This is a genomic window from Corynebacterium otitidis ATCC 51513, from assembly GCF_000296405.1.
GTDB lineage: Bacteria > Actinomycetota > Actinomycetes > Mycobacteriales > Mycobacteriaceae > Corynebacterium > Corynebacterium otitidis.
The window spans coordinates 50,677-105,769 of record NZ_JH815195.1 but is presented as its reverse complement, the minus strand read 5'-3'; the positions used below and the strand labels follow the sequence as shown (position 1 = coordinate 105,769).

Annotated in this window: 62 protein-coding genes, 4 tRNA genes and 1 pseudogene (1 of these 67 cut by a window edge); 58 read left to right on the top strand and 9 right to left on the bottom strand. The window is 69.1% G+C overall.

The genetic code is table 11. The features are described from left to right. The 26 genes and pseudogenes from menD to HMPREF9719_RS07830 all read left to right on the top strand — a co-directional run. On the top strand, positions 1–1,371 hold the 3' portion of the coding sequence (menD, locus tag HMPREF9719_RS07950; RefSeq protein ID WP_004601475.1) for a 2-succinyl-5-enolpyruvyl-6-hydroxy-3-cyclohexene-1-carboxylic-acid synthase. 270 nt of this gene lie to the left of the window's left edge; the window shows 1,371 of its 1,641 coding nt (coding positions 271–1,641); its start codon lies beyond the left edge, outside the window; the stop codon is at positions 1,369–1,371. Beyond that, positions 1,368–1,817 (top strand): DUF3592 domain-containing protein, encoded by a 450-nt coding sequence (locus HMPREF9719_RS07945; protein ID WP_004601474.1) that lies wholly within the window; start codon positions 1,368–1,370, stop codon positions 1,815–1,817. The genes menD and HMPREF9719_RS07945 overlap by 4 nt, the downstream gene beginning before the upstream one ends. Before the next feature lie 4 nt (positions 1,818–1,821). Next, positions 1,822–2,826: pseudogene (locus tag HMPREF9719_RS09850) on the top strand (glycosyltransferase family 4 protein); the annotation flags it as partial. A gap of 150 nt (positions 2,827–2,976) precedes the next feature. Next, positions 2,977–3,666, top strand: a complete 690-nt coding sequence (locus tag HMPREF9719_RS09845; protein WP_237737918.1) for a demethylmenaquinone methyltransferase — start codon at positions 2,977–2,979, stop codon at positions 3,664–3,666. A 145-nt stretch (positions 3,667–3,811) separates the two neighbouring features. Then, positions 3,812–4,861, top strand: coding sequence for a polyprenyl synthetase family protein (locus HMPREF9719_RS07935; RefSeq protein ID WP_004601472.1), 1,050 nt, complete (start codon positions 3,812–3,814; stop codon positions 4,859–4,861). Between the two features lie 103 nt (positions 4,862–4,964). After that, positions 4,965–5,047 (top strand) — tRNA-Tyr (locus HMPREF9719_RS07930). A 311-nt stretch (positions 5,048–5,358) separates the two neighbouring features. After that, positions 5,359–5,431, top strand: a tRNA-Thr gene (locus HMPREF9719_RS07925). A 98-nt stretch (positions 5,432–5,529) separates the two neighbouring features. After that, positions 5,530–5,601: transfer RNA gene (locus tag HMPREF9719_RS07920), tRNA-Met, on the top strand. Positions 5,602–5,674: 73 nt separating this feature from the next. Further along, positions 5,675–5,750, top strand: a tRNA-Trp gene (locus HMPREF9719_RS07915). A gap of 165 nt (positions 5,751–5,915) precedes the next feature. Then, complete coding sequence (gene secE, locus HMPREF9719_RS07910; RefSeq protein WP_004601471.1) at positions 5,916–6,239, top strand: preprotein translocase subunit SecE; 324 nt, start codon at positions 5,916–5,918, stop codon at positions 6,237–6,239. A gap of 152 nt (positions 6,240–6,391) precedes the next feature. Beyond that, positions 6,392–7,333 (top strand): transcription termination/antitermination protein NusG, encoded by a 942-nt coding sequence (gene nusG / locus HMPREF9719_RS07905; RefSeq protein ID WP_004601470.1) that lies wholly within the window; start codon positions 6,392–6,394, stop codon positions 7,331–7,333. 400 nt (positions 7,334–7,733) lie between these two features. Then, positions 7,734–8,162 (top strand): 50S ribosomal protein L11, encoded by a 429-nt coding sequence (gene rplK / locus HMPREF9719_RS07900; protein ID WP_004601469.1) that lies wholly within the window; start codon positions 7,734–7,736, stop codon positions 8,160–8,162. A gap of 116 nt (positions 8,163–8,278) precedes the next feature. Then, positions 8,279–8,983, top strand: coding sequence for a 50S ribosomal protein L1 (gene rplA, locus HMPREF9719_RS07895; protein WP_004601468.1), 705 nt, complete (start codon positions 8,279–8,281; stop codon positions 8,981–8,983). A gap of 348 nt (positions 8,984–9,331) precedes the next feature. Continuing rightward, positions 9,332–9,847, top strand: a complete 516-nt coding sequence (gene rplJ, locus HMPREF9719_RS07890; protein WP_004601467.1) for a 50S ribosomal protein L10 — start codon at positions 9,332–9,334, stop codon at positions 9,845–9,847. 81 nt (positions 9,848–9,928) lie between these two features. Then, positions 9,929–10,318, top strand: a complete 390-nt coding sequence (rplL, locus tag HMPREF9719_RS07885; protein ID WP_004601466.1) for a 50S ribosomal protein L7/L12 — start codon at positions 9,929–9,931, stop codon at positions 10,316–10,318. Positions 10,319–10,709: 391 nt separating this feature from the next. Then, positions 10,710–14,198 carry a DNA-directed RNA polymerase subunit beta gene (gene rpoB, locus HMPREF9719_RS07880; RefSeq protein ID WP_038076062.1) on the top strand — a complete coding sequence of 1,163 codons (3,489 nt, stop codon included), beginning with the start codon at positions 10,710–10,712 and terminating at the stop codon, positions 14,196–14,198. A 117-nt stretch (positions 14,199–14,315) separates the two neighbouring features. Further along, complete coding sequence (locus HMPREF9719_RS07875) at positions 14,316–18,326, top strand: DNA-directed RNA polymerase subunit beta' (protein ID WP_004601464.1); 4,011 nt, start codon at positions 14,316–14,318, stop codon at positions 18,324–18,326. 366 nt (positions 18,327–18,692) lie between these two features. Next, positions 18,693–19,865, top strand: coding sequence for a hypothetical protein (locus tag HMPREF9719_RS07870; RefSeq protein ID WP_004601463.1), 1,173 nt, complete (start codon positions 18,693–18,695; stop codon positions 19,863–19,865). Between the two features lie 290 nt (positions 19,866–20,155). Beyond that, positions 20,156–20,965, top strand: a complete 810-nt coding sequence (locus HMPREF9719_RS07865) for a hypothetical protein (protein ID WP_004601462.1) — start codon at positions 20,156–20,158, stop codon at positions 20,963–20,965. A gap of 90 nt (positions 20,966–21,055) precedes the next feature. Beyond that, positions 21,056–21,940 carry a hypothetical protein gene (locus HMPREF9719_RS09335; protein WP_004601461.1) on the top strand — a complete coding sequence of 295 codons (885 nt, stop codon included), beginning with the start codon at positions 21,056–21,058 and terminating at the stop codon, positions 21,938–21,940. A gap of 118 nt (positions 21,941–22,058) precedes the next feature. Next, entirely contained in the window at positions 22,059–22,829 is a 771-nt protein-coding gene (locus HMPREF9719_RS07855; protein WP_004601460.1) for a hypothetical protein, read from the top strand. Between the two features lie 586 nt (positions 22,830–23,415). Further along, positions 23,416–23,787, top strand: a complete 372-nt coding sequence (gene rpsL, locus HMPREF9719_RS07850; RefSeq protein WP_004601458.1) for a 30S ribosomal protein S12 — start codon at positions 23,416–23,418, stop codon at positions 23,785–23,787. A gap of 3 nt (positions 23,788–23,790) precedes the next feature. Continuing rightward, positions 23,791–24,258 (top strand): 30S ribosomal protein S7, encoded by a 468-nt coding sequence (rpsG, locus tag HMPREF9719_RS07845; protein WP_004601457.1) that lies wholly within the window; start codon positions 23,791–23,793, stop codon positions 24,256–24,258. A 221-nt stretch (positions 24,259–24,479) separates the two neighbouring features. Beyond that, positions 24,480–26,612, top strand: coding sequence for an elongation factor G (gene fusA, locus HMPREF9719_RS07840; RefSeq protein ID WP_004602013.1), 2,133 nt, complete (start codon positions 24,480–24,482; stop codon positions 26,610–26,612). A gap of 372 nt (positions 26,613–26,984) precedes the next feature. Further along, complete coding sequence (gene tuf / locus HMPREF9719_RS07835) at positions 26,985–28,178, top strand: elongation factor Tu (protein WP_004601455.1); 1,194 nt, start codon at positions 26,985–26,987, stop codon at positions 28,176–28,178. 190 nt (positions 28,179–28,368) lie between these two features. Beyond that, positions 28,369–29,130, top strand: a complete 762-nt coding sequence (locus HMPREF9719_RS07830; protein WP_004601454.1) for a hypothetical protein — start codon at positions 28,369–28,371, stop codon at positions 29,128–29,130. Between the two features lie 22 nt (positions 29,131–29,152). On the opposite strand, the gene HMPREF9719_RS07825 is transcribed toward HMPREF9719_RS07830, so the two are convergent. The 6 genes from HMPREF9719_RS07825 to HMPREF9719_RS07800 all read right to left on the bottom strand — a co-directional run bounded on the left by HMPREF9719_RS07825 (position 29,153) and on the right by HMPREF9719_RS07800 (position 33,605). Continuing rightward, positions 29,153–29,728 carry an alkaline shock response membrane anchor protein AmaP gene (locus HMPREF9719_RS07825; RefSeq protein ID WP_004601453.1) on the bottom strand — a complete coding sequence of 192 codons (576 nt, stop codon included), beginning with the start codon at positions 29,726–29,728 and terminating at the stop codon, positions 29,153–29,155. A 3-nt stretch (positions 29,729–29,731) separates the two neighbouring features. Further along, positions 29,732–30,445 (bottom strand): hypothetical protein, encoded by a 714-nt coding sequence (locus HMPREF9719_RS07820; protein ID WP_004601452.1) that lies wholly within the window; start codon positions 30,443–30,445, stop codon positions 29,732–29,734. Then, positions 30,442–31,242, bottom strand: coding sequence for an Asp23/Gls24 family envelope stress response protein (locus HMPREF9719_RS07815; protein WP_004601451.1), 801 nt, complete (start codon positions 31,240–31,242; stop codon positions 30,442–30,444). The genes HMPREF9719_RS07820 and HMPREF9719_RS07815 overlap by 4 nt, the downstream gene beginning before the upstream one ends. Beyond that, positions 31,239–31,439, bottom strand: a complete 201-nt coding sequence (locus HMPREF9719_RS07810) for a hypothetical protein (RefSeq protein WP_004601450.1) — start codon at positions 31,437–31,439, stop codon at positions 31,239–31,241. Before HMPREF9719_RS07810 ends, HMPREF9719_RS07815 begins: the two co-directional genes overlap by 4 nt. Positions 31,440–31,657: 218 nt before the next feature. Then, positions 31,658–32,878, bottom strand: a complete 1,221-nt coding sequence (locus HMPREF9719_RS07805; protein ID WP_004601449.1) for an IS110 family RNA-guided transposase — start codon at positions 32,876–32,878, stop codon at positions 31,658–31,660. Positions 32,879–33,140: 262 nt separating this feature from the next. Beyond that, positions 33,141–33,605, bottom strand: a complete 465-nt coding sequence (locus HMPREF9719_RS07800) for an Asp23/Gls24 family envelope stress response protein (protein WP_004601448.1) — start codon at positions 33,603–33,605, stop codon at positions 33,141–33,143. A gap of 757 nt (positions 33,606–34,362) precedes the next feature. On the opposite strand from HMPREF9719_RS07800, the gene rpsJ reads away from it, so the two are divergent. The 11 genes from rpsJ to rpsQ are packed head-to-tail and all read left to right on the top strand — an operon-like array spanning position 34,363 to position 39,512. After that, positions 34,363–34,668 carry a 30S ribosomal protein S10 gene (rpsJ, locus tag HMPREF9719_RS07795; protein WP_004601447.1) on the top strand — a complete coding sequence of 102 codons (306 nt, stop codon included), beginning with the start codon at positions 34,363–34,365 and terminating at the stop codon, positions 34,666–34,668. A gap of 32 nt (positions 34,669–34,700) precedes the next feature. Further along, on the top strand, positions 34,701–35,357 hold the full coding sequence (rplC, locus tag HMPREF9719_RS07790; RefSeq protein ID WP_004601446.1) for a 50S ribosomal protein L3: 657 nt from the start codon (positions 34,701–34,703) through the stop codon (positions 35,355–35,357). Beyond that, positions 35,354–36,007, top strand: a complete 654-nt coding sequence (gene rplD / locus HMPREF9719_RS07785; RefSeq protein WP_004601445.1) for a 50S ribosomal protein L4 — start codon at positions 35,354–35,356, stop codon at positions 36,005–36,007. The genes rplC and rplD overlap by 4 nt, the downstream gene beginning before the upstream one ends. After that, on the top strand, positions 36,008–36,316 hold the full coding sequence (rplW, locus tag HMPREF9719_RS07780; RefSeq protein ID WP_004601444.1) for a 50S ribosomal protein L23: 309 nt from the start codon (positions 36,008–36,010) through the stop codon (positions 36,314–36,316). It begins immediately after the preceding gene. Between the two features lie 29 nt (positions 36,317–36,345). Beyond that, positions 36,346–37,179: a 50S ribosomal protein L2 gene (rplB, locus tag HMPREF9719_RS07775; RefSeq protein WP_004601443.1), complete on the top strand. Its 834-nt coding sequence runs from the start codon at positions 36,346–36,348 to the stop codon at positions 37,177–37,179. Positions 37,180–37,198: 19 nt separating this feature from the next. After that, positions 37,199–37,477: a 30S ribosomal protein S19 gene (rpsS, locus tag HMPREF9719_RS07770; RefSeq protein WP_004601442.1), complete on the top strand. Its 279-nt coding sequence runs from the start codon at positions 37,199–37,201 to the stop codon at positions 37,475–37,477. A gap of 3 nt (positions 37,478–37,480) precedes the next feature. Further along, positions 37,481–37,843, top strand: coding sequence for a 50S ribosomal protein L22 (rplV, locus tag HMPREF9719_RS07765; RefSeq protein WP_004601441.1), 363 nt, complete (start codon positions 37,481–37,483; stop codon positions 37,841–37,843). Further along, positions 37,844–38,578, top strand: coding sequence for a 30S ribosomal protein S3 (rpsC, locus tag HMPREF9719_RS07760; protein ID WP_004601440.1), 735 nt, complete (start codon positions 37,844–37,846; stop codon positions 38,576–38,578). A gap of 3 nt (positions 38,579–38,581) precedes the next feature. Next, positions 38,582–38,998 carry a 50S ribosomal protein L16 gene (gene rplP, locus HMPREF9719_RS07755; RefSeq protein ID WP_004601439.1) on the top strand — a complete coding sequence of 139 codons (417 nt, stop codon included), beginning with the start codon at positions 38,582–38,584 and terminating at the stop codon, positions 38,996–38,998. Further along, positions 38,998–39,228, top strand: a complete 231-nt coding sequence (rpmC, locus tag HMPREF9719_RS07750; RefSeq protein WP_004601438.1) for a 50S ribosomal protein L29 — start codon at positions 38,998–39,000, stop codon at positions 39,226–39,228. The genes rplP and rpmC overlap by 1 nt, the downstream gene beginning before the upstream one ends. Positions 39,229–39,230: 2 nt before the next feature. After that, a complete protein-coding gene (rpsQ, locus tag HMPREF9719_RS07745) occupies positions 39,231–39,512 on the top strand; it encodes a 30S ribosomal protein S17 (protein ID WP_038076071.1) in 282 nt (93 codons plus the stop codon). 102 nt (positions 39,513–39,614) lie between these two features. On the opposite strand, the gene HMPREF9719_RS09670 is transcribed toward rpsQ, so the two are convergent. Beyond that, positions 39,615–39,782 (bottom strand): hypothetical protein, encoded by a 168-nt coding sequence (locus tag HMPREF9719_RS09670; RefSeq protein ID WP_004601436.1) that lies wholly within the window; start codon positions 39,780–39,782, stop codon positions 39,615–39,617. Positions 39,783–40,499: 717 nt separating this feature from the next. On the opposite strand from HMPREF9719_RS09670, the gene rplN reads away from it, so the two are divergent. From rplN to HMPREF9719_RS07725, 4 genes are all read left to right on the top strand, one after another. Further along, complete coding sequence (gene rplN, locus HMPREF9719_RS07740) at positions 40,500–40,868, top strand: 50S ribosomal protein L14 (RefSeq protein ID WP_004601435.1); 369 nt, start codon at positions 40,500–40,502, stop codon at positions 40,866–40,868. Then, entirely contained in the window at positions 40,869–41,183 is a 315-nt protein-coding gene (rplX, locus tag HMPREF9719_RS07735) for a 50S ribosomal protein L24 (RefSeq protein ID WP_004601434.1), read from the top strand. Continuing rightward, positions 41,184–41,768 (top strand): 50S ribosomal protein L5, encoded by a 585-nt coding sequence (rplE, locus tag HMPREF9719_RS07730; RefSeq protein ID WP_004601433.1) that lies wholly within the window; start codon positions 41,184–41,186, stop codon positions 41,766–41,768. 225 nt (positions 41,769–41,993) lie between these two features. Further along, positions 41,994–42,779 carry a formate/nitrite transporter family protein gene (locus HMPREF9719_RS07725; RefSeq protein ID WP_004601432.1) on the top strand — a complete coding sequence of 262 codons (786 nt, stop codon included), beginning with the start codon at positions 41,994–41,996 and terminating at the stop codon, positions 42,777–42,779. On the opposite strand, the gene fdhD is transcribed toward HMPREF9719_RS07725, so the two are convergent. Both fdhD and HMPREF9719_RS07715 read right to left on the bottom strand, forming a co-directional pair. Next, positions 42,748–43,617 carry a formate dehydrogenase accessory sulfurtransferase FdhD gene (fdhD, locus tag HMPREF9719_RS07720; protein ID WP_004601431.1) on the bottom strand — a complete coding sequence of 290 codons (870 nt, stop codon included), beginning with the start codon at positions 43,615–43,617 and terminating at the stop codon, positions 42,748–42,750. The genes HMPREF9719_RS07725 and fdhD overlap by 32 nt on opposite strands. A 59-nt stretch (positions 43,618–43,676) precedes the next feature. Beyond that, the gene (locus HMPREF9719_RS07715; RefSeq protein ID WP_004601430.1) at positions 43,677–44,021 is read right to left on the bottom strand and encodes a DUF6457 domain-containing protein; all 345 of its coding nucleotides are present in this window, start codon (positions 44,019–44,021) and stop codon (positions 43,677–43,679) included. Between the two features lie 353 nt (positions 44,022–44,374). On the opposite strand from HMPREF9719_RS07715, the gene rpsH reads away from it, so the two are divergent. The 17 genes from rpsH to eccB form a co-directional block, all read left to right on the top strand. Then, entirely contained in the window at positions 44,375–44,773 is a 399-nt protein-coding gene (gene rpsH / locus HMPREF9719_RS07710; RefSeq protein ID WP_004601429.1) for a 30S ribosomal protein S8, read from the top strand. Positions 44,774–44,790: 17 nt separating this feature from the next. Beyond that, positions 44,791–45,327 carry a 50S ribosomal protein L6 gene (gene rplF / locus HMPREF9719_RS07705; protein WP_004601428.1) on the top strand — a complete coding sequence of 179 codons (537 nt, stop codon included), beginning with the start codon at positions 44,791–44,793 and terminating at the stop codon, positions 45,325–45,327. A 2-nt stretch (positions 45,328–45,329) separates the two neighbouring features. Continuing rightward, positions 45,330–45,734 carry a 50S ribosomal protein L18 gene (rplR, locus tag HMPREF9719_RS07700; protein ID WP_004601427.1) on the top strand — a complete coding sequence of 135 codons (405 nt, stop codon included), beginning with the start codon at positions 45,330–45,332 and terminating at the stop codon, positions 45,732–45,734. Positions 45,735–45,774: 40 nt separating this feature from the next. Next, on the top strand, positions 45,775–46,380 hold the full coding sequence (gene rpsE, locus HMPREF9719_RS07695; RefSeq protein ID WP_004601426.1) for a 30S ribosomal protein S5: 606 nt from the start codon (positions 45,775–45,777) through the stop codon (positions 46,378–46,380). 3 nt (positions 46,381–46,383) lie between these two features. Further along, a complete protein-coding gene (rpmD, locus tag HMPREF9719_RS07690) occupies positions 46,384–46,569 on the top strand; it encodes a 50S ribosomal protein L30 (protein ID WP_004601425.1) in 186 nt (61 codons plus the stop codon). A 5-nt stretch (positions 46,570–46,574) separates the two neighbouring features. Beyond that, positions 46,575–47,027, top strand: a complete 453-nt coding sequence (rplO, locus tag HMPREF9719_RS07685) for a 50S ribosomal protein L15 (RefSeq protein WP_004601424.1) — start codon at positions 46,575–46,577, stop codon at positions 47,025–47,027. Between the two features lie 338 nt (positions 47,028–47,365). After that, complete coding sequence (gene secY, locus HMPREF9719_RS07680; RefSeq protein ID WP_004601423.1) at positions 47,366–48,694, top strand: preprotein translocase subunit SecY; 1,329 nt, start codon at positions 47,366–47,368, stop codon at positions 48,692–48,694. Next, on the top strand, positions 48,691–49,242 hold the full coding sequence (locus HMPREF9719_RS07675; protein WP_004601422.1) for an adenylate kinase: 552 nt from the start codon (positions 48,691–48,693) through the stop codon (positions 49,240–49,242). The genes secY and HMPREF9719_RS07675 overlap by 4 nt, the downstream gene beginning before the upstream one ends. A gap of 233 nt (positions 49,243–49,475) precedes the next feature. Next, on the top strand, positions 49,476–49,694 hold the full coding sequence (gene infA / locus HMPREF9719_RS07670) for a translation initiation factor IF-1 (protein WP_004601421.1): 219 nt from the start codon (positions 49,476–49,478) through the stop codon (positions 49,692–49,694). 218 nt (positions 49,695–49,912) lie between these two features. Beyond that, complete coding sequence (rpsM, locus tag HMPREF9719_RS07665; RefSeq protein ID WP_004601420.1) at positions 49,913–50,281, top strand: 30S ribosomal protein S13; 369 nt, start codon at positions 49,913–49,915, stop codon at positions 50,279–50,281. 3 nt (positions 50,282–50,284) lie between these two features. Beyond that, the gene (gene rpsK, locus HMPREF9719_RS07660; protein WP_004601419.1) at positions 50,285–50,689 is read left to right on the top strand and encodes a 30S ribosomal protein S11; all 405 of its coding nucleotides are present in this window, start codon (positions 50,285–50,287) and stop codon (positions 50,687–50,689) included. A gap of 21 nt (positions 50,690–50,710) precedes the next feature. Next, positions 50,711–51,316 (top strand): 30S ribosomal protein S4, encoded by a 606-nt coding sequence (rpsD, locus tag HMPREF9719_RS07655; RefSeq protein ID WP_004601418.1) that lies wholly within the window; start codon positions 50,711–50,713, stop codon positions 51,314–51,316. A 141-nt stretch (positions 51,317–51,457) separates the two neighbouring features. Next, a complete protein-coding gene (locus HMPREF9719_RS07650; protein ID WP_004601417.1) occupies positions 51,458–52,471 on the top strand; it encodes a DNA-directed RNA polymerase subunit alpha in 1,014 nt (337 codons plus the stop codon). 37 nt (positions 52,472–52,508) lie between these two features. Beyond that, the gene (gene rplQ, locus HMPREF9719_RS07645; RefSeq protein WP_004601416.1) at positions 52,509–53,048 is read left to right on the top strand and encodes a 50S ribosomal protein L17; all 540 of its coding nucleotides are present in this window, start codon (positions 52,509–52,511) and stop codon (positions 53,046–53,048) included. 237 nt (positions 53,049–53,285) lie between these two features. Beyond that, on the top strand, positions 53,286–53,651 hold the full coding sequence (locus HMPREF9719_RS07640; protein ID WP_004601415.1) for a PRC-barrel domain-containing protein: 366 nt from the start codon (positions 53,286–53,288) through the stop codon (positions 53,649–53,651). Beyond that, a complete protein-coding gene (locus HMPREF9719_RS07635; protein ID WP_004601414.1) occupies positions 53,635–54,519 on the top strand; it encodes a tRNA pseudouridine synthase A in 885 nt (294 codons plus the stop codon). Before HMPREF9719_RS07640 ends, HMPREF9719_RS07635 begins: the two co-directional genes overlap by 17 nt. Positions 54,520–54,619: 100 nt before the next feature. Beyond that, positions 54,620–55,093: type VII secretion protein EccB (eccB, locus tag HMPREF9719_RS07630; protein WP_004601413.1), on the top strand; the 474-nt coding region annotated here is incomplete at its 3' end.

The following is a 55,093-nucleotide window of genomic DNA, read 5'->3' as shown; positions in this document are numbered from 1 at the left end:
GCCGCCCACAGCCACAGCCCGCTCGTCGTCGTCACCGCCGACCGGCCCTCGCGCTACGTCGGCACGGGGGCTAGCCAGACCATCGAGCAGGACGGCATCTTCTCCTCCTTCGCCGCGACCCGCTCCGGCGAGGAGCTCGCCGCGGGCGAGATCGACCTCGAGGTCGCGGGCCCCGTGCACGTCAACGTGCCGCTCGACGTGCCGCTCGTCGCGCCCGAGGAGCCACCTGCCGCCGGCGAGGCCTCGCCCGCGCCGCGCCGGCCCGTCGCCCCCGCGGTCGACCGCGGCTCCGTGAAGCTGGATCTGTCGCGCGACACGCTCGTCGTCGCCGGCGACGAGGCCTGGGACGTCGAGGGCCTAGAGGACGTGCCCACCATCGCCGAGCCGAGCGCGCCCGCCCCCGCCGAGCCCGTCCACCCGCTCGCCGCGGGCATCTTCCGCCGCGGCTCCATCGGGGCAGGGGAGCGCTCTCTTACCACCCGCCCCGAGCAGCTCGTCGTCGTCGGGCACCCCACCCTCCACCGCGACGTGCTCGCTCTTATGGCCGACCCCGGCATCGACGTCACCGTGCTCAGCCGCACCGGCACCGTCACCGACCCCGAGGGCAACGCCGCGCGCGTCGCCACCCGCGTCGAGGCCATCGGCAGCCCGGAGAAGCGCTGGCTTGCGCTCGCCCGCGAGGCCTCCAGCCTCGCCGCGGACGCCGTGCGCGAGGTGCTCGCCGACCAGGACGGCGGGCTCACCGGGCTGCACGCCGCCGCGATCCTCGCCGACGGGCTCGCCGTGGGCGACGGGCTCTTCGTCGCGGCCTCCAACCCCGTGCGCGACGTCTCGCTCGCCGGCCTCCCCTTCGGCGGTGTCGACGTCTACACCCCGCGCGGCACCGCCGGCATCGACGGCTCCGTCTCCCAGGCCATCGGCGTCGCGCTCGCCCGGCAGACCGCGGATCCGACAGCGACCCGCGCGCCGCGCACGCTCGCGCTCATCGGGGACGTCGCGTTCCTCCACGACGCCGGCGGGCTGTTGTCTGTCGTCGGCTCCCCCGAGGTCGAGGACCTAACCATCGTCGTCGCGAACGACGACGGCGGCGGCATCTTCGAGACCCTCGAGGTCGGCGCCGAGCCGCTGCGCGGCCCCTTCGAGCGGGCGTTCGGCACCCCGCACGGCGCCGATATCGGGGCGCTGTGCCGGGCCTTCGGTGTCGACCACGAGCTCGTCGACGACGCCGCCGCGCTCGCCGCCGCGCTCGACGAGCGCGCCGAGCGGCCCCGCGGGCTTAACGTCGTCGAGGTCGCCACCGACCGCGCCTCGCGCCGGACGCAGGCCAGCCGCCTGCACGAGCTCGTCCTCGGCGAGGGGGAGGGCCGGTGAGGCCGGGCCGGCTGCGCCGCCGGCTCCACCAGGCGATCATGTTCTTAGCGGCGCTCGCCGTCGCCGGGGCGCTCGGGCTGCTCATCGGCGCGTGGCACAACGACCGCGTCATCGCCGAGCACCCCGCCCGCAGCCTCGGGGAGATCACCCGCGTTGGGGTGCTGCGCACCGACGTCGAGTACCGCGACAGTAACGGGCTCTACCACTCGCCCGGCGGCGGGCTGCTCTACCCGGGCGGGCTCGCCGAGGGACAGGTCGTGCGCATCGTCTACGCCCAGCACCGCCCCGACCTCGCGAAGGTCGAGGGCCGCAACTGGCCGCTGGCCATCGCCCCGGCCGCGTCGATCGCCGCCGCCGCGCTCGCCATCGCCGCGGGCGCGTGGCTCGCGGTCAACGCGCTCACCTCCCCGCCGCCCACGCCCCGCCCCGACCAGGAGGACAGCTAAGCCCATGCGCGTCGCCATCGTCGCCGAGTCGTACTTCCCCGCCGTCAACGGCGTGTCCAACACCGTGGCCCGCACCGTCGACTACCTCTCCGGGCGCGGCCACGACGTGCTGCTCATCGCGCCCGGCGACGAGCAGCCCGGCGACGCCGCGAACCCCCGCGTCACCGTGCGCCGCCTGCCCGCCACGCACGTGCCCCCGGTGCGCTCCCTGCCGGTGGGCATCCCGCTGCCCAGGCTCACCACGTGGCTCAAGGACTTCCGCCCCGACGTCGTGCACCTCGCCTCGCCGTTCGTGCTTGGCGCCGCCGGCGCCGCAGCCGCCCACCGGCTGAACCTCCCGCTTGTCGCCGTGTTCCAGACCGACGTGCCCGGCTTCGCGGCGCGCTACGGGCTCGCCGCCTTGGAGAAGCCCGCCTGGTGGCTCACCCGCACCATCCACCAGGGCTGCGCGGTCAACCTCGCGCCCTCGACCCGCTCGCTCGAGCAGCTCAAAGAGCAGGGCGTGCCCGGGCTCGCGCGCTGGGGCCGCGGCGTCGACGCCGAGACCTTCCGGCCCGAGCGCCGAAGCAATAAGCTGCGCCGCTCCTGGGGCGCGGGGGAGAGCGACGTCGTCGTCGGTTACGTCGGCAGGCTCGCGCCCGAGAAGGCCGTCCACCGGCTCTCCAGGCTCTGCCGCACCCCGGGCGTGCGCGTCGTCGTCGTGGGCAAGGGCCCCGAGCGCGAGACCCTCGAGGCGGCGCTGCCCGGAGCCGTGTTCACCGGGCAGCTCCGCGGCGAGAAGCTCGGCGAGGCGTTCGCCAGCTTCGACGTGTTCGTCCACCCCGGCGAGTTCGAGACCTTCTGCCAGACCGTGCAGGAGGCCCACGCCTCCGGCGTGCCCGCCATCGCCCCCAACCGGGGCGGGCCCGTCGACCTCATCGACGACGGCGTCGACGGCTTCCTCCTGCCCGTCGAGGGCTTCGCCGACGCGCTGCCCGCCAAGGTCGCCGAGCTCACCTCGCCCGAGCGGCGCGATTCCTACCGCAAGGCCTCCCTCGCCGCGGTCGAGGGCCGCGACTGGGGCTCGCTCATGGCCGCCCTCGAGGAGCACTACGCCACCGCGATTCAGCGCGGCCCCAGGCCCCGACCCGGGGCGCTAGGCGGGCTAGAATCGGGCCCCGTGGGAAGGGCAGGCCTCGACAAGGAGCCGCGCGAGGTGCGGCGCATGTTCGACGGGGTGGGCGGTCACTACGACCTCGCCAACACCGTGCTCTCGTTCGGACAGGACCGGCGCTGGCGGCGCCGCAACACCAAGCGCCTCGGCGCGGCCAAGGGTGAGCTCGTCCTCGACCTCGCCGCCGGCACCGGCGTCTCCACCGTCGAGCTCGCCAAGAACGGCGCCTACGCCGTGTCCTGCGACTTCTCCCTCGGGATGCTCAAGGCGGGCCGCGGGCGCGACGTGCCCATGGTCGCCGGCGACGGGCTCAACCTCCCGTTCCCCGACGAGACGTTCGACGCCGTGACGATCTCCTACGGGCTGCGCAACCTCAACGACCCGCGCGCCGGGCTTGAGGAGATGGCCAGGGTCACGAAGCCGGGCGGCCGGCTCACCGTCAACGAGTTCTCCACCCCGACGGTGCCGGTCGCGGGCGCGGTGTACAAGGAGTACCTCATGCGTCTGCTGCCCGTCGTGGCGCGGGCCGTGGCCACCAACCCGGAGGCCTACGTCTACCTCGCGGAGTCGATCCGCCAGTGGCCGGACCAGGAGGAGCTCGCCGCACTCATCAACCGCAGCGGTTGGGCCGACTGCGGCTGGCAGAACCTCACCTTCGGGGTGGTGGCCATCCACTCCGCGACCAAGCCCGAATGACCCGCCGGGCGGCGCTGCGCCGGGTGCGAGGCTCCTCAAATGGGGCGCGGGTTGGGCCGTGGGTTACGGTAACGTCTAACGACACGTCCATCCCCGCCGTGATCCGCGGGGATCGCCCAATTTTCCACGAGGAACGCACAAACTTATGACCAGTGGCCGCCACACGCCCCTGTCCACGCTCGGGCAGGGCAACGGGGTGTCGCCGCAGCCTGGCGCCTCCGGGCCGCGATTCGGCGACTCCCACCTCAACTCGCTAATCCTCTCCCACCTCGAGGACGTTGAGGATATGCTGGTCGACGAGCTGCGCCAGGGCGACGAGATCCTCACCGACAAGGCGCTCCACCTCGTCAAGGCGGGCGGGAAGCGCTTTCGGCCGATGTTCTGCCTGCTCGCCTCGAGCTACGGCGAGGACCCCATGAACCGCAACGTCGTGCGCGCCGCGGTCGTCATCGAGATGACGCACCTCGCGACGCTCTACCACGACGACGTCATGGACGAGGCCGAGCGGCGCCGCGGCGTGGACTCCGTCAACGAGCGGTGGAACAACTCGGTGGCGATCCTCGCGGGCGACCACCTCATCGCGCGGGCCTCGGGCATCATGGCGGACCTCGGGGTGCCCACCATCCGCCACTTCGGGGAGACGTTCGGCAGGCTTGTCACCGGCCAGATGCGGGAGACCATCGGGCCGCGCGACGACGACCTCATCGGCCACTACATGCGCGTCATCGAGGAGAAGACCGGCGTGCTCATCGCCTCGGCCGGGTACTTGGGGGCGCTGCACGGCGGCGCGAGCGAGGCGCACACCGCGGCGCTCCAGGACTTCGGCGCGGAGCTCGGCATCGTCTTCCAGATCGTCGACGACATCATCGACATCTTCTCCGCGCCGGACACCTCCGGGAAGCAGCGCGGCACGGATCTCAAGGAGGGGGTCATCACCCTGCCGGTCGTCTACGCCATGAGCGAGGGCACCGCCGACGCCGCGCGCCTCAAGGAGATCCTCGACGCGCCCGAGCGCGACGTGCTCATCGACGAGGCCCTCGACCTCGTCGCGAACTCCGGGGCGAAGGCCCGGGCTCTCCGCGACGTCGACGAGCACGTCGCCCGCGCGAAGGCCGCGCTCGCCGGGCTGCCCGACTGCCCCGCGACCCGCGCGCTCGAGCAGCTCGCCGACTACTCGCGCGCCCGCCTTTCCTAGGGGCCGGGTAAGCCCCATAACGGCTGGCCGCGGCGGCGATTTGGAGGCGCCGCGCCGGTTCGGGTTAAGATACACCCCGCACCGCGCGAGGCGCGGGGCGAAAGCCAGGTTGTCCGAGCGGCCAAAGGAAGCGGACTGTAAATCCGCCGGCGTATGCCTTCAGAAGTTCGAATCTTCTACCTGGCACCGCACGAGGCGAAGGCCCCGACGGGAGGAATCCCGCCGGGGCCTTCGCCGTCTCTTAGCTCGTCGAGGCAACCCGCGCCGCCGCTCGGGCGGGCGCGGCCTCTGAGGGCGCTCACGCGCGGTTGTCGCCGGCAAGCGGCCCCGCGGCGGTACTGCGCGCGGGCGCGGCGAGACAGCCGGCGCGGGTGGCCGAAAACCACGCCTGATGTGGGAATTTGCCCCGATCGGGCGGGCCGGGTTACTCTTCTTATCGCCCTCAAGGGAGCGGGCGCCGAGGTTTGGCTCGGGTGAATGCTTCCTGTTGTGGGCACGCCCCCTTAGCTCAGTCGGCAGAGCGTTTCCATGGTAAGGAAAAGGTCAACAGTTCGATTCTGTTAGGGGGCTCTGTTTTATCCCAAAGGCCCCGACGGGCTTTCGGTGGGAGTGCAGGTCGACGCGATCGGGCCCCCGGGAAGTTCGGGGCCGGGCGGATGAAACGGCCTGGCGATGTAGCTCAGTGGTAGAGCAAGCGACTCATAATCGCTGTGTCGCGGGTTCAATTCCCGCCATCGCTACGACCCCCGGAAGGCGCGGGCCCGCCCCGCGGCATGCCGGGGAGCGCGCCGCTAAGCGGCGCGGCAACCGAATAGGGGTGTGGCGCAATTGGTAGCGCAACGGTCTCCAAAACCGTAGGTTGCAGGTTCGAGTCCTGTCACCCCTGCCACCGGCGGAGCCCGGCTTCCAGGCGAGAACACCCTCGCCCTCGGGGCCGGGCTCCGCTCTTTCAGTATCGCGGCGCGGTGCTAGACTGTCCGCGTTGCGCCGGGGAGCGAGAAGCCCCCCGGCGAGGCCCGTCACCGAGAAAGAAGTGGAAGCGCGAGGTAAGCCCGTGGCCCAGGACGAGAACCCCCAGCCCAGCAAGCCGACCGGCAAGCGGCAGCGCGCCGGCGCTCAGCCGGTCACCTCGTCGAGCTACCAGGCCAAGGCCGAGCCCGCCCGTGCCGCGAACAAGTCCGACGAGAAGCCCGGCGGCGGGGTCACCTCCTTCCTTCCCGAGGTCGTCGAGGAGATCCGCAAGGTCATCTGGCCCACCGCCCGGCAGATGGTCATCTACACCGTCGTCGTCTTTGCGTTCCTCATCTTCATGACCGCCCTCGTCTGGGGCGTCGACTTCCTCACCGGCCTGGGGGTTGAGGCCGTGCTGGGCAACTAGTAGAATTCAGACCTAAACGTAGCCGCGCGAATCCCGCCGCCCCGCAGACCAGCCGGGGAGGGCGGGATCAATTTTTCGCCGCGGCCCCCAAGAACCGGGGCCGGGGCGACGCCCGCGGGGACGCCTGCCGAAGCGAATGGAGTGATCGTAGGGTGAACAGCAACAACATCTTCAGCGCCGCCGAGGACGGCGACGACACCGTCGCCAGCCAGCAGCCCGCCGAGGGCGAGGCCGAGGAGCAGAGCACCGACGAGTCCGCGCTCGCGCGCGCGGCCAGCGGCGCCGGCGACGACTCCGACCTCGAGGACGAGGAGGCCCAGGCGGGCGCCGAGGACGCCGCCGACGATGTCGAGTCCGCGGAGAAGGCCGCCCAGGAGCTCGAGGACGACGCCGTCAACGCCGCCGCCAACGCCGAGGAGACCGGCGGCGAGGACGACGAGGAGCGCGACGCGGACCGCGAGTACCGCCGCCGGCTGCGCGAGTTCACCCGCGAGCTGAAGAAGAAGCCCGGCCAGTGGTACATCATCCAGTGCTACTCGGGCTACGAGAACCGGGTGAAGACCAACCTCGAGATGCGCGCCCAGACGCTCGACCTCGAGGACGAGATCTTCGAGGCCGCCGTGCCCATCGAGGAGGCCGAGGAGATCCGCGACGGCAAGCGCAAGATCGTCAAGCGCAAGCTTCTTCCCGGCTACGTGCTCGTCCGAATGGAGATCACCGACCGCTCCTGGTCTGTCATCCGCGAGACCCAGGGCGTGACGAGCTTCGTCGGCAACGAGGGCACCGCCACCCCGGTGCGCGCCCGCGACGTCGCGAAGTTCCTCCTGCCCCGCGAGGCCGCCCCCGGCGACAAGAAGGCCGGCAAGGACGACGAACAGGTCGTCGCCCCCCCGGAGGAGAAGTCCAAGCCGAAGCCCAAGATCGACTTCGAGGTCGGCGAGGCCGTCACCATCCTCACCGGCGCGCTGGCGTCGGTGTCGGCGACGATCTCCTCCATCGACGAGGAGACCGGCAAGCTCGAGGCGCTCGTGTCCATCTTCGGCCGCGAGACCCCCGTCGAGCTCACCGCCGACCAGGTCGAGAAGGTCATGTAATAGGCCTTTCGGCGCCGTTTACCCGGGCCCGCCTGCCGCACCCGACGCTCATCCGTCGCCGCGGCCGGCGGGCCCGAATGCGTTTCGGCCTACGCGCGGCGTGAAGCGTCGGACGAATCGTCCGTAGCTGTCCCCGCTCAGAGCGAGAGTCCTTCCGGATCTTTTGACCGAAGAGACGAAGAGTTGGCCGTTGGCCTGCGGGCCAGTAGGCTGGTACGCCGGCACTTTTGTCTTTGGTGCCGATTCGTACATAACCACATCCCCGGTGGCCGGGATCCCACCCCTGGGCGCCCGCGGCGCGTGAGCGATCGCGGGCGGGGAGGGGAGGACCCGGCATCCGGACGGGGCCCGCCCGAGCATCGAACGGGCTCGCCCCGGTAGCAAGGAATGGAGAGATTCGATGGCGAAGAAGAAGCAGACCGGCTTCATCAAGCTGCAGATCGAGGCCGGCCAGGCCAACCCGGCCCCGCCGGTCGGCCCGGCGCTCGGTGCGCACGGCGTGAACATCATGGAGTTCTGCAAGGCGTACAACGCCGCGACCGAGAACCAGCGCGGCAACATCGTGCCGGTGGAGATCACGGTCTACGAGGATCGCAGCTTCGACTTCAAGCTCAAGACCCCGCCGGCCGCGAAGCTCCTGCTCAAGGCCGCCGGTGTCGATAAGGGCTCGGGCGTCCCGCACACCGACAAGGTCGGCTCCGTCACCCAGGACCAGCTCCGGGAGATCGCCGAGCAGAAGCAGGACGACCTCAACGCCCGCGACATCGAGGCCGCGAAGAAGATCATCGCCGGCACGGCCCGCTCCATGGGCCTCACCGTCGCGGACTAGCCCGCAGCGCTCCCCGGTAACCGGCCGGGAGGCACGCCCAGGTGGTAGGGCCCGCTCTGGCCCGGTAGACCACCACAGCCCAATCCCGTTTCCTGAGGAAAGAGGACTTTTCAACCATGAGCAAGCGCAGCAAGGCGTACAAGGAAAAGGCGGCGCTCGTCGACCGCACGCACCGCTACAGCCCCCGCGAGGCGGTGGAGCTCGCGAAGCAGACCTCCTCGAAGAACACCGACTCCACGATCGACGTGTCGTTCCGCCTCGGCGTCGATCCGCGCAAGGCCGACCAGCTCGTGCGCGGCACCGTCTCCCTGCCGAACGGCACCGGTAAGACCGTGCGCGTCGTCGTCTTCGCCGAGGGTACGAACGCCACCGCCGCCGAGGAGGCGGGCGCCGACGTCGTCGGCACCGACGAGCTCCTCGAGCGGATCCAGGGCGGCTGGACGGACTTCGACGCCGCGATCGCCACCCCGGACCAGATGGCCCGCGTCGGCCGGGTCGCCCGCATCCTCGGGCCCCGCGGCCTCATGCCGAACCCGAAGACCGGCACGGTGACCACCGACGTCGCGAAGGCCGTCGCCGACATCAAGGGCGGCAAGATCTCCTTCCGCGTCGACAAGGCCGCGAACCTTCACGCGGTCATCGGCAAGGCCTCCTTCAGCGCCGAGGCGCTCGCGGAGAACTACGGCGCGCTTCTCGACGAGGTCCGCCGCCTCAAGCCGTCGACCTCGAAGGGCGTGTACCTCAAGAAGGCGACCGTGTCCGCGACGACGGGCCCCGGCGTGCCGGTGGACGTCTCCGTGACGAAGGGCTACACGGCGTAACTTGCCGATCGCCGCGAAGGCGGCTATCATCACCCGCGAAGTTTGACCGGACCGGGGCCGATCCACGGCCCTGATGGTCCAGCTCAAGTTTCACCGAAGACCGTCGGTCACCCGGGGCGTTTCGTTCCGGGTCGAAGGTTCCCTGCACGAGAGTGTTGGGGCGGCCCACGCAGGAGACACTTGGCGCACGCGGCCCGTATGTGAGCGGGCCGCCTCCCGATGCCCTGTGCTTCTGCACGGGGCTTTCGTCGTGTCGGCCCCCCTGTTTTTCGCGGGGAGCGGGCGCGGGCGTGAAGCCCCGGGCGGAGATACACATGACGATGTGAACGAGGAAGGAGGCGAAGTACCATGGCCAACCCCAAGAACGAGGCCGAGCTGAAGGCTCTGAAGAACCGTTTCGACGAGTCCGACAGCATCGTGCTCACGGAGTACCGCGGGCTCTCGGTCGCGCAGACCACCGAGCTGCGCCGTTCCCTGGGCGCGGACGTGCAGTACTCCGTCGCCAAGAACACCCTGATCAAGCTGGCGGCTAACGACGCCGGCATCACGGAGCTCGACGACCTCCTCACCGGCCCGACCGCCGTCGCCTTCATCAAGGGCGAGGCCGTCGACCCGGCCAAGGTGCTGAAGAAGTTCGGCGAGGACAACGAGGCGTTCGTCATCAAGGGCGGCTACATGGACGGCGCTGCGCTCAGCGCCGACCAGGTCAACGCCGTCGCGAGCCTCGACAACCGTGAGACGACGCTGGCCAAGCTGGCCGGCGCCCTCAAGGGTTCCCTGGCGAAGGCTGCAAGCCTGTTCAACGAGCCCACCTCCAAGGTGGCCCGCCTGTCGGCGGCCCTGCAGGACAAGAAGGAAAACTAAGGAGCCCGCGCCGAGCGGCGCGGCCCACCACCGTCACGCCCGGGCGAAGCGCCCGGCCGATGCGAGAGAAAGGACGCCATCATGGCCAAGCTTTCCAAGGATGAGCTCATCGATGCCTTCAAGGAGATGACCCTCATCGAGCTCTCCGAGTTCGTCAAGGAGTTCGAGGACGTCTTCGACGTCACCGCCGCCGCCCCGGTCGCGGCCGCGGCCGCCCCGGCCGCCGGCGACGCCGGCGAGGGCGCTGGCGAGGAGCAGACCGAGTTCGACGTCGTCATCGAGGACGCCGGCGCCAAGAAGATCGGCGTCATTAAGGCCGTCCGCGAGATCGTCTCCGGCCTGGGCCTCAAGGAGGCCAAGGAGCTCGTCGAGTCCGCCCCGAAGGCCGTCCTCGAGGGCGCCTCCAAGGAGGACGCCGAGGCCGCCAAGTCCAAGCTCGAGGACGCGGGCGCCTCCGTCTCCCTCAAGTAGCAGCGACCCCCGCTAGATAGCGGGGAGACGCGCGACACACAGCGCCCGTCCGGCACCACGCCGGGCGGGCGCTTTGCTGTATGCAAAACGAGTGCCAATTTCTTGCTGTCGCAGGGGCCGCCGGGACAGCCCGCGCGGGGCGCGCTCAGCCCCGTGACCGGGGAAGGTTCTTGCCTTCGGGGTCAGTGTGGTATAGGCTTGACCGTTGCGCCGGAGTCCGCCCCTGGGACCACGACCGCAAACGACGAAGCCTTGCTGGTCACCTCGCGAAAAAGAGGGACTTGACAAGGTCGTTTTGTGGGCTCTAGGGCCGGAAGCTCCCGAAGCAGAGGAATGCTATATTTACCAGCGGTTCCGGGGATTCACGCGCCGAGTCCCCGCTCCGCGTGAGGTGCTGGAAGGACCCGATTTGGCAGTCTCCCGCCAGACCATGTCGTCGAAAATTCCCGGTGTCCCTGACCGTTACTCCTTCGCCAAGTACAGCGAGCCCATCGAGATTCCCGGCCTGCTCGACCTGCAGCGCCAGTCGTTCTCGTGGCTGATCGGCACGCCCGAGTGGCGCGACCGCCAGCGCGAGCAGGGTGTCGAGTCGCCCCGCAGCGGGCTCGAGGAGATCCTCGAGGAGCTCTCCCCGATCCAGGATTACTCCGGGACGATGTCGCTCTCGCTCTCCGAGCCGCGCTTCGAGGACGTCAAGACGACGATCGAGGAGGCCAAGGAGAAGGACATTAACTACTCCGCGCCGCTCTACGTCACCGCGGAGTTCATCAACAACGACACCCAGGAGATCAAGTCCCAGACGGTCTTCATCGGCGACTTCCCGATGATGACCGACAAGGGCACGTTCATCATCAACGGCACCGAGCGCGTCATCGTCTCCCAGCTCGTGCGCTCCCCGGGCGTCTACTTCGACGAGACGATCGACAAGTCCACCGAGCGCCCGCTGCACTCGGTGAAGATCATCCCGTCGCGCGGCGCGTGGCTGGAGTTCGACGTCGACAAGCGCGACACCGTCGGCGTGCGCATCGACCGCAAGCGCCGCCAGCCGGTCACCGTGCTGCTCAAGGCGCTCGGCTGGACCTCGGAGCAGATCCGCGACCGGTTCGGCTTCTCCGAGCTCATGATGTCCACCCTCGAGAACGACGCCGTCGACAACACCGACCAGGCGCTCCTCGAGATCTACCGCAAGCAGCGCCCGGGCGAGCAGCCCACCCGCGAGCTCGCGCAGTCGCTGCTCGACAACTCGTTCTTCGAGCCGAAGCGGTACTCGCTGGCCAAGGTCGGCCGGTACAAGGCGAGCCGCAAGCTCGGCCTTAACCGCGACGACAATGGGCTTATGACGCTCACCGAGGAGGACATCGCTACCACGCTCGAGTACCTCGTGCGCCTGCACGCTGGCGAGCGGACGATGACCTCCCCGGACGGCGTGGAGCTTTCCATCGAGACCGACGACATCGACCACTTCGGCAACCGCCGCCTGCGCACGGTCGGCGAGCTCGTGCAGAACCAGGTCCGCGTCGGCCTCGCCCGCATGGAGCGCGTCGTGCGCGAGCGCATGACCACCCAGGACGCCGAGTCGATCACCCCGACCTCGCTCATCAACGTCCGCCCGGTCTCCGCGGCGATCCGGGAGTTCTTCGGCACGTCCCAGCTCTCGCAGTTCATGGACCAGAACAACGCCCTGTCCGGGCTGACCCATAAGCGCCGCCTCTCGGCGCTGGGCCCGGGCGGCCTGTCGCGCGAGCGCGCCGGCATCGAGGTCCGAGACGTTCACCCGTCGCACTACGGCCGCATGTGCCCGATCGAGACTCCTGAGGGCCCGAACATCGGGCTGATCGGCTCGCTCGCGACCTACGGCCGGGTGAATGCGTTCGGCTTCATCGAGACGCCGTACCGCAAGGTCGTCGACGGCAAGGTCACCGACGAGGTCGAGTACCTGCCCGCCGACGAAGAGGACCGCTTCGCGATCGCGGAGGCGAAGACCGAGGTCGACGCCGAGGGCAACATCACCCAGGGCCGCATCGAGGTGCGCGTCAAGGACGGCGACATCCAGGTCACCGACGCCAAGGGCGTCGATTACCTCGACGTCAGCCCCCGCCAGATGGTCTCCGTGGCGACGGCGATGATTCCGTTCCTCGAGCACGACGACGCGAACCGCGCCCTCATGGGCGCGAACATGCAGCGCCAGGCGGTGCCGCTCCTGCGCCCGGAGTCCCCGCTCGTCGGCACCGGCATGGAGAAGTACGCCGCCTACGACTCGGGCGACCTCGTGACCGCGAAGCGCGCCGGCGTCGTCGAGGACGTCACGGCCGACTACATCACGGTCATGGACGACGAGGGCAAGCGCTACACCGAGCTGCTCCGCAAGTTCGAGCGCACCAACCAGGGCACCTGCTACAACCAGACCCCGCTCGTGTCCGTGGGCGACCGCGTCGAGGAGGGCCACGTGCTCGCCGACGGGCCGGGCACCCACGACGGCGAGCTCTCGCTGGGCCGCAACCTGCTGGTCGGCTTCATGCCGTGGGAGGGCCACAACTACGAGGACGCCGTCATCCTCAACCAGCGCATCGTCGAGGAGGACATCCTCACCTCGATCCACATCGAGGAGCACGAGATCGACGCGCGCGACACGAAGCTCGGCGCCGAGGAGATCACCCGCGAGATCCCGAACGTCGCCGAGGACGTCCTCGCGGACCTCGACGAGCACGGCATCGTGCGCATCGGCGCGGACGTGCGCGCCGGCGACATCCTCGTCGGCAAGGTCACCCCGAAGGGCGAGACGGAGCTCACCCCGGAGGAGCGGCTGCTGCGCGCGATCTTCGGCGAGAAGGCCCGCGAGGTGCGCGACACCTCGCTGAAGGTGCCGCACGGCGAGACCGGCAAGGTCATCGGCGTGGAGCGTTTCTCCCGCGAGGACGACGACGACCTGTCTGCCGGCGTCAACGAGATGATCCGGGTCTACGTCGCGCAGAAGCGCAAGATCCAGGACGGCGACAAGATGGCCGGCCGCCACGGCAACAAGGGCGTCGTCGGCAAGATCCTCCCGCCGGAGGACATGCCGTTCATGGCGGACGGCACCCCGATGGACATCCTGCTCAACACGCACGGCGTGCCGCGCCGCATGAACATCGGCCAGGTCCTCGAGACGCACCTCGGCTGGCTCGCGTCGGCGGGCTGGAAGGTCGACCCGGACGACGAGCGCAACGCGGAGCTGCTCAAGACCCTCCCGGAGGAGCTCTACGACGTGCCGGCGAACTCGCTGACCGCGACCCCGGTGTTCGACGGCGCGCTGAACTCGGAGATCAACGGGCTGCTCGCGAACTCGCGGCCGAACCGCGACGGCGACGTCATGGTCGACGACCAGGGCAAGGCGGTGCTCTTCGACGGGCGCTCCGGGGAGCCCTTCCCGTTCCCTGTGTCGGTGGGCTACATGTACATGCTCAAGCTCCACCACCTCGTCGACGAGAAGATCCACGCCCGCTCGACCGGCCCGTACTCGATGATCACCCAGCAGCCGCTGGGCGGTAAGGCCCAGTTCGGTGGTCAGCGCTTCGGCGAGATGGAGGTGTGGGCCATGCAGGCGTACGGCGCGGCCTACACCCTGCAGGAGCTGCTCACCATCAAGTCGGACGACGTCGTGGGCCGAGTGAAGGTCTACGAGGCGATCGTCAAGGGCGAGAACATCCCCGACCCGGGCATCCCCGAGTCGTTCAAGGTTCTGCTCAAGGAGCTGCAGTCCCTGTGCCTCAACGTGGAGGTGCTCTCCGCGGACGGGATCCCCATGGAGCTCTCGGGCTCGGACGACGACGACATGGAGTCCTCGACACTGGGCATCAACCTCTCCCGGGACGAGAAGAACGACGAGCCGGAGATCGCCTAGCTAAGCGCGATCCACGCCACCTTCCCCGCCGGCCCCGCGACCCCGGGCCGGCGGGTGGGGGAAGACACTTCGGTTTAAGCGCCACCAACTATCCCTAAAGAAGGGAAAGGGAATTACGTGTTCGACGTAAACCTCTTCGATGAGCTTCGCATCGGCCTCGCGACCGCCGACGACATCCGCCGCTGGTCCAAGGGCGAGGTGAAGAAGCCGGAGACCATCAACTACCGCACCCTCAAGCCGGAGAAGGACGGCCTGTTCTGCGAGCGGATCTTCGGGCCGACGCGCGACTGGGAGTGCGCCTGCGGGAAGTACAAGCGCGTCCGCTACAAGGGCATCATCTGCGAGCGCTGCGGCGTCGAGGTGACGAAGTCGAAGGTGCGCCGCGAGCGCATGGGCCACATCAACCTGGCCGCCCCGGTCACCCACATCTGGTACTTCAAGGGCGTGCCCTCGCGCCTGGGCTACCTGCTCGACCTCGCGCCGAAGGACCTCGAGCGGATCATCTACTTCGCGGCGAACATCGTTACCTCCGTCGACGAGGAGGCCCGCCACGAGGACCTCGAGGACCTCGAGGCCGACATGCTGCTCGAGAAGCAGGACGTCGAGAAGGACGCCGAGTCTGACGTCGCCGAGCGCCAGCAGAAGCTCGAGGAGGACCTCGCGGAGCTCGAGGCGAACGGCGCGAAGGCCGACGCGAAGCGCAAGGTGCAGAACGCCGCGGAGAAGGAGATCCAGCACATCCGCGACCGCGCCGAGCGCGAGGTCGAGCGCCTCGACGAGGTGTGGCAGACGTTCCAGAAGCTCGCCCCGAAGCAGCTCGTCATCGACGAGAACATCTACGAGGAGCTCGAGGACCGCTACCAGGACTACTTCACCGGCGGGATGGGCGCCGAGGCGATCCAGACGCTCATCCAGAACTTCGACCTCGACGCCGAGGCGGAGCAGCTGCGCGAGACGATCAACAACGGCAAGGGCCAGAAGAAGGCGCGCGCCCTGAAGCGCCTCAAGGTCGTCGCCGCGTTCCAGCGCTCGGGCAACGACCCGGCCGGCATGATCCTCGACGCGATCCCGGTGATCCCGCCGGAGCTGCGCCCGATGGTGCAGCTCGACGGCGGCCGGTTCGCGACCTCGGACCTCAACGACCTCTACCGCCGCGTCATCAACCGCAACAACCGGCTCAAGAGGATGATCGACCTCGGCGCGCCCGAGATCATCGTCAACAACGAGAAGCGCATGCTTCAGGAGTCGGTCGACGCGCTGTTCGACAACGGGCGCCGCGGCCGGCCGGTCGCCGGCCCGGGCAACCGCCCGCTGAAGTCGCTCTCCGACCTGCTCAAGGGCAAGAGCGGCCGCTTCCGCCAGAACCTGCTCGGTAAGCGCGTGGACTACTCGGGCCGCTCGGTGATTATCGTCGGCCCGCAGCTCAAGCTGCACGAGTGCGGCCTGCCGAAGCTCATGGCGCTCGAGCTGTTCAAGCCGTTCGTCATGAAGCGGCTCGTCGAGCACGACTACGCGCAGAACATCAAGTCCGCGAAGCGCATGGTCGAGCGGCAGCGCCCCGAGGTGTGGGACGTGCTCGAGGAGGCCATCGCCGAGCACCCGGTCATGCTCAACCGCGCGCCGACGCTGCACCGCCTGGGCATTCAGGCGTTCGAGCCGAAGCTCGTCGAGGGCAAGGCCATCCAGCTGCACCCGCTGGCCTGCGAGGCGTTCAACGCGGACTTCGACGGCGACCAGATGGCCGTGCACCTGCCGCTCTCGGCGGAGGCGCAGGCCGAGGCCCGCGTGCTCATGCTCGCGTCGAACAACATCCTCTCCCCGGCGTCCGGTAAGCCGCTGGCGATGCCGCGCCTGGATATGGTCACCGGCCTGTACTTCATCACCATGGAGAAGGGCGAGGACAAGATCGGCGGCCAGGGCGCCTACCACCCCGGCGACGAGAACGGCCCCGCGCGCGGCGCCTACTCGTCGATGGCGGAGGCGATCATGGCCTTCGACCGGGGCGTGCTCGGCCTGCAGGCGCCGATCAAGGTCTACCTCGACCACCTTCGCCCGCCGAAGGAGATCGAGGAGGAGCAGTTCCCCGACGGGTGGGAGCGCGGCCAGAAATGGCTCGCCGACACCACGCTCGGCCGGATTCTCTTCAACGAGCTCCTGCCGTGGAACTACCCGTACCTCGAGGGCGTCATGGTCCGTAAGGGCGGCGGCGAGGGCAAGATCCTCCTCGGCGACGTCATCAACGAGCTCGCGGCGCGCTACCCGATGATCACGGTGGCGCAGACGATGGACAAGATGAAGGACGCCGGGTTCTACTGGGCGACCCGCTCCGGCGTGACCATCTCCATTAACGACGTGCTCGTGCTCCCGAACAAGACGGAGATCCTCGAGCGCTACGAGGAGCAGGCCCGCCAGATCGAGCGCAAGTACTGGAACCAGGGCGCGCTCACCGAGCGCGAGCGCTACGACCGCCTCGTGGAACTGTGGAAGGACGCCACCGACGAGGTCGGCCAGGCCGTCGAGGCGCTCTACCCGGACGACAACCCGATCCCGATGATCGTGAAGTCGGGCGCGGCCGGAAACATGCGCCAGATCTGGACGCTCGCCGGCATGAAGGGCATGGTCGTGAACTCGAAGGGTGACTACATCACCCGCCCGATCAAGACCTCCTTCCGCGAGGGCCTGTCGGTTCTCGAGTACTTCAACAACTCGCACGGCTCCCGCAAGGGCCTGGCGGACACCGCGCTGCGCACCGCGGACTCGGGCTACCTCACCCGCCGTCTCGTCGACGTCGCGCAGGACGTCATCGTCCGCGAGGCGGACTGCGGCACCGAGCAGGGCGTGAGCGTCCCGGTCTCCGAGCCGGTGCTCGACGCCGAGGGCAACGTCACCGGGCACGTGCCGCACGACCTCATCGAGACCTCCGTGCAGGGCCGCGTGCTCGCGCTCGACGCGAAGGACGAGGACGGCAACGTCGTGCTCGAGGCCGGCGCCGAGCTCGAGGACGAGAACATCTCCCGCCTCGTCGAGGCTGGCATCGAGCGGGTGCGCGTCCGCTCGGTCATGACCTGCCAGACGGCGACCGGCGTGTGCGCGAAGTGCTACGGCCGCTCGATGGCCTCCGGCGAGCTCGTCGACATCGGCGAGGCGGTCGGCATCGTCGCCGCCCAGTCGATCGGCGAGCCGGGCACCCAGCTGACCATGCGCACGTTCCACCAGGGCGGCGTCGGTGGCGACATCACCGGTGGCCTGCCGCGCGTCCAGGAGCTCTTCGAGGCCCGCGTGCCGAAGAACGTCTCGCCGATCGCGTCGGTCGACGGCACGGTCCACCTCGAGGACGAGGGCAACTTCTACACGGTGCGCATCAGCCCGGACGACGGCGGCGACGACGTCGTCTACGAGAAGCTCTCGAAGCGGCAGGGGCTCGCGCAGGTCAAGCGGCCGATGGAGTCGAACCCGGCGGCGACGATCGAGCGCGCGCTGCGCGACGGCGACCACGTCGAGGCGGGCGACCGCCTCATGCGCGGCGCCGCGGATCCGCACGACGTGCTCGAGGTGCAGGGCCGCCGCGGCGTGGAGAAGCACCTCATCGACGAGGTGCAGACCGTCTATCGCACGCAGGGCGTGGCGATCCACGACAAGCACATCGAGATCATCATCCGCCAGATGCTGCGCCGCGGCACGGTCATCAACTCGGGCTCGACGGAGTACCTGCCCGGCACGCTGGTCGACCTCGCCGAGGCGAAGCAGGCCAACGCCGAGGCGGTCGCCGCCGACGGCGAGCCCGCGGAGCTCCGCAGCGAGATCATGGGCATCACCAAGGCCTCGCTGGCGACCGAGTCCTGGCTGTCGGCCGCCTCCTTCCAGGAGACGACCCGAGTGCTCACCGACGCGGCGATCAACAAGCGCTCCGACAAGCTCATCGGGCTCAAAGAGAACGTCATCATCGGTAAGCTCATCCCGGCCGGCACGGGAATCTCCAAGTACCGGAACATCTCCGTGAAGCCGAGCGACTCGGCGAAGAACGCCGCCTACTCGATCCCCACTTACGGGGACTCGATCTACGGCGACGACGGCTACAGCGAGTTCACCGGCGCGAGCGTCCCGCTCGACGAGGCGTTCGACCTGTAACGCGCGATAGGCGAGTAGCCGCTTAGCGCCCGCCCCCGCTAGCACCCGCTAGCGGGGGCGTTTCGCGTGCCCAGGCCGCTCCCGGTGCTATGGTCACGAAACGTATAAAAATTTCCCCCTAGAAGCCTGTGAGGGCCTGAGAGGATCGCGCGGTGAGAAAACTGTGTTCAGCCGTCGTCGGGCTGGTGGGCGCGCTGGCGCTCGCGGCGTGCGGCGCGAACGCCCCGCAGCAGGAGGCCGTGACCTCGACCACGACCATCCAGCGGGGGGCAGCAGTCGGCCACGCAGCAGGAGCCGCAGGCCCAGGCCCCGAGCAAGCAGAAGAAGGCGTCCCCCGCCGAGACCTGCGATCCCAGCCTTGACCTCATGGAGACCGAGCTCGGCACGTGGCTGCAGGACGGGGCGTTCGCACTGGAGAACACCGACACTGTCCTTCACGTGCAGCTGATCGACAACCAGTTTGATCCCTGCGCGCCGGTGAGTGCGGTCGCCATCCAGGCGGAGAACGGCAGTATCAAGGGCCCGAACAGCACCGTCGGCGCCCGTAGCGGTCTCGTGGTGCCGTTCCACTACGACAAGCCCGCTACAGACCAGCCGCTGCGCACGGTTCTGGGCCCGAAGATCGAGATCACGGAGGACACGGTCAACGTGACCGGCTCGGTGTACAACGGCCTCGCCGAGCCGCCGGGTGAGGAGCACTTCAGCTTCACCCTCGAGGACGATACCTTCACGCCGAGCTACCCGGACGCCGGCGAGGAGCCGGTGGACTTCGGGCACCGTGTTCCCACCGGGAAGTCGGAGCTCAAGCCCCTGGGCAACGTCAACAACCCGTCGAAGAACGCGCGCGAGGTCAGCGCCGACACGGTGTCCTTCCCCTTCGGCTCAGCGGGGCAGACGTTGGCCTGCGACGTGTATTCCCCGGAGATTAAGTGCCTGGACATGGGTAAGGCGCTGCCGTACCAGGAATGCCTGAAGTTCACTCCGGGTGAAGGGGGCGGACAGCAACTGCCCACGCGGTGTGACCGGTTCTTCGTGAACTTCTCCGATCGCAGCGTGCGGTTTGAGGCTGGCACCGACGCCGTTGGGACGCCTACCCCCGTTGAGCGCGGCGACGTCATCAGCGTCAATGATGTCCGGATCGATCTCACCGGTGACGGCGACGTTGTGTTCGAGCGCGACGGCTACGCGGTCCGGGCGAGCGAGGACGGTGTCGTGGAGGTTCCCGCCAGCGAGGGCGACGGCGAGCTGGACACCTCCAAGCACCGCACCGACGTTCCCTTCCTCGACGCGCCGCTGCCCTCGGGCGCGGAGCTCGTCGAGAACCGCGAGGGCTACAACGTCTACAAGGCCGGCCCGACGTCCGCTGAGTTCGCCTCGGCGACGTTCGACGCGTGGCACCAGGCGGACGACACGGACGGTACCGTGACCCTGGACGTCCACAGCCCGGTGACGGGACAGAACTACAAGATGACCTGCGTGAACCAGGGGCACGTGGCGTGCACCGGCGGAAACAACGCGCAGGTGTACATCGAGAAGTAGCCCGACGGGCGCCTAATCCGGCGAGCGTCTCGGCGGGGCCGCTATGGGCACCGCGCGGGCCTCGCCGGCTTTCTCTTCGCCGAGGCCGAAGTTCCCCGGCGGTGGAAGATCCGGAAACCTCGGGGTGTCGGCGTTGCGGTGATAAAAGACTGCGCCCGGCGTTTGCCCGTCGAACCGGGAACCCAACCCGCGCCCGTCCCGCGGCGCACGCCGTGGCCGCACTGGGTGGGAGGGGCTCCAGTATCGTTGATATCTACTGCCCGATACGAGAGTGAAGGAGAGCGGAGGCGATGGCGCGCTCGCAGTGGGACCGAGACGGCGACGATAGGAACCGGGATGGGGACGCCGGGCAGGGCCACTGGCGTTCCGCCCCGGACCACTCGCGCGGCGACGACAGCGCCCCCACCCAGAAGTTCCCCTCGGTGGGCGGGCCCGACGACCCGGACGCCACGCGGGTGCTGCGGGACGAGACCCGCTACTACCCGCAGGCGGACCAGCGCCGCTCCGAGCCCACCCAGGTGTTCCCCTCGGCGACGCGGTCCTATCAGCAGTCCAGCTACATCCCGCCCCAGGATGGCGGCGACGACTGGGACGAGGACGACGAGCGGGGCTCGTCGAACGGCACGACCGTCGCGACCGTCATCGCGGTGATCCTCGCCATCGGTCTCGCCGCGGTGGCCGGCTGGCTCGCGTGGGACCGCTGGGGCTCGGGCGGGGAGCCCGCCGCCACGACGACGGCCCCCGGCACGGAGACGACCATCGTCACGGAGACCACCACCGTCGAGGAGGCCCCCGAGCAGCCGGCGGAGCCGACCACGACGGAGACGCAGCCCGGCCCGCCCCCGCCGCCGGAGGGCGCCGAGGAGGTCCTCTCCAACCGCCATGCCACGGTCTACCGGGTCGAGCCCACCTCCGAGGAGTTCGCCGAGGCGGTCTACGACGCGTGGCGCGACGAGGATTCCCCCACCGGTGCCTTCGCCCTCGAGGCGTCCAGCTCGGTGACGGGCCAGGATTACGTGATGCAGTGCTCCGGGGAGGAGCGCATCGAGTGCTTCGGCGGGGAGAACGGCCACGTCATCATCGATCCGAAGCGCCGGTAGCGCCCCGCCGGGCGCGAACGCCCGGCGGGCCCGCGGCCGAGACCGGCACACGAGCTCGGTGCCCTTGCGGCCTCGGGAAGGGACACAGAAATGACCTACACGCGTACCGTGCGGCGCAGCGTCGGCGCGACGGCGCTGGCCGCGGCGCTCGCGCTGGCCGGGTGCTGGGGCTCCGGGGAGCCGGAGCCCGAGGCCAAGGTGACGGAGACGAGCACCGTGACCACGACGGTGACGACGTCGCCCGCCACGCCGCCCGAGGCACCCAACGACGAGCCCGACGAGATCACCGAGGCCCTGAGCGAGGCGATCGACGGCGTCCTTAGCGCCCACGGCGGGGAGGCCGCCGTCGTCGTCTTCGCCCCCGAGGCGGAGGCCGCCGCAGGGGAGGTCGGCGACGACACGGCCTGGTCGACGATGAAGGTCCCAGTGGCGATGGCCGCGCTCGCCGAGGGCGCCGGCAGCGCGGCGGACGTCGACGCGGCGCTGCGGGCCTCGGACAACGAGGCGGCCGAGCGGCTGTGGCAGGCGCTCGGCCCCGGCCGCGAGGCCGCCGCGAAGGCCGAGGCGCAGATCGGGCGCCTCGCGCCGGCCCCGGCGGTGCCCGCGGCCGCGCCGAGGCCGGGGTTTAGCGCCTTCGGGCAGACCCAGTGGGCGCTCGCCGACCAGGCGCGCTTCGCCTACGAGCTGCCCTGCGACGCGCTCGGCCGCGACATCCTCCGGCCCTTAAGCGCCCCCGCGGAGGGGCTCGGCTTCGGGCTCTCCGGGGTCGAGGTGCCCGCGAAGGCCGGCTGGGGGCCGGACGAGGGCGGCCGCTACCTCGTGCGACAGTTCGGCCGGGTCGAGGGCTTCGGCGTGGCCGTCGCCGTGCGGCCCGCGGCAGGCACCTTCGAGGCGGGTCAGGCGGCGCTGACCGACCTGGCCGGGGCGCTGCCGAGCGCCCTCGTGGGCCGCGCCGACGGCTGCGAGGCCCGCTAGAGGCGGAGCCCGAAGCCTCCCGCCGCGGGCCCGCCGGCTGGTCAATGCCGGCGCCGGGGGAGCGGATTCTCCCTATACTGACCACCACTGGCCGACGACGTAAAGAAGAGAGCAGAAGATGGCGGGCTCGCAGTGGGGTAGTCCCCGGGAGGACAACGCCCCCGACGAGGCGGCGGACACCCGGGCAGGGGAGGGCACCGAGGGCTCCGCGCCCAGCGTGGACGACACCCCCACCGACGAGTTTCCCACGGTGCCCGAGGAGGTCGATTCCGACTCCCCCGACGACGCCGGGCTGTGGGGCTTCTACGCGCAGGCCGCCGCGGATGCCGACGACGCCGGCGTCGCCGAGGAGTGGCCCGACGGCGGGGATCTCGACGCCTACGCGGCTAACGACGCCGTGTCTTACGGAATCGCCGACGCGGCCGTCGCCGAGCACGACGGCGACGAGGAGGACAAGTCCTCGCGAGGCCTGTCCGCGGGGACGGTCGTCATGGTTATCCTCATCGTCGCGCTGCCGGCGGCCGCCGGCTGGGTCGCGTGGGACAGGTGGGGGCCCGGCGGGCGGGGTCTGGCTGGCCCCGCCTCGGAGGTACCCACGACCTACGTCACCGTGGTCGAGGATCCCGAGGAGGTCGCTGAGCCCGGGGCCGCGGAGGGCGAGCAGGGCGCCGCGGGGGAGCCCGAGGGCGCCCCTGCCGCGGACGCCGAGGTGGTGGAGCAGCCGCGCCAGCCGCTGCCCGCCGGGGCGCTGCTGGTCTCCGAGGACGAGGGCGCCGCGGTCTTTCGGCAGGGCCCAACTTCTGAAGCGTTCGCGCTCGCGGTCTACCAGGGGTGGCAGTCGATGGGCCGGCCCGGGGATCCTTCACCGTCAACGCGTACAGCCCGGTGACCGGCCTCAACTACACCATGTCGTGCCAGGGCGACGCGCGGATCCACTGCACCGGCGGGCGCGACGCGCACGTCATCATCGACCGCAAGTAACCAGCACTTCGGCCCGTCGCCGGGGCCGTCCGACGGTCAAAAACTCCGACGCCGCCGGCGACGTCGGCCGCAGAAGGTCCGGTCGGTAGCGCTGCGGCGGCGCACCGATGTGGTGACGACGATCGTTGAACTCGCGGCGGGCGGGTGCCCGGGCTCCAGAGGACCGTGCGCGGTGCGTCGGGGGAGTCGCCGGCACCGCGAACCGGCCAGCAGTGGCGCCGGTCGGGCCGCCGGCGGATTGGCCAACGGGCCTATGGCGGCGTATCCTCCCACGAGGATCAATCTCCCCAATGGTTCTCCGCTCGCCGGAGGCCGGCAGGGGGGTACGAGAAGGGGACCGGGAAACCGGGCCCCGTGATCAACCGGCAGGACCCCGGATTCGAAGAGTCCCGCCACTCGTCGTGCGCTGGCGCGCCTCGCGGGCCGGCGGGCGGGACACCCTTCCGGGGCGCCGGTTGGTCGGGTCCGACCGTAAGAACAGAAGGAAGGCGGCTATGCCAACTATCCAGCAGCTGGTCCGCAAGGGCCGGCGCAGCAAGTCGAACAAGGTGTCCACCGCGGGCCTCAAGGGCTCGCCGCAGCGCCGCGGCGTGTGCACCCGCGTCTACACGGCCACCCCGAAGAAGCCGAACTCGGCGCTCCGTAAGGTCGCCCGTGTCCGGCTCACCTCGGGCTACGAGGTCTCCGCCTACATCCCGGGCGAGGGCCACAACCTGCAGGAGCACTCCATGGTGCTCGTCCGCGGCGGCCGCGTGAAGGACCTCCCGGGCGTGCGCTACCGCATCGTCCGCGGCGCCCTCGACACGCAGGGCGTGAAGGACCGCAAGCAGGCTCGTTCCCGCTACGGCGCGAAGAAGGAGAAGTAAGCGATGCGTAAGTCCAGGGCTCCCAAGCGCGAACTCGTCAAGGATCCGGTCTACGACTCCGAGCTGGTCACCCAGCTGGTCAACAAGATCCTCAAGGACGGCAAGAAGTCCACCGCGCAGAACATCGTCTACACCGCGCTCGAGCAGTGCCGCACCAAGACCGGCACCGACCCGGTCGGCACCCTCGAGAAGGCGCTGGGCAACATCCGCCCCGACCTCGAGGTCCGCTCCCGCCGCGTCGGCGGCGCGACCTACCAGGTCCCGGTCGAGGTTAAGCCCGGCCGCTCGACGACGCTGGCGCTGCGTTGGCTCGTCACCTACACCCGCCAGCGCCGCGAGCACGACATGACCGATCGGCTCGCCAACGAGATCCTCGACGCCTCCAACGGCCTCGGCGCCGCGGTGAAGCGCCGCGAGGACACCCACAAGATGGCCGAGGCGAACCGCGCGTTCGCTCACTACCGCTGGTAGCCATCGACACTAGGCGCCGCAGCCTTCAACACCAGGGTTGCGGCGCCCGGCGCCGGGCCCGGGCCGCTACGATACTGAGGTGGCGCCCAGGCGGGATGTCGCCCGTACGGGCCGTGACGCGGTAACTTTCCATCGATGACGCTTTCGTTCGCGCCTTTGCGCGTGCCGGCCGGCAGCGCGCGGGCGTGCGGCGTCGACGAGACACAAATGGGGTATGAACTGTGGCACAAGAAGTGCTCAAGGACCTGAAGAAGGTCCGCAACATCGGCATCATGGCGCACATCGATGCCGGCAAGACCACCACGACCGAGCGCATCCTCTACTACACGGGCATCAACCGTAAGGTCGGCGAGACCCACGATGGCGCCTCCACCACCGACTGGATGGACCAGGAGAAGGAGCGCGGCATCACCATTACGTCGGCCGCGGTGACCTGCTTCTGGGGCGACCACCAGATCAACATCATCGACACGCCCGGCCACGTCGACTTCACCGTCGAGGTGGAGCGCTCGCTGCGCGTTCTCGATGGCGCTGTCGCCGTTTTCGACGGCAAGGAGGGCGTCGAGCCGCAGTCCGAGCAGGTGTGGCGTCAGGCGGAGAAGTACGACGTCCCGCGTATCTGTTTCGTCAACAAGATGGACAAGCTGGGCGCGGACTTCTACTACACCGTTGACACCATCGTCGAGCGCCTGGGCGCAACCCCGCTCGTCATGCAGCTTCCGATCGGCGCGGAGGACGACTTCGACGGCGTCGTCGACCTCGTCGAGATGAAGGCGCACGTCTGGCCGGGCAAGGTCGACGTCGGCGCCGAGCCGGAGGTCCGCGAGATCCCGGACGACCTCAAGGAGCGCGCCGAGGAGTACCGCGAGAAGCTCATCGAGCAGGTCGCGGAGTCCGACGAGGAGCTCATGGAGAAGTACTTCGCCGGCGAGGAGCTCACCCTCGACGAGATCCGGGGTGCGATTCGCAAGCTCACCGTCAACTCCGAGGTCTTCCCCGTGTTCTGCGGTACCGCGTACCGCAACAAGGGCGTCCAGCCGGTGCTCGACGCGATCGTCGAGTACCTGCCGAACCCGACGGATGTCGGCGAGGTCACCGGCCACGCCGTCGACGACGAGGAGAAGGAGCTCACCCGCAAGCCGAGCGACGACGAGCCGCTCTCCGCGCTGGCGTTCAAGATCGCCGCGCACCCGTTCTTCGGCAAGCTCACCTTCTTGCGCCTCTACTCGGGCACCGCGGAGCCGGGCGAGCAGGTCCTCAACGCGACGAAGGGCCACAAGGAGCGCATCGGCAAGCTCTTCCAGATGCACGCCAACAAGGAGAACCCGGTCGAGAAGGCCCACGCCGGCAACATCTACGCCGTCGTCGGCCTGAAGAACACCTCGACGGGTGACACCCTGTCCGCGCAGAACGCGCCGATCATCCTCGAGTCCATGGACTTCCCGGACCCGGTCATCAAGGTCTCCATCGAGCCGAAGTCGAAGGCCGACCAGGAGAAGCTGGGCACCGCGATCCAGAAGCTCTCCGAGGAGGACCCGACCTTCACCGTCGAGCTCGACGAGGAGTCCGGCCAGACCGTCATCGGCGGCATGGGCGAGCTGCACCTCGACGTGTTCGTCGACCGCATGCGCCGCGAGTTCAAGGTCGAGGCGAACGTCGGCGCCCCGCAGGTCGCCTACCGCGAGACGATCCGCAAGCCGGTGGAGAAGGTCGAGTACACCCACAAGAAGCAGACGGGTGGCTCCGGCCAGTTCGCGAAGGTCATCGTCAGCTTCGAGCCCTACAACCCGGACCCGGAGGAGCTCGAGGAGGGCGAGAGCCCGGTCTACAAGTTCGTCAACGAGGTGACCGGCGGCCGCGTGCCGAAGGAGTACATCCCGTCCGTCGACGAGGGCATCAAGGACGCGATGCAGTACGGCTTCCTCGCGGGCTTCCCGCTCGTGAACCTCAAGGCCACGCTGCTCGACGGCCAGTACCACGACGTCGACTCCTCGGAGATGGCGTTCAAGATCGCCGGCTCCCAGGCCTTCAAGGAGGGCGTCGCGCGCGCGAAGCCGACCCTGCTCGAGCCCCTCATGGCGGTGGAGATCACCACCCCGGAGGAGTACATGGGCGAGGTCATCGGCGACGTGAACTCGCGCCGCGGTCAGGTCTCCTCCATGGAGGACCGCGGCGGTGCGAAGGTCGTCAAGGCCAAGGTGCCGCTCTCTGAGATGTTCGGCTACGTCGGCGACCTGCGCTCCAAGACGCAGGGCCGCGCGAACTACACGATGGTCTTCGACTCCTACGGCGAGGTGCCGCAGAGCGTCGCCCAGGAGATCATCGACGAGCGCAACGGCAACTCCGCCGCGTAGGCTGCGCGACCACGGCGCCCCGACGCCAGTGACTTTCGGGGCGCCGCCGCCGGGCGGGGAGCCCGGCGGGTCGTGCCGGCCCGCCGAGCGCGCCGTGAAGCCCCATTGTTCCCGGGGCGGCGCGTTGGGCGGGCCGGCATGGCCGGCCGTTTCTCCCCGCGGCACGATCGGTTGCATGCCCGGTGACCGGCGGCTAAGGGCGTTTGAAAAACGCCTACCTTATCTCTACGATAAGGAAACTGGCACAATGTGTAATCGTCATCCCAGCAGGTCGGCGGCGTAGAGACCCGTTCGTGGCTGGCGAAGGATGGCCCGTAAACGAGCGGGGGCGCGTCGACCGCGTGCTCCCGAGAACGTCCAGGAGGACTTACTGTGGCAAAGGAAAAGTTCGAGCGTAACAAGCCGCACCTGAACATCGGCACCATCGGTCACGTCGACCACGGCAAGACGACGACCACTGCCGCGATCACCAAGGTGCTGGCGGACAAGTACCCCGAGGAGAACACGGCCTTCGCCTTCGACACCATCGACAAGGCGCCGGAGGAGAAGGAGCGTGGGATCACGATCAACATCTCCCACGTCGAGTACTCCACCCCGAAGCGTCACTACGCTCACGTCGACGCCCCGGGCCACGCCGACTACATCAAGAACATGATCACCGGCGCGGCGCAGATGGACGGCGCGATCCTCGTCGTGGCCGCCACCGACGGCCCGATGCCGCAGACCCGCGAGCACGTGCTGCTCGCCCGCCAGGTGGGCGTGCCCTACATCCTCGTCGCCCTCAACAAGTGCGACATGCCCGACGTCGACGACGAGATCGTCGAGCTCGTCGAGATGGAGGTCCGCGAGCTCCTCGCCGACCAGGACTACGATGAGGACGCCCCGATCGTCCACATCTCCGCTCTCAAGGCCCTCGAGGGCGACGAGAAGTGGGTCCAGTCCATCGTCGACCTCATGGACGCCTGCGACGAGTCCATCCCGGACCCGGAGCGCGAGACCGACAAGCCGTTCCTCATGCCGATCGAGGACATCTTCACCATCACCGGCCGCGGCACGGTTGTCACCGGCCGTGTCGAGCGTGGCGCCCTGAACGTCAACGACGACGTCGACATCATCGGCATCCGCGAGAAGACCCAGAAGACCACGGTCACCTCGATCGAGATGTTCAACAAGCTCCTCGACTCCGCCGAGGCCGGCGACAACGCCGCCCTCCTGCTCCGCGGCCTCAAGCGCGAGGACGTCGAGCGCGGCCAGGTCGTCACCGCCCCGGGCGCGTACTCGACCCACACGAAGTTCGAGGGCCAGGTCTACGTCCTCTCCAAGGACGAGGGCGGCCGCCACACCCCGTTCTTCAACAACTACCGTCCGCAGTTCTACTTCCGCACCACCGACGTCACCGGCGTCGTGTCGCTGAAGGAGGGCACCGAGATGGTCATGCCGGGCGACAACGTCGACATCGACGTCGAGCTCATCCAGCCCGTCGCCATGGACGAGGGCCTGCGCTTCGCGATCCGCGAGGGCTCCCGCACCGTCGGCGCCGGCCGCGTCACCAAGATCTACGACTAAGTAGAGGCAGCCACCCCCGGAGAGCCGAACAACCGGCAGCCGCGGGAGGGTGACACCGGGCCCGCCCCAGCCAAGCGCTGGGGCGGGCCCTTTTTGTCGTCGCAACGCGCGGATCGAGCATCGACCTCAGGACTGTGTCGAGGGTTCTAAGCGCGTGGCCTGACGGGACAAGGAAAGGACGTGGGCAAGAGTGCAGGACCCGGAGCGCATCGACGGGGTGCTCGAGGCGGTGCGCCGCGCGTGGCGCGGCCAGCCGGACCTCAGCCTCGCGACGTTGTTCGCGATGCTCGCGAACGAGGGCCTCGGTTGGGGCACGGACGACGAGCGCCTCGTGAGGCGGCTGAATGAACTCGCCGACGCCCGCCCCGCGGAGCTCCCCGACGGATTCGGGCGCGTCGCGATGATCGACTGCGAGCAGCCTGCCGCCCGCGTCACCATCGACGGGCGCGCGAAAGCGGTGACGGTGGTGCCCGCGGCTGACCCCGCGCGCGCCACCGCGTGGCGCTACGGGCGCCTCGGGACGGTGGCCGTCGGCTGGCCGGTCGCGGTCTACGACGAGGAGGGCATCCGTCACCGGTTGGGCGTGTGCCGCGCGATCGCCGTGGCGGCCCGGCTGCCCAGGGCCTCTCTCGGCGGGTTGACGCCCGAGAAGCTGGGGGAGGAGCGCTACCTCGTCGACGTCGAGGACGGGACGGACGGGGCGCCCGCCGCCCCCGAGGGTGCGCACGACGAGTCACCGGGGCCTGGGGTCGGGCGCCGGCTGCTCGTCGCCAGGCGCATGACGGTCGTCGACGCGCATCGCCGCGAGACCGCGCGGCGGAGGATCACCTGGCAAAGAATCGAGGCCCTCGAGGCGGGCGGGCCGGTGCTCGTCGTCGACGGCGGCGGACGGCGGCGCTACCTCGGCGTCGCGCGCGCCGTCCACCCCGTGGACCTCCCCGAGGCGGGGTAGCGCCGAGCCCCGCTCCGGGCTGTTACTTGTTGCGGGAGGACTCGGTGGGCACCGGCGCGAGCCGGACCCTAAACCGGCTGTCGACCTCGACGCCGGGGATCGCTACGCGCAGGTCCTCCTCGGCCTGGTCGATGTCGCCGGCGAGCTCGAGGAGGGGGACGCCGGCCTCGGCGTCGATGGTCCACTCCATCGTCGGGCGCCGCCGGTCCATCGCCACGCGCGTGGCGACCCGGGTGACGCCCTCGCGCTCCTCGAGGACCGAGGCGACGGCTGCGGCGATCCGGTTGAGCGACAGCGTCACCGACCCGAGGTCCCCGGACTCGCGGGAGCGGACGATGTTGAAGCCCCGCCGGCGGAGATTCGCGACAGCGAGCCACGCGCCGAGCGCGGCGAGGACGATCCCGCCGAACAGAGCCGCCGCGGGGAACCACGGCTCCGCGACGGTCGATTCCAGGCTGCCCGAGGACAGCGCGTCGGCGATGGTCTCGGCTGCGGGGAGCCCTGCCGCGAGGCCCCCGAGAACCGCGGCGGCGGCGAGCAGCGCGAGGCCGACGAGACCCACGAGGAGCCGGTCGATGCTGGCGATGACGTGTCCCACGGCTTAGTTCCTTCCCTTGGCGTTGCTGCTCTCGGCCCGGTCCTCGCCGGGGGGCTGGTCGACGACCGGGCCGCCGGGCTCGTCGGCCTCGTCGTGGCCGTGCCGCGTGGGGATCGCGGCGGTGACGTCGGCTGCGGTGCGCTGGCCCTGCGCGCGGGCGTCCGCGTCGTCGAGCGGCGCGCGCCTGGCGCTCACCTGCAGCCGGTACTCGCCGCCGAGTGCCGGCAGGAGCCGCCGGTTGAGGGTGTCGCGGAGCTCCTCGGCGAGAGCGTCGCCGTCGCGGTCGACGAGCGTCTCGCAGACGATGGTGCGGCCCCGCACCGTCGTCGTCGCCTGGGTGACGCCGGGGACGGTCTTCGCGAGGTGGGTGCTGTGCCGGGCCACGTCGACGGGGCGCAGCCAGCCGGGCGCGTCGCTGCCGAGCCGCCGCCACGGCCGCGGTCGGGGTTTCAGCGCCGAGATCCCTAGCAGCACGCCGAGGGCGGCGAGCGCGGCGGCGATGAGCACGAGAAGCCACGGCGCGGTCGAGCCCACCCCGGCGACCGCGCGGATCGCCGGCGCGATGATCGAGCTGCCTCGGTCGAGCCAGCCGGCGATGGCGTCGATGGCGACGGCGATGCCGCCGGCGAGCGCCGCCAGCCCGAGGAGCAGGGCCCACCAGCGCACCCCCGGGGAGGGTCGGGGCTCGAGGGGCTCGGTGGTGTTCGGATCGCTCATCGAGAGCCGTCTCCTCTCGTAGTTGGGGCCGGCGAGGCAGCGACGCGGATGACGGATGGTGCGGGCGGCGTCACGACCCGCACCGGGCGGGACGACGGCGATCCGGTCGGCGCCGTCACCCGCACCACGGGCGCCGTGCGGGGCGCTCGGACCGGGAGGACGCGAGCCGAGGCCGGCGCGGCGACCCGCGCGACGGGGACCGGCCGGGGCGCCGCGGCCCTCGCCACAACGATGGGCAGGGGTGCAGCGACCCGGCGGGGCTTGGCCCCCGCTCGGGCGCCGATCCTCGGGCTACGCGCGGCGGGCTCGCGGAGGGACACGGGTCGAAGCGGCGCCCAGGTCGCGGCGTGCGGGTGGCGGGCGACGTAGCGGGGCCGCCAGACGGGAAGTGCGCGGGCGTGGGCGGGCGCAACCTGCGGGCGGCGCTTCGCGGCGGCGACGTCCCGCTCGGTGAGGCGGCGCGGGGCGCGCTCGGCGTAGCCGACCTCGACGTCGACGGCGCGTGCCTCGAGGCCGGCCATCGCGTCGAGCCATTCTGCGATGGTCTCCTGGACGGCGCGGGCGATGGCGACCGCGGGCGCGGGCCAGACGATCGCGATGTGGGCCTCGACGTCGGCGCGGGTGGAGGCGTCGTTGACACGCACGTCGAAGCGGGGGAAGCGCCTACCGGTCACCCGGTCGAGGCCGCCGCCGTGCTCGGTGACGCCGGGCACGCTCGCGGCGGCGCGCTCGACGATGCGGGTGAGCGCCCGAGGGCTGATCCTGACGCGGCCGGCGGGATCGTCGGGCGCGCTCACCCGCGGCCCCCGCGCCCGCTCGAGCGCGCGGAGTCAACGACGGCGCGCAGGTTGATCCGCCCGTCGAGGTGCGCGCCGATGACGGCGCCGATCCCGCCGAGCACGAGGGCAAGGAGGAAGCCGGCGGCGCCACCGAGGATGATTGCGAGCGCCAGGCCGAGGCCGATGAGGATGCCGTGTGCGGTGTGGTTCTTCATGTCGCTGGAAATTCCCGATCTCTACGTGGGGAAGGGCGGTCCCCGCCCGCCCGGTAAAGGCGGCCGGGGCGGCGGGGGGGGGTGTCCCTATGTCTGGTGTCAAGCTGTAGCAGACGCCCGGCTACGGATGGGCTACCGGGCGTAGCCCCGGATCCGGGCGCACTTGATCGCGGCGCCTGCATGGCTGTGTGTGCAAGCGTCGTGCCAGGTCTGTTGTGCTAGGCGGCCGCCAGGATGGGTGTTCGTGGTTCGTCTCGGAAGAACTCTTTCCTGGTCAGCATCGCGTAGATCATGTTGCACCGTCGACGTGCCAGGCACATCACCGCCGCGTTGTGGCGTTTACCCTCGCGTCGTTTCCGCTGGTAGTAGTCGCGTGAGGCTTCGTGGCAGTTAGTGGATATCCAGGCCGATCGAAACAGCGCGTTCTTCAAGCGCTTATTCCCGGCCCGGGACGGGTGCTCTCCTCTGATCGATGTTCCCGATCTTCGAGTCGTGGGCGCGATGCCGGCATAGGAGGCTAGATGTGTCGCATCGGGGAAGTCAGAGCAGTCGCCTACGGCCATCAGGATCGAGGTAGCGATCCCCACACCCACCCCGGGGATGGATGTCAAGATTTCATAAAGAGGGAGGGCATCGACCACCTCGTTGACCTCGGCGGCGATCAGGTCGCGCTGTTTTTTGAACATTTTGATGTTGGAGGCGAGCAGCGGGATCGTGCGTTCGATGGCGCTGGTTCCGGGCACTACGACGGTCTGTTGGTCTAATGCGTGGAAGATAGCCGCGACGAGATCGGTGTGGTCGCCTCGGCAGCGCCGGTTGATCCAAGCGGTGACATGACTCTTGCCTGCCGCCCGCAGCTTGGTGGGTCCGCCGTAGTGTTCCAGCAGGTCAAGAACGGCACTACGGGTGATCGTCCCGCCCGCGAAGACACGTTCTAAGGCTGGGTGGATCTGGAGCAGGGCGCTGCGTAGCCGGTTGATGGTGCGCGAACAATCGCGGGTGATGTCCTCGTCGAACCCGGCGAGCGCTTTGAGGGTAGAGAGCGCTTCGTCGTTGTGGTCGTCCTTTCTCAAAGTGGCTGGGGTGGTGCGGGCGGTCTCGGCGATGATGAACGCGTCGCGCTTGTCGGTTTTCGCCGTGCCTGGGTGCAGGGCGGCGGCTTTGCGCATCGCTAAGCCGGGAAGGTACGCGACGGCAACACTGCAGTCGCGGGCGACGGCAACGGGAAGAGCGCCGATGGTGTTGGGCTGGTCGACGACGAGAAGCACTGGCCCGTGGGCTTGGAGGCTGGTGAATAGGTCTCGGAGTTTGCTCTCGTCTTGGGGTAGGGGTTTATCGAAGTATCGGCGGCTGCCGTCGGCGGACAGGGCGCACGCGTGGTGGCCTGTTTTGCCGACGTCGAGGCCGATGATCACCTTGAATGAGGTGGCCGCGGTCATGGTTCACCCTTCGGGTGCGATAGCGGAATATGGGGAAAGATCGCTGGTCATGACGCGGCAGGCAGACATCCACGTTACGTTGAGACTTCACCGAATCTTCGTCGGGAGTCATGTCCCTATTGGCCGTCGAGCGCGTCCTGGTACCTCGGTGGCAACACCCCCCGGATCATTGTGCAGACAGGGCAGGACAGGCATGCCGAGGCCAGCGACCGGTCCCGAGCCTAGCTGGGCTGGCCGGGACGCGAACCACGGTAACGGGGTATTAGCGGACGCGGCTGGAGCGGCTCTCGTCGTCGCCCCCGTCCTCGTCGGGGAGGTGGATGTCGGTAACCGTGACGTTGACCTCGGTGACCTCGAGGCCGGTCATGCGCTCGATGGCGCGCGCTGCGTTGATGCGCACGGCCTCGGCCATCTCGTGGATGGCGACCCCGTACTCGGCGACGATGAGGATGTCGACGGCGGCCTGGCGCTCGCCGACCTCGACGGTGATGCCCTGGTGGTAGTTTTCGGCGGCTCCGAGGCTCTCCCGGAGAGCGCCGACGGCGCGGGCCGCGCCGCCGCCGAGCCGGTAGACGCCGGTGACCTCGTGGGCGGCGAGCCCGGCGATCTTCGCGACGACGGTCTCGTCGATGAGCGTGTTGCCGAGCCCGGAGTTGGGCTCGTCCGCGGGGGTCGTGGCGGGGGCGGGGGTCTGGGGCGCGTTCTGCTCGGCCACGGTGTGCTCCATTCCTTATTACAGCGGCTGCGGGCGAAAGGCGCGGGCCGGCCAGGTGGCCGGGGCGCGCCCGCCCGGGCTGACGCGGCCGATTATAGGAAGGCCCGGCGTGTCCGCCCCCGAACGCGGGGGCGCCGCCGGTTTGCGGGAGGGCCGGTGACGTGCTTTAATAGCCAAGTTGCTTTGACACGGCGTCTCGTGTCGCTGCTTGGCGTGCCCAAACGCGGGTCACCAGGTAGGAATCGCGAGGCGTCGCTGGTGAAGCGAACATGACACCTTTGCATGGTGGCTTCGAGGCTGGCGGCGAGAGCCGCGGGCCGCAGTCCCCCAACGAAGGCTTCGCGATCGGGGTAGGTCGTCTCCAAGGAGCGGCAGTCCCGAGACCGAAGGCTGGAGAAGGGGCATGGCAAAAGAACAGCGGCAGTACACCCCTTGTGTTTGCACAAGGGACCGCCACGCGCCGCCGGCAGCGACCGGTCGCGCCGCGGTCCTCGCGGCTTCCACGGGGCTTGGCGCCCGGCCGTCGATAGGCGCGGGGCGGTAGGAACTAAGGCGCTGCTTTCTTTTGAGCCGGCGCCCGATCCACTGCACCCTTCGATGGCGGGCGGCAACGATGACTGGCGTTGTACCCGGGCCCCTGATCCAGGAACAACGCGCATAGAGAAGACCGAAAGCGAATAGCCCACCGCTCCCGGCGGGCGGGGCGCGGGCCTTGAGGACCCGGGCCACGGCCGAAGGGAAGTGGGCATGAGCGAGGAAGAGGACAAGCGTGGCGGGACAGAAGATCCGCATTCGGCTTAAGGCCTACGACCACGAGGCGATCGACGCGTCCGCGCGGAAGATCGTCGAGACGGTCACCCGCACGGGTGCCCGTGTTGTCGGGCCTGTGCCGCTGCCTACCGAGAAGAACGTGTACGCCGTTATTCGTTCTCCCCACAAGTACAAGGACTCTCGCGAGCACTTCGAGATGCGCACCCACAAGCGCCTCATCGACATCCTCGACCCGACGCCGAAGACGGTCGATGCGCTCATGCGCATGGACCTCCCGGCGAGCGTCGATGTCAACATTCAGTGATCGACGACTACGACTTTGGCGGAGAATAACTCATGAGCGATAACGAACTGAAGGGCATTCTGGGCACCAAGCTCGGCATGACCCAGGTCTTCGATGACCAGAACCGCGTCGTTCCGGTGACCGTGATCGAGGCGGGCCCCTGCGTGGTGACCCAGATCCGCACCGAGGAGACGGACGGCTACAACGCCGTGCAGATCGCCTACGGCGAGATCGACCCGCGCAAGGTGAACAAGCCGCAGGCCGGGCACTTCAAGAAGGCCGGCGTCACCCCGCGGCGCCACGTCGCGGAGCTGCGCGTCGACGACGTCTCCGGCTACGAGCTGGGCCAGCACATCACCGTCGACATCTTCGACGGTGTCGAGTTCGTCGACGTGACCGGCACCAGCAAGGGCCACGGCTACGCCGGCGGCATGAAGCGCCACGGGTTCGCCGGGCAGGGTGCCGCTCACGGTAACCAGGCCGCCCACCGCCGCGTGGGCTCCATCGGCCAGGCGTCGACCCCGGGCCGCGTGCTCAAGGGCAAGCGCATGGCCGGCCGCATGGGCCAGGACAAGGTGACCACCCAGAACCTCAAGGTGCAGAAGATCGATTCCGATGCCAACCTGCTCCTCATCAAGGGCGCCATCCCCGGCGCGAAGGGCGGCATCGTCACCGTTAAGACCGCAGTGAAGGGCGGTGCACGAGCATGACCAATCTGAAGCTTGACGTCCACACCGCGGACGGCAACACCAACGGCCAGGTGGAGCTCCCCTCCGAGATCTTCGAGCGGGAGGCCTCCATCGAGCTGACCCACCAGGTCGTCGTCGCGCAGCTCGCGGCGGCGCGCCAGGGCACCCACTCGACCAAGACCCGCGGCGAGGTGCGCGGCGGCGGCAAGAAGCCGTACCGCCAGAAGGGCACCGGCCGGGCCCGCCAGGGCTCGATCCGCGCGCCGCAGTTCACCGGCGGCGGGATCGTCCACGGCCCGAAGCCGCGCGACTACTCGCAGCGCACCCCGAAGAAGATGAAGCGCGCCGCGCTGCACGGGGCGCTCTCGAACCGCGCCGCGAACGACCGGATCCACGTCGTCGAGGAGCTCGTGCCGGGCACCAAGCCGTCCACCAAGGCGGCCCGCTCGTTCCTCGAGCGCCTCACCGGCCGCAAGAACGTGCTGCTCGTCGTCCAGGCCGAGGACCTCAACGCGCGGCGCAGCGCCAACAACCTGCCCGACGTGCACATCCTCGTGCCGTCGCAGCTCAACACCTACGACGTCATCAAGTCCGACGACGTGGTGTTCTCCAAGGCGGCGCTCGAGGCCTTCATCGACCGCGCCCTCGGCGCCGTTAAGGAGGAGAAGTAAATGAGCCGATCGGATAACCCGCGCGACATCATCGTCGCGCCCGTCGTCTCCGAGAAGTCCTACGGCCTCATGGAGCAGAACACCTACACGTTCTACGTGGCCAAGGACGCTCACAAGACGCAGATCCGCGACGCCGTGGAGAAGATCTTCGGCGTCAAGGTCGCGTCGGTCAACACCGTCAATCGGCAGGGCAAGCGCAAGCGCACCCGCACCGGCGGCTGGGGCCGCCGCAAGGACACCAAACGCGCCTACGTGACCCTCCGGGACGGCAGCGATCCCATCGACATCTTCGGCGGCTCCGCCGCCTAAGACGAGAATCGACCGACTAAGGAAGCACTATGGCTATTCGTAAGTACAAGCCGACAACTCCCGGTCGCCGCAACAGCTCCGTCTCCACCTTCAGCGAGATCACCCGCTCGAAGCCGGAGAAGAGCCTGCTGCGTCCCCTGCCGAAGACCGGCGGGCGCAACGTCCACGGCCGCATCACGACCCGCCACAAGGGCGGCGGGCACAAGCGCCGCTACCGGGTCATCGACTTCCGCCGCAACGACAAGGACGGCATCCCGGCGAAGGTCGCTCACATCGAGTACGACCCGAACCGCACCGCGAACATCGCGCTTTTGCACTACGTCGACGGCGAGAAGCGCTACATCGTCGCCCCGGCGGGCCTGAAGCAGGGCACCATCGTCGAGGCGGGCCCGGGCGCGGACATCAAGGTGGGCAACAACCTCCCGCTGGCGAACATCCCGACCGGTACGACGATCCACAACGTCGAGCTCAAGCCTGGCGCGGGCGCGAAGCTCGCGCGCTCGGCCGGCTCCTCCATCCAGCTGCTCGGCAAGGAGGGCAAGTACGCGACGCTGCGCATGCCCTCCTCCGAGATTCGCCGCGTGGAGCTGAGCTGCCGGGCCACCATCGGCGAGGTCGGCAACGCCGACCAGATCAACATCCGCTGGGGCAAGGCCGGCCGCAACCGCTGGCGGGGCATCCGCCCGACCGTGCGCGGCGTGGTCATGAACCCGGTCGACCACCCGCACGGCGGCGGCGAGGGCCGCACCTCGGGCGGCCGCCACCCCGTGTCCCCGTGGGGCAAGAAGGAGGGCCGGACCCGGAACCCGAACCGGTACTCCAACAACATGATCGTGCGTCGTCGCCGGTCGAAGAAGCGCTAACTGAGGAGGTTAGACAGCTATGCCACGCAGCCTTAAGAAGGGCCCGTTCGTCGATGAGCACCTCCTCAACAAGGTGGATGCTCAGAACGAGAAGGGCACCAAGCAGGTCATCAAGACCTGGTCCCGCCGTTCCACGATCCTGCCGGACTTCATCGGCCACACGTTCGCCGTGCACGACGGGCGCAAGCACGTGCCGGTCTACGTCGACGATTCGATGGTCGGCCACAAGCTTGGCGAGTTCGCTCCCACCAAGACCTTCCGTGGCCACGTGAAGGACGACAAGAAGGGACGTCGATAAGCGATGAGTGAGACCATCACTTCCGCCCGCGCGACGGCGCGCTACGTGCGCACGAGCACGCTCAAGGCCCGCCGGGTCATCGACCTCGTGCGCGGCAAGCCGGTGGCCGAGGCCCTCGCGATCCTCAAGTACGCGCCGCAGAGCGCCGCGACCCCGGTCGCGAAGGTCGTCAACTCCGCGGCCGCGAACGCGGAGAACAACTTCGGGCTCGACCGCGACAGCCTCGTGATCTCGGAGATCTACGCCACCGAGGGGCCGACCATGCGCCGGTTCCAGCCTCGCGCCCAGGGGCGCGCATTCCAGATCCGTAAGCGCACCAGCCACATCACCGTGGTTGTCGAGAGCCAGAAGGAAGGGGCCAAGTAAGTGGGCCAGAAGATTCATCCTCACGGCCTCCGGCTGGGCATTACTTCCGACTGGAAGTCCCACTGGTTCGCCGAGAAGGACTACGCCAGCTACGTCAAGGAAGACAACAAGATCCGCGACTACTTCTCGACGGGTCTTGACCGCGCCGGCATCGCCGACGTCGTCATCCAGCGCACCCGCGACCGGGTCCGCGTCGACATCCACACCGCCCGGCCGGGCATCGTCATCGGCCGCCGCGGCTCGGAGGCCGACCGCATCCGCCGCGAGCTCGAGAAGCTCACCGGCAAGCAGGTCGCGCTGAACATCCTTGAGGTCAAGAACATCGACGCCAACGCGAAGCTCGTCGCGCAGAACATCGCCGACCAGCTCGCCAACCGCGTCGCGTTCCGCCGCGCCATGCGCAAGGCCATCCAGTCCGCGATGCGCCAGCCGCAGGTCAAGGGCATCAAGGTGCAGTGCTCCGGCCGCCTCGGCGGCGCGGAGATGTCCCGCACCGAGCGCTACCACGAGGGCCGCGTGCCCCTGCACACCCTCCGCGCGGAGATCGACTACGGCCTCCACGAGGCCCACACCACCTTCGGCCGCATCGGTGTGAAGGTGTGGATCTACAAGGGCGACGTCGTCGGCGGGCGCCGCGAGAGCGAGATCAACGCCGCGCGCGAGCGCCGCGGCCGCGGCGGGCGGCCCCGCCGGGGCGGGCAGCGCCGGTCGCGCGCCGAGAAGAAGGAGGCATAACGCATGCTCATCCCTAAGCGCGTGAAGTACCGCCGCCAGCACCGGCCGACCCGCCGGGGCGTGTCCAAGGGCGGCACGAAGATCAGCTTCGGCGACTACGCCCTCCAGGCCCTCGAGCCGGCGTACGTCACCAACCGGCAGATCGAGGCGGCGCGTATCTCCATCAACCGCCACGTCAAGCGCGGCGGCAAGGTGTGGATCAACATCTTCCCGGATCGCCCCCTGACCCAGAAGCCGCTCGGCGTGCGCATGGGTTCCGGTAAGGGCCCCGTGGAGAAGTGGGTCGCGAACGTCAAGCCGGGCCGCATCCTCTTCGAGATGACCTACCCCAACGAGGAGGTCGCGCTCGAGGCGCTGCGGCGCGCGGGTGCGAAGCTTCCCTGCAAGGTCCGCATCATCAAGAAGGAGGACCAGTACTAATGGCATCCGGTACCCCCGCCCACGAGTTCCGCGAGCTGGACGCGAAGGAGCTCGACGAGAAGCTCGCGGACGCGAAGGAAGAGCTCTTCAACCTGCGGTTCCAGCTGGCCACCGGGCAGCTCACCGACAACCAGCGGCTCCGCACGGTCAAGCGCGACATCGCCCGCATCTACACGGTTATCCGCGAGCGCGAGCTCGGTCTCTCCGTGGCTCCCGGGGCTGAGGACTAAACGTGAGTGAGGTAAACGTGGAGAACACTAAGGACAAGGGCGCCCGCAAGGTCCGCTCCGGCTACGTCGTCTCCGACAAGATGGAGAAGACCATCGTCGTGGAGCTCGAGGACCGCAAGCGTCACGCCCTCTACGGCAAGATCATGCGGCGCAACAACCGCGTGAAGGTCCACGACGAGGACAGCACCGCCGGCGTCGGCGACCTCGTTCGGATCGAGGAGACCGCCCCGATCTCGAAGCAGAAGCACTTCCGCCTCGTGGAGATCCTCGAGCGCGCGAAGTAAGGCCATCCGGGGCGCGGTAACCCCGCCGCGGCCCTTTTGGGCGACACGGCCCCGACCACCCGCTAGGGATGGTCGGGGCCGTTCCTCTATCTAGCGCCGGTTCTAGCGCTCGTGCTCGCCGTCCTCTTTGCTACCGAGCGTGCCGTCGAGGTGCTTCCTGATGCGGCGCAGCGAGACGAACGCCAGGATCACGAAGACCAGTAGCGCGATGCTGGCCACGATGGGCGAGATTCCCAGCAGTACCGATGCGATAATCGCTAAAACGTCCACGTTTCGTCTCCTCCTCGGGTAGTTTTCCGTTCGTTAAAAAGGCGTCGGACCGGGAAGCGCGACCATGCGCCCGCGGGCCGCCGTCGCAGCGCTACCGGATGACTCGGCGGGACCGCAGCGGCGGGCCCGGTACCGGGCGCCGCACGTCGCGGTGTCGGCAGTCGCGGGGCCACGATGACGCTCCCTTCCCCATTGCGCCGTGCAGCCCGAGCGCACGGGCGGTGCACCGCTCGCTCGGCTGCGCCGCGGCGGCGGCGTATATGCGACGCAATTCATATGTTACGGGGCAAAAGCAAAGCCGGCTCCGGTCTTGAGAAAAGGGAGATCGAACTGCCGGTGGCCTGCGCCTATGTCGCTTATAGGTCCCTGAACGAATAAACCTAAGCGTGAAATAAATGTGCCCTGGAGTCCCCTAGGCGCCGCCCGGCGGCTCACGGGATGGGGGAAACGGGTGGCCGTGCGCTCGGGCAGCGTGGGGACGAGACGGCCGCCCCGTCGGCGCGCGTCCGGGCGACCGCCGGGCCGTGCCGGTCGGACTTGGCACTGGCGGGCCGGAGGGGTAATATTGTCTAGCCGTGCAGCATGGGGAGTGGTGCGTTCCGAACCGCGTCCCCGCCGCCCGCGTGGCGGCCCTGCTGCGCTCGTAGTACACGACGACCACGTGCGTCGAAGGACGGAAATCTTTACGCACAGAACAACCAGGTCAGGAGACCAGCTGTGATTCAACAGGAATCGCGCCTCAAGGTCGCCGATAACACCGGGGCTCGCGAGCTCCTCACCATCCGCGTGCTGGGTGGCTCGACGCGACGCTTCGCGGGGATCGGCGACACGATCGTGGCGACGGTGAAGGAGGCCGTGCCGGGCGGCAACGTCAAGGCCGGCGACGTCGTCAAGGCGGTCATTGTCCGCACCAAGAAGGAGACCCGTCGCTCGGACGGCTCCTACATCGCGTTCGACGAGAACGCCGCCGTTCTCATCAAGAACGACACCGAGCCGCGGGGCACGCGCATCTTCGGGCCCGTCGCCCGCGAGCTGCGCGAGAAGAAGTTCATGAAGATCGTTTCGCTTGCTCCGGAGGTGATCTAGGTGAAGATCCGCAAGGGCGACATGGTCCAGGTCATCTCGGGTCCCGACAAGGGCGCCCAGGGCAAGGTTCTCGAGGCTCGTCCCAAGGTCGAGCGCGTCATCGTCGAGGGCGTCAACCGCGTGACGAAGCACGTGGCGAACCGCACGGGCGATCCGAACGCGGAGGACACCGGCATCGTGACCACGGAGGCGCCGATCCACGTCTCCAACGTCATGCTCCTCGACTCGGACGGCAACCCCACCCGCGTGGGCTACCGCTTCGATGAGGACGGCAAGAAGGTCCGCGTGTCTCGTCGCAACGGGAAGGACATCTAAATGAGCGAGAAGTACATCCCTCGTCTCAAGCGCGAGTACCGCGAGTCCATCCGCGGGAAGCTCGACGAGAAGTACCAGTACCAGAACGTCATGCAGGTCCCAGGCCTCGAGAAGATCGTGGTCAACATGGGTGTCGGCGAGGCCGCGCGCGACTCGAAGGTCATCAACGGCGCGATCAACGACCTCACCCTCATCACGGGTCAGAAGCCGCAGATCCGCCGGGCGAAGAAGTCCATCGCGAACTTCAAGCTCCGCGAGGGCATGCCCATCGGCGTCAAGGCGACGCTGCGCGGCGATCGCATGTGGGAGTTCCTCGACCGGCTCCTCACCATCGCGCTGCCCCGCATCCGCGACTTCCGTGGCCTGTCGGACCGGCAGTTCGACGGCCACGGCAACTATACGTTCGGCCTCTCTGAGCAGACGATGTTCTACGAGATCGACGTGGACAAGATCGACCGGCCGCGCGGCATGGACATCACCGTCGTGACGACCGCGACCAACAACGAGGAGGGCCGCTCGCTGCTGCGCCTGCTCGGCTTCCCGTTCAAGGACAAGAACGGCAACCGCCAGGCCATCGAGGCCTAGCTCCTCACCCCCGCGGGGCGCGTCAAACGCCTCGCGCTGCTTGGGCCCGCCGGGTTTTCCCGGCGGGCCCACGTTTGTGTTTCGGCCCGCCGAGCCGCGGGACCGGAGCCCCGTTCCAAGGCATGGATAACCGCTCTCGTATGATGGTCGGCCGTGGCGCCGTCGGCCGGGCCCGCGAGGAGCCGGCCGGGACCCACGTGGGCGAGTGGAGGAAGGGGTTCGCGATTGTCGCTCAATGACTCGATCGAGTCGTCCGTGTACAAGAAGATCGATCTGTTCCGCTACGACTTCGGCCGCTACGCGGTGCGCAGCCTGCTCGCCGGCGCGTACCTCACCGTCGGGCCGATCTTCGCGACCGTCGCGGGCAACATCGTCGACTCCATCGCACCTGGCACCGGGCCGCTGGTCTTCGCGCTGCTCTTCGGGCTGGGCTTTTTCACGATCCTCGTGCTCGGCGCGGAGCTAGCGACCGGAAACATGATGTTCTTCTGCTACGGCGCGGTGCAGGGGCGCTGCGGGTGGCTGCGCTCGCTTGGCGTGCTGGTCGTCAATACGCTGCTCAACCTCGTCGGCGTCGTCATCGTCGCCGGGCTTTTGGGGCTCTCCTCGGCGCTCTCAGACGCGGGGCCGAACCACCTCCTCTTCGAGGTGGTCGACGGCAAGCTCAGCAAGGACGGCCCCGAGCTCTTCGTTGACGCGATCATCGCGAACTTCGTCGTCAACATGGCCTTCGTCGCGTCGCTCTACGCGAAGGACATCGTCAACAAGTTTTTCGCCGTCGTCCCGACGATCGCCATCTTCGTCGGCCTGGGCCTAGAGAACGTCATCGCCGACTTCAGCCTGATTTCCACGGCGCTGTTCTCCGGAGCGGAGCTGCCCGGTTCGGTCACGCCGGGCAACGTCGCCGTCGCGTGGGGGTTGGTGTTCCTTGGCAACCTGCTTGGCGGCGGGCTGCTCATCGGCGGGGGCTACGGCTGGCTCAACCTCGGGCGGGAGTCCTATCGGGACTAGCCGCATCTGCTCGAGCGGCGGACTCGGCGAGCTCCCCGGAGTAGAGGTTGAAGCGCCCCGGGCGGGTGAAGCCCGCAAGCGCGAGCCCCGCGCCGCGGGCCAGCTCGACGGCCATGGAGCTCGCCGCGGAAACCGCCACCAGAGCGGAGAAGCCCGCGGAGACGGCCTTCTGCACGAGCTCGAAGGACGCCCGGGAGCTCACCACGAGGATCATGCCCGTCGCGGGCAGCGCCCCGTCGAGCATGAGCGAGCCGACGACCTTGTCGACGGCGTTGTGGCGCCCGATGTCCTCGCGGGCGACGAGCACCTCGCCGTCCTGGTTGACCGCGGCGGCGGCGTGGATGCCGCCGGTGCGGCGGAACGCCTTCTGGTGGGCGCGGAGCCGTTCCGGCAGGGAGACGACGAAGCCGGGGTCGAGGGGTAGCGGCTCGATTTCCGGGCGGCGCCGGTCGAGCACCCGCTCGATGGAGGTCGACCCGCACACCCCGCACGCGGAGGTCGTCTCCACGGGGCGGATGAACTCCGGCGGCAGCGGCTGACGACTCGCCAGCTCGAGGTCGAGGACGTTGTACGAGTTGTAGCCGTCGGTCGCGCCCGCGCAGTAGCGCGCCTCAGCCAGGTCCTCCGCCTTGTCGATGAGCCCCTCGCTGTAGAGGAACCCGTGGGCGAGCTCGATGTCGTTGCCCGGGGTGCGCATGGTCGTGGTGAGGGTCTGCCCCCCGACGTGGATCTCTAAGGGCTCCTCGCCGGCGACCGCGTCGGCGCGGGTGTCGGTGGTGACGTCCCCGTCGTCGGTGATGCGCACCTTGGTGACGGGGACGGTGGGGGTGATGCGCACGAATTGCTCCCTTCTCTCGGTTGTCGCCCGCGCCCGCCGCGGGGCGGGGGCGGGGGTGGTTAGCTGTCCTTCTTGTCAGACCCGCCCTCGTAGCGCTCGAGAAGGTCGTCGATGATGCCGATGGCGCGCTTGGTCTCGTCGATGAACTCGCCGGCGCGCTCGTCGGTGAGCCGCCCGGCGGGGCTTGTCGTCGAGGAGGTGTGGCGCCCGGCGGCCACCCCGACGAGGAAGGCGGTCAGCGGCGCGGCAGGGCGCGCGGGCCCGTGCGCGACGTCGCTGGTGAGGTCGAGCAAAAGCGGCACGAGCGGCTTGAGGACCTCCTCGGTGATGTCGAGGTCGCGGGCCGCCGCCTCGAGCCACTGGTAGGTGGTGTGAAGCCCGGAGTCCTTGTTCTTGTCGGCCATAGGGGCGCTCTCCTTCCGCGGTCGAGGTCTATCACCCCGCCGCCTGGCGGGGCTCGGTGTGCGCGCCAGTGTAGTTGCCGCAGGTGGGAGGCGCCGGCCGGATTTGGGTGGCCGGCGTCCTCGAGGTATCTTTGCCCTTCGGGCCTGTCTCGACGGCGAGGCGGGCCGAGCAACTGTACACCTACTTTGCTATAGGCCCCATGCCGGAGCGGGCCGGGTGAGAAGCTTTTTCAAGGAGTCAGGCAGCGAGCACGCGTGCTGCTGAGCACGCGCTGCGTCGAGTCGCCCCGCAAGCACCCGGAAAACGCGAACGCGGTGGTGGGGAACCGTGGCGAGAAAGGCTGTTGGTCACCATGACCATGTCTGATCCCATTGCGGACATGCTGTCTCGGGTGCGCAACGCGAACCACGCGCACCACGAGTCCGTGTCCATGCCCTCCTCGAAGATCAAGGCGAACATCGCCGACATCCTCAAGCAGGAGGGCTACATCACCGATTACTCCGTCGACGAGGCCAAGGTGGGCAACACGCTCACCATCGAGCTGAAGTACGGCGACCAGCGCGACGAGGCCATCACCGGCCTTCGGCGCGTCTCGAAGCCGGGCCTGCGCGTCTACGCGAAGGCCAACGAGCTCCCCGAGGTCCTCGGCGGCCTCGGCGTGGCGATCATCTCCACGTCGCGCGGGCTGCTCACCGATCGGCAGGCGAGCGAGAAGGGCGTGGGCGGGGAAGTTCTCGCCTACGTCTGGTAAAGGAGGAAGGAACTCTCATGTCGCGAGTTGGTAACGAACCCATCGCCATCCCCTCCGGCGTCGAGCCCACGATCGACGGCCAGCACGTTGAGGTCAAGGGGCCCAAGGGCACCCTGTCCGTGGACGTTCCCGAGCCGATCACCGTTGCCGTCGAGGACGACAAGATCGTGCTCAAGCGCCCCGACGACCACTACAAGAGCCGTTCCTTGCACGGGCTGTCGCGCTCGCTGATCAACAACAGCGTCATCGGCGTCACCGAGGGCTACACCACGAAGATGGAGATCTTCGGCGTGGGCTACCGCGTGCAGGCCAAGGGCAGCGCCCTCGAGTTCGCGCTCGGCTACTCCCACCCCGTGCTCATCGAGCCCCCGGAGGGCATCTCGTTCGCCGTGGACGGGAACACGAAGTTCTCGATCACCGGCATCGACAAGCAGCAGGTGGGCCAGGTAGCCGCCAACATCCGTCGGCTGCGCAAGGACGATCCGTACAAGGGCAAGGGGATCCGCTACGAGGGTGAGCAGATCCGCCGCAAGGTCGGAAAGACGGGTAAGTAATCATGAGCACTTCGGAAGACAAAAACAACCGCAAGCCGGTGGGCAAGGACATCTCCACCCGTCGGCGCGAGGCGCGTGTCCGCCGGCACGAGCGTCTTCGCAAGACCCTGAAGGGCACCCCGGAGCGCCCGCGGCTCGCCGTGCACCGCTCGTCGCGGCACATGCACGCTCAGGTCATCGACGACACCGTGGGCCACACCCTGGTCTCGGCCTCCACCGTCGAGCCGGAGATCCGCGAGAAGGAGGGCGACAAGTCCGCCAAGGGCCGGATGGTCGGCGAGCTCATCGCCAAGCGGGCGAAGGACGCGGGCATCGCCCAGGTGGTCTTCGACCGCGGCGGCTACAAGTACCACGGCCGCATCGCCGCTCTGGCCGATGCCGCCAGGGAAGGTGGCCTGGACTTCTAATGCAGAACATCGCGAAGAACTCGAACGGAAGGAACGCGTAATGCCGGGACGTGAACGGCGCGACGGCGGACGCTCCGCCGACGACCGGAACAAGAAGAGGAACGACCGTCGTGGCGGCCGCCACGACGAGCGGGACAAGTACATCGAGCGGGTCGTCACCATCAACCGCGTGGCGAAGGTCGTCAAGGGCGGCCGCCGCTTCAGCTTCACCGCGCTCGTGATCGTCGGCGACGGCCAGGGCATGGTCGGCGTCGGCTACGGCAAGGCCAAGGAGGTGCCGGCCGCGATCCAGAAGGGCTCCGAGGAGGCTCGCAAGAACTTCTTCCGCGTGCCCATGGTCGGCGGCACCATCACCCACCCGGTCCTCGGCGAGGATTCGGCGGGCAAGGTGCTGCTCAAGCCGGCCGCCCCCGGTACCGGTGTCATCGCCGGCGGCGCGGCCCGCCCGGTGCTCGAGTGCGCTGGCGTGCAGGACATCCTCGCGAAGTCGCTGGGCTCGGCGAACCACATCAACGTGGTCCACGCGACGGTCAAGGGCCTGAAGTCCCTGCACCGCCCGGAGGAGGTCGCTGCCCGCCGCGGCAAGACCGTCGACGAGGTGGCGCCCGCCCGGATGCTGCGCGCCCGCGCTGGACAGGAGGCCTAGACGATGGCGTTGAAGATTACCCAAACCCGCGGCCTCGTCGGCGCCCGCCCGGAGCAGCGCGCGACGATGCAGAGCCTGGGGCTCAAGCGGATCCGCCACTCGGTGGTCCAGCCGGATAATGCCTCGACCCGCGGGATGATCCGCGTCGTCCGCCACCTGGTGGACGTCGAAGAAGTTGCAGGGGAGTAGATAGCATGAGCGACATCATCAAGCTCCACGACCTGCGCCCCGCGAAGGGGGCCAACCGGCCCAAGCAGCGCGTTGGTCGCGGAAACGGTTCGAAGGGCACGACCGCCGGTCGCGGCACCAAGGGCACCCGCGCCCGCAAGCAGGTGCCGGCCTGGTTCGAGGGCGGCCAGATGCCGCTGCAGATGCGGCTTCCGAAGCTGCGCGGCTTCAAGAACCCGAACAAGGTCGTCTACCAGGTCGTCAACGTCGGCGACCTGGCCAAGGCCTTCCCGGAGGGCGGCGAGGTCTCCGCGAAGGACATCGCGGCCAAGGGGCTCGTCCGCCCGAAGCAGCCGGTCAAGGTGCTCGGCGGCGGCGACGTCGACGTCAAGCTCGACGTCACCGCGGACAAGTTCTCCGGCTCCGCTAAGGAGAAGATCGAGGCCGCCGGCGGCAGCGCCACCGCGACCTCGAAGTAACACGCCGCCCCATCCCCGCCCGCGGCCGACGGCCGCGCGGGGGTGACGGCACCCCGGGGCCCGCAGGGAGCAATCGCGCTCCCCGCGGGCCCCGTTGTCGTGCGCGGGGACCCCCGCGCGCCCGCCCGGCAGTCAGGCAACACTATGGGTATGCTTCGGCGCGGCTGGGCGGTGCTGGTAGGGTATGACCGTCCTTAACGTCCTTCGGCCGGCGGCGGTGGCGACCCTCGGTGACGCCCCCGGCCCCATCCCACGAACACTTGCTCATCGATCGCGCCCGCGTGGCGCCCGGGCGGCATTAGCCCGGGCCGGGGCGAGCGGTGGCGCCAGGAGGATACGTGTCCGCCATCATCCAGGTATTCAAGGATGCCGATCTGCGCCGAAAGATCCTCTTTACCCTCGGCCTGATCATCCTGTACCGCATCGGAGCGCAGATCCCCGCGCCCGGCGTCGACTACACCCAGATCAGCGGCCGGCTGGAGGAGCTGTCCGAGGACCAGGGCAGCGTCTACTCCCTGATCAACCTCTTCTCGGGCGGGGCGCTGTTGCAGCTCTCGGTCTTCGCGATCGGGATCATGCCGTACATCACCTCGGCGATCATCGTCCAGCTGCTCACCGTCGTCATCCCGAAGTTCGAGCAGCTGAAGAAGGAGGGGCAGTCGGGTCAGGCGAAGATGACCCAGTACACCCGCTACCTCACCGTGGCACTCGCGCTTCTGCAGTCCTCGGGCATCGTCGCGCTCGCGGACCGCCAGCAGCTGCTTGGGCCCGGCGTCGAGGTCCTCGACCCGGACCGGACGATCTGGGACCTCATCATGCTCACCCTGGTGCTCACCTCCGGCGCGGTGCTCATCATGTGGCTGGGCGAGCTCATCACCGAGAAGGGCGTGGGCAACGGCATGTCGCTGCTCATCTTCGCGGGCATCGCCACCCGCCTGCCCACCGACGGCGTGCAGATCCTCAACAACTCCGGCGGGCTGGTCTTCGGGATCATCCTCGTCGCCGTCATCGCGCTCGTCGTGGGCGTCGTGTTCGTCGAGCAGGGCCAGCGCCGCATCCCGGTGCAGTACGCTAAGCGCATGGTCGGCCGTCGCCAGTACGGCGGCAGCTCCACCTACCTGCCGCTCAAGGTCAACCAGGCTGGCGTCATCCCGGTGATCTTCGCCTCTTCGCTGATCTACATGCCGGTGCTCATCACCGAGATCGTCAACTCCGGGCGCACCACGCCGCCGGACAACTGGTGGCAGAACAACGTCATCGCCTACCTGCAGACCCCGAGCTCCTGGGTCTACATCCTCATCTACTTCGTCCTGGTCATCTTCTTCTCGTACTTCTACGTCTCCGTGCAGTACGACCCGCGCGACCAGGCGGACAACATGAAGAAGTACGGTGGCTTTATCCCGGGCATCCGCCCGGGCACGCCGACCGCGCAGTACCTCGCCTACGTCATGAACCGGCTCCTGTTCGTCGGCTCGATCTACCTGGCGCTCATCGCGGTCCTGCCGAACATCGCGCTGGACTTCGGGATCGGCAGCCAGGGCGCCGGCGGCGGGCTCGCGGCCTTCGGCGGCACGGCGATCCTCATTCTCGTGTCGGTCTCGCTGACGACCGTCAAGCAGATCGAGAGCCAGCTCCTGCAAAGCAACTACGAAGGACTTCTCAAGTGAGACTCGTACTCCTAGGCCCTCCCGGGGCCGGCAAGGGAACCCAGGCCGCGATCCTCTCCAAGGAGCTCGGCGTCCCGCACATCTCCACCGGCGACTTGTTCCGCGCGAACATCGGCAACGACACGGAGCTCGGCCGGGAGGCCAAGTCCTACATGGACGTCGGTGAGCTCGTGCCAACCGACGTCACCGCCCGGATGGTCGAGGACCGGCTCGGCGAGGACGACGCGAAGGACGGCTTCCTCCTCGACGGCTTTCCGCGCACCGTCGAGCAGGCGGAGATCCTCACCCGGCTGCTCGACTCGAAGGGCGTGAAGCTCGACGGGGTGCTCAACTTCAAGGTCTCCGAGGACACCGTGGTCGAGCGCATGCTCGCCCGCGGCCGCGAGGACGACACCGAGGCGACCATCAAGAACCGCCTCAAGGTCTACCGCGAGGAGACCGCCCCGCTGATCGACCACTACGAGGGCTCGCTCATCACCATCGAGGCGGAGGGCACCGTCGAGGAGATCAGCGAGCGCGCGCTCGACGAGCTGCGCCGCCGCGCCTAGCTCCTTTTCCGGCGCGAAGCACGAGGAGGCACTGACGAGGGCCCCGGCCGATCGGGCCGGGGCCCTTCCCGCGTCTCTAGGCTCGCGCGCGTCTTCGGGCGCTACTTGCCGCCCGCGGCGTGCTGCCATTACACTGATCAGGCGGCGCGCGCCCGTGTGCGCGCCGCGAAGCAGTAGACGGCAGTCAAACGCGACAGGCGGCGGGGCTTCCCGCCGCCGGGAATGTGGAGGATATGGCTAAGGAAGGCGCCATCGAAGTCGAGGGCCGGGTCGTCGAGCCCCTGCCCAACGCGATGTTCCGAGTCGAGCTCGATAACGGACACCGTGTCCTGGCACATATCAGCGGCAAGATGCGCCAGCACTACATCCGCATCCTCCCCGAGGACCGCGTCGTCATCGAGCTGTCCCCGTACGACCTCGATCGTGGTCGCATCGTCTACCGCTACAAGTAAATGACCAGCCTCCTTATCCCGGAGCGCGTGAAGGCGGCGCGGCGGGGCTAACAAACGCCCCGCGCGCCGCTGGCGCTTGTCTACCTCCGGCCGCGGTGGCCGGAGCCTGCCCGCGCCCCACGAACCCGTTTCAGCCTTGCTGGGAGGGGGAGTGGGGCATCGGCGGGCCGGATGGATGAGGAGAAAACCACCGCAGCATCCAGAAAGGTACATGCCTTATGGCACGTCTCGCTGGAGTCGATCTCCCGCGCAACAAGCGCGTGGAGATCGCTCTCACCTACATCTACGGCATCGGGCCGTCCACGGCGACCGCGCTGCTGACGGAGACCGGCATCTCGCCGGACCTTAGGACGGACGACCTCAACGACGAGCAGCTCTCCCAGCTGCGCGACGCCATCGAGCGGAACTACACCGTCGAGGGCGACCTGCGCCGCCAGGTGCAGGCCGACATTCGCCGCAAGATCGAGATCGGCAGCTACCAGGGCCTGCGGCACCGCCGCGGCCTGCCGGTCCGCGGGCAGCGCACGAAGACCAACGCCCGCACTCGCAAGGGTCCGAAGAAGACGATCGCCGGAAAGAAGAAGTAACCCATGCCTCCTAAGACTCGTTCGGGCGCCCGCCGGGGCGGGCGCCGCGCGCCGAAGAAGAACGTGGCCCAGGGCCACGCCTACATCAAGTCGACCTTCAACAACACGCTCGTGACGCTTACCGCGCCGAACGGCGACGTCATCTCGTGGGCGTCGTCGGGCCACGTGGGCTTCAAGGGCTCCCGCAAGTCCACGCCGTTCGCCGCGCAGCTCGCCGCGGAGAACGCCGCGCGCAAGGCCATGGACCACGGCATGAAGAAGATCGACGTGTTCGTCAAGGGCCCGGGCTCGGGCCGTGAGACCGCCATCCGTTCCCTCCAGGCCGCCGGCCTCGAGGTCAACTCGATCTCGGACGTCACGCCGCAGCCGCACAACGGGTGCCGCCCCCCGAAGCGTCGCCGCGTTTAAGGGAAAGGAAGGAATACAGCAATGGCTCGTTACACCGGCCCTGCCACCCGTAAGTCCCGTCGCCTGCGCGTCGACCTCGTCGGCGGCGACACCTCCTTCGAGCGCCGCCCCTACCCGCCGGGACAGGCCGGCCGGGCGCGCATCAAGGAGTCGGAGTACCTCGTCCAGCTGCAGGAGAAGCAGAAGGCCCGCTTCACCTACGGCGTGATGGAGAACCAGTTCCGTCACTACTACGAGGAGGCGAACCGCCGCCCGGGCAAGACGGGCGACAACCTCGTCATCCTGCTCGAGGCTCGGCTCGACAACGTCATCTACCGCGCCGGCCTGGCCCGCACCCGCCGCCAGGCCCGCCAGCTCGTCTCGCACGGGCACTTCACGGTCAACGGGCGCAAGATCAACGTGCCCTCCTACAGCGTGAAGCAGTACGACATCATCGACGTCGAGTCCCGCTCGCGGAAGATGAACTGGTTCGAGGAGGCCCAGGACTACGTCGGCGACGCCGTCGTTCCCGCCTGGCTCCAGGTCGTTCCCGACTCGCTGCGCATCCTGGTCCACCAGCTCCCGGAGCGCGCGCAGATCGAGATCCCGATCCAGGAACAGCTCATCGTCGAGTACTACTCGAAGTAGTAGCCCCTACTCGCTTCGAAAAACCCTGGCGGGGCGTAAATCGCCCCGCGAGCGTCGTCGTTTCCGGTATAAGGAAGCGAAGTCCCACTTTTCTGCTTACCTGACAGGCGTCATATAGCGGGCGCCGGAGGAGAAGTCTCAATGCTCATCTCTCAGCGGCCGAGCCTCTCTGAGGAGAAGGTCTCGGAGTCGCGCTCGCGGTTCATCATCGAGCCGCTCGAGCCGGGTTTCGGCTACACGCTCGGAAACTCGCTGCGCCGGACGCTTCTGTCGTCCATCCCGGGCGCGGCGGTCACCAGCATCAAGATCGACGGGGTGCTCCACGAGTTCACGACCATCCAGGGCGTGAAGGAGGACGTCTCCGACATCGTCCTGAACGTCAAGTCGATGGTGCTGTCCTCTGACTCCGACGACCCGGTCGTCATGTACGTCAGCGCGGAGGGCCCGGGCACCGTCACCGCCGGGGACATCGACACCCCCGCCGGCGTCGAGGTGCACAACCCCGACCTCGTGCTCGCGACCCTCAACGACGAGGGCGCGATCAACATGGAGCTCGTCGTCGAGCGCGGCCGCGGCTACGTCCCGGCCGCCGAGACGGGCGGCGGGGAGGCCGGGCGCATCCCGGTCGACCAGATCTACTCCCCGGTGCTCAAGGTGAGCTACAAGGTCGAGGCGACCCGCGTCGAGCAGCGCACCGACTTCGACAAGCTCACCGTCGACGTCGAGACGAAGAACTCGATCAGCGCGCGCGACGCGATGGCGTCGGCGGGCAAGACCCTGGTCGAGCTCTTCGGGCTCGCGCGCGAGCTCAACGAGTCGATGGAGGGCATCGAGATCGGCCCGTCGCCGCAGGACAGCGGCTACGAGCAGGCGTACAACACCCCGATCGAGGACCTCAACTTCTCGGTGCGGTCGTACAACTGCCTCAAGCGCCAGGAGATCCACACCGTCGGGGAGCTCGCCGAGTGCTCCGAGTCGGACCTCCTCGACATCCGCAACTTCGGGCAGAAGTCGATCAACGAAGTGAAGATCAAGCTCGCCAACCTGGGGCTCACCCTGAAGGACGCCCCGGAGGACTTCGATCCCACCCAGGTCGAGGGCTACGACGCCGAGACCGGCGACTTCGTCGACAGCGGCGACGACGACAACGAGTAAGAAGCCCGTTTCAACCCAAGCACACGAGGAGTAAATTATGCCCACCCCGAAGAAGGGTCCTCGGCTCGGCGGGTCCCCCAGCCACCAGCGGCGCCTCCTGTCGAACCTGGCGGCCTCCCTGTTCGAGCACGACTCGATCCGGACGACCGACGCCAAGGCGAAGGCGCTGCGCCCCTACGCGGAGAAGCTGATCACCAAGGCGAAGGACGGCTCGCTGGCCAAGCGCCGCGAGGTGCTCGCCAAGGTCCCGAACAAGCCGGCCGTGGCCCGCCTGTTCGACGAGCTCGCCCCGCAGTTCGAGGGCCGCGACGGCGGCTACACCCGCATCATCAAGCTCGAGAACCGCGTCGGCGACAACGCGCCGATGTCCCAGATCTCGCTGGTGCTCGAGCCGGTCGAGAAGAAGGACTCCCGCTCCGAGCGGGTCGCCGCCTCGAAGGCCGCCGACGAGGACGCGAAGTCCAACGAGCCGGCCGAGGAGACCCAGGCCGACCCCGAGGCGGAGGCCGCCGCCGAGACCGACGCCGCCGCCGAGGCGGCCGCCGGCGAGGCCGACGCCGACTCCGAGGAGAAGTAACTTTTCCATCGGTTCGCCCCGGGGCTGATACCCCGGGAGGCCCACCACGCGGGCCCCGACGCTCACCTGTTGAGCGTCGGGGCCCGCTTTGGTGTTTCTTACTACCCGCCGGCGGGGACGAGGCGGGCGGGTAGGCTGGGCGCAATCGGCCGCAGGGGCCCGCGGGAGACGCCGCGCCCACCCCGGCGCCTGGGTTTGTTTAGTGATCGATCGCGACAGGTGTGAGGTGATTTCGGGATGAAGTCGAAGGAAGACGTCAAGGCGCTGTTCGACGCCACCGCCTACGACTCGGAGGGCGAGCGCCTCGGGTCGGTCAAGGAGGTCTACGTCCACGACGCGACGCTGCGCCCCATCTTCGCGGAGGTCGGCCACGGGCTCTTCGGGCTCTCCAGCAGCGTTGTGCCGCTGCGCGGCGCGCGCCTCGAGGGGGACCGCCTCACCCTCGGCTTCACCCGCGAGTCCATCAAGGGCGCGCCCGACCCGGACACGGGCCAGCAGCTCACCAAGACCCAGCAGCGCGAGCTGCTCTCGTACTTCGGCGTCGACGACGCCCCGGAGATCACCGGCCTGCAGGGTTCGTACGACGATGAGCGCGCCTCCTAGCAGCGAGGGGGCGCAGGACCCCGGGGAGACGGTGCGTCTGAGGCTGGATCTCGCCTACGACGGCACCGGCTTCCACGGCTGGGCGAAGCAGGCCGACCCCGAGCTGCGCACGGTTGAGGGCACGCTCGCAGACGCCCTCTCCCTGGTGCTGCGCGCCCCCGTCGAGCTCACCGTCGCTGGTCGCACGGATCGCGGGGTGCACGCCGCCGGGCAGGTCGCCCACGCCGACGTGCCCGCAGAGAGCCTCAACCAGCGCGCGATCGGCGGGAACCCGGCGCGCCTCGTGCGCCGCATGAGCCGGCTGCTGCCGGGCGACGTTTCCCTCACCGGCGCCACGGTCGCTCCGCCGGGCTTCGACGCGCGCTTCTCGGCGCTGCGGCGCCGCTACCGCTACCGGGTCTCCACGGCGCCCGCGGGTCCGCTTCCCACCCGGCGGGTCGACACCGCCTCGTGGCCGAAGCCCGTGGATCTGGGGCTCGCGCAGGTCGCGGCCGACGCGCTCGTCGGGCTGCACGACTTCGCGGCGTTCTGCCGGGCGAAGCCGCACGCGACGACGGTGCGCGACCTCGAGGCGTTCACGTGGCGCGACTGCTCCACCCCGGAGGAGCCCGGCGTGCTCGAGGCGGACGTCGTCGCCGACGCGTTCTGCTGGTCGATGGTGCGCTCCCTGGTGGGCTGGTGCCTCGCGGTGGGGGAGGGGCGCCGCGATCCGGCCGCGAGCGCCGGCCTGCTCAACGAGCGGGAGCGCTCCTCGGCGGTGCCGGTCGCCCCGGCCTGCGGGCTCACCCTCGTCGCCGTCGACTACCCGCCCGACGAGGAGCTCGCGGAGCGGGCGCGCGCCACGCGCGCAACGAGGCCCGCCGTGTAGCTCCCGCCGGGAACCGGGCCGCCGCTCGTCGGCGTCCAAGCCCACCGGCGGCGCCGGCCCGAGATTCCCCGGCGCCTGAGAGGGCGAGGGGAGGCGGCCGGTGGCGCTGGCATCGACGACGAAGGCGCAGGTCTCGGGGCACCGGTTTTTGCAGCGGCGCCTGCACCACGGGCTCGTGCTCGGCGACGTGCGCATGGTCCACGACCCGCTGCGCCGCCGCGGGCGCGCGCTGCTTTTCGGGCTCGTGGCGCTCGCCCTGGCGCTCGGCGCGGCGGGGCTTATCGCTCTGGTCTCTCCCGACCCGGATCCGCGCGGCGCCCCGATCGTCGAGGACGACGCCGGCGGGCTCTACGTGCTGCTCGGGGAGCGTTACCACCCCGCGGACAACCTCGCCACGGCGAGGCTCGCCGCCGGCCAGCCCGCCGATCCCGCCCGCATCGGAGACGCCGTGCTCGCCGGCGCGGAGCTCGGCCTGCCGCTGGGCATCCCGGGCGCGCCCGGGGCGCTCGCCGACGACGATGGCGGGCGCCGCTGGGCGGCCTGCCTCGAGCCGGACGGCACGATAACCGTCGAG

Bases quoted from the DNA above. Each gene is read 5' to 3' on its own strand.
- HMPREF9719_RS07935 (WP_004601472.1), top strand. From the start codon at position 3,812: ATGACCAGTGGCCGCCACACGCCCCTGTCCACGCTCGGGCAGGGCAAC.
- rplK (WP_004601469.1), top strand. From the start codon at position 7,734: ATGGCGAAGAAGAAGCAGACCGGCTTCATCAAGCTGCAGATCGAGGCC.
- rplA (WP_004601468.1), top strand. From the start codon at position 8,279: ATGAGCAAGCGCAGCAAGGCGTACAAGGAAAAGGCGGCGCTCGTCGAC.
- rplJ (WP_004601467.1), top strand. From the start codon at position 9,332: ATGGCCAACCCCAAGAACGAGGCCGAGCTGAAGGCTCTGAAGAACCGT.
- rplL (WP_004601466.1), top strand. From the start codon at position 9,929: ATGGCCAAGCTTTCCAAGGATGAGCTCATCGATGCCTTCAAGGAGATG.
- HMPREF9719_RS07870 (WP_004601463.1), top strand. From the start codon at position 18,693: ATGGAGACCGAGCTCGGCACGTGGCTGCAGGACGGGGCGTTCGCACTG.
- HMPREF9719_RS07865 (WP_004601462.1), top strand. From the start codon at position 20,156: ATGGCGCGCTCGCAGTGGGACCGAGACGGCGACGATAGGAACCGGGAT.
- HMPREF9719_RS09335 (WP_004601461.1), top strand. From the start codon at position 21,056: ATGACCTACACGCGTACCGTGCGGCGCAGCGTCGGCGCGACGGCGCTG.
- HMPREF9719_RS07855 (WP_004601460.1), top strand. From the start codon at position 22,059: ATGGCGGGCTCGCAGTGGGGTAGTCCCCGGGAGGACAACGCCCCCGAC.
- rpsL (WP_004601458.1), top strand. From the start codon at position 23,416: ATGCCAACTATCCAGCAGCTGGTCCGCAAGGGCCGGCGCAGCAAGTCG.
- rpsG (WP_004601457.1), top strand. From the start codon at position 23,791: ATGCGTAAGTCCAGGGCTCCCAAGCGCGAACTCGTCAAGGATCCGGTC.
- HMPREF9719_RS07820 (WP_004601452.1), bottom strand. From the start codon at position 30,445: ATGAGCGATCCGAACACCACCGAGCCCCTCGAGCCCCGACCCTCCCCG.
- HMPREF9719_RS07810 (WP_004601450.1), bottom strand. From the start codon at position 31,439: ATGAAGAACCACACCGCACACGGCATCCTCATCGGCCTCGGCCTGGCG.
- HMPREF9719_RS07805 (WP_004601449.1), bottom strand. From the start codon at position 32,878: ATGACCGCGGCCACCTCATTCAAGGTGATCATCGGCCTCGACGTCGGC.
- HMPREF9719_RS07800 (WP_004601448.1), bottom strand. From the start codon at position 33,605: ATGGAGCACACCGTGGCCGAGCAGAACGCGCCCCAGACCCCCGCCCCC.
- rplC (WP_004601446.1), top strand. From the start codon at position 34,701: ATGAGCGATAACGAACTGAAGGGCATTCTGGGCACCAAGCTCGGCATG.
- rplD (WP_004601445.1), top strand. From the start codon at position 35,354: ATGACCAATCTGAAGCTTGACGTCCACACCGCGGACGGCAACACCAAC.
- rplW (WP_004601444.1), top strand. From the start codon at position 36,008: ATGAGCCGATCGGATAACCCGCGCGACATCATCGTCGCGCCCGTCGTC.
- rplB (WP_004601443.1), top strand. From the start codon at position 36,346: ATGGCTATTCGTAAGTACAAGCCGACAACTCCCGGTCGCCGCAACAGC.
- rpsS (WP_004601442.1), top strand. From the start codon at position 37,199: ATGCCACGCAGCCTTAAGAAGGGCCCGTTCGTCGATGAGCACCTCCTC.
- rplV (WP_004601441.1), top strand. From the start codon at position 37,481: ATGAGTGAGACCATCACTTCCGCCCGCGCGACGGCGCGCTACGTGCGC.
- rplP (WP_004601439.1), top strand. From the start codon at position 38,582: ATGCTCATCCCTAAGCGCGTGAAGTACCGCCGCCAGCACCGGCCGACC.
- rpmC (WP_004601438.1), top strand. From the start codon at position 38,998: ATGGCATCCGGTACCCCCGCCCACGAGTTCCGCGAGCTGGACGCGAAG.
- rplE (WP_004601433.1), top strand. From the start codon at position 41,184: ATGAGCGAGAAGTACATCCCTCGTCTCAAGCGCGAGTACCGCGAGTCC.
- HMPREF9719_RS07715 (WP_004601430.1), bottom strand. From the start codon at position 44,021: ATGGCCGACAAGAACAAGGACTCCGGGCTTCACACCACCTACCAGTGG.
- rpsH (WP_004601429.1), top strand. From the start codon at position 44,375: ATGACCATGTCTGATCCCATTGCGGACATGCTGTCTCGGGTGCGCAAC.
- rplF (WP_004601428.1), top strand. From the start codon at position 44,791: ATGTCGCGAGTTGGTAACGAACCCATCGCCATCCCCTCCGGCGTCGAG.
- rplR (WP_004601427.1), top strand. From the start codon at position 45,330: ATGAGCACTTCGGAAGACAAAAACAACCGCAAGCCGGTGGGCAAGGAC.
- rpsE (WP_004601426.1), top strand. From the start codon at position 45,775: ATGCCGGGACGTGAACGGCGCGACGGCGGACGCTCCGCCGACGACCGG.
- rpmD (WP_004601425.1), top strand. From the start codon at position 46,384: ATGGCGTTGAAGATTACCCAAACCCGCGGCCTCGTCGGCGCCCGCCCG.
- rplO (WP_004601424.1), top strand. From the start codon at position 46,575: ATGAGCGACATCATCAAGCTCCACGACCTGCGCCCCGCGAAGGGGGCC.
- infA (WP_004601421.1), top strand. From the start codon at position 49,476: ATGGCTAAGGAAGGCGCCATCGAAGTCGAGGGCCGGGTCGTCGAGCCC.
- rpsM (WP_004601420.1), top strand. From the start codon at position 49,913: ATGGCACGTCTCGCTGGAGTCGATCTCCCGCGCAACAAGCGCGTGGAG.
- rpsK (WP_004601419.1), top strand. From the start codon at position 50,285: ATGCCTCCTAAGACTCGTTCGGGCGCCCGCCGGGGCGGGCGCCGCGCG.
- rpsD (WP_004601418.1), top strand. From the start codon at position 50,711: ATGGCTCGTTACACCGGCCCTGCCACCCGTAAGTCCCGTCGCCTGCGC.
- HMPREF9719_RS07650 (WP_004601417.1), top strand. From the start codon at position 51,458: ATGCTCATCTCTCAGCGGCCGAGCCTCTCTGAGGAGAAGGTCTCGGAG.
- rplQ (WP_004601416.1), top strand. From the start codon at position 52,509: ATGCCCACCCCGAAGAAGGGTCCTCGGCTCGGCGGGTCCCCCAGCCAC.
- HMPREF9719_RS07640 (WP_004601415.1), top strand. From the start codon at position 53,286: ATGAAGTCGAAGGAAGACGTCAAGGCGCTGTTCGACGCCACCGCCTAC.
- HMPREF9719_RS07635 (WP_004601414.1), top strand. From the start codon at position 53,635: ATGAGCGCGCCTCCTAGCAGCGAGGGGGCGCAGGACCCCGGGGAGACG.